This is a genomic window from Streptomyces sp. TRM68367 (assembly GCF_014495685.1).
Taxonomy (GTDB): domain Bacteria; phylum Actinomycetota; class Actinomycetes; order Streptomycetales; family Streptomycetaceae; genus Streptomyces.
In genome coordinates this window covers 1-47200 of record NZ_JACTVI010000063.1, presented here as the reverse complement: position 1 = coordinate 47200, position 47200 = coordinate 1, and the positions used below count along the sequence as shown (strand labels likewise).

General features: G+C 67.8%; 56 protein-coding genes, 3 tRNA genes and 2 pseudogenes. 7 read left to right on the top strand and 54 right to left on the bottom strand.

Annotation, left to right across the window (positions count from 1 at the left end):
• The 45 genes and pseudogenes from H8R17_RS30770 to H8R17_RS30550 all read right to left on the bottom strand — a co-directional run.
• Nucleotides 1-113, bottom strand: a pseudogene (locus tag H8R17_RS30770) (DNA-directed RNA polymerase subunit alpha); the annotation flags it as partial.
• Between the two features lie 179 nt (nt 114-292).
• Nucleotides 293-697: a 30S ribosomal protein S11 gene (gene rpsK, locus H8R17_RS30765; protein WP_003948617.1), complete on the bottom strand. Its 405-nt coding sequence runs from the start codon at nt 695-697 to the stop codon at nt 293-295.
• 65 nt (nt 698-762) lie between these two features.
• Nucleotides 763-1143 carry a 30S ribosomal protein S13 gene (gene rpsM / locus H8R17_RS30760; RefSeq protein ID WP_187826489.1) on the bottom strand — a complete coding sequence of 127 codons (381 nt, stop codon included), beginning with the start codon at nt 1141-1143 and terminating at the stop codon, nt 763-765.
• Nucleotides 1144-1334: 191 nt separating this feature from the next.
• Nucleotides 1335-1448 (bottom strand): 50S ribosomal protein L36, encoded by a 114-nt coding sequence (gene rpmJ / locus H8R17_RS30755; protein WP_003948619.1) that lies wholly within the window; start codon nt 1446-1448, stop codon nt 1335-1337.
• Between the two features lie 61 nt (nt 1449-1509).
• Nucleotides 1510-1731 (bottom strand): translation initiation factor IF-1, encoded by a 222-nt coding sequence (gene infA / locus H8R17_RS30750; protein ID WP_003948620.1) that lies wholly within the window; start codon nt 1729-1731, stop codon nt 1510-1512.
• Nucleotides 1732-2016: 285 nt separating this feature from the next.
• Nucleotides 2017-2853 carry a type I methionyl aminopeptidase gene (map, locus tag H8R17_RS30745; protein WP_187826488.1) on the bottom strand — a complete coding sequence of 279 codons (837 nt, stop codon included), beginning with the start codon at nt 2851-2853 and terminating at the stop codon, nt 2017-2019.
• 139 nt (nt 2854-2992) lie between these two features.
• Nucleotides 2993-3655, bottom strand: coding sequence for an adenylate kinase (locus tag H8R17_RS30740; RefSeq protein ID WP_187826487.1), 663 nt, complete (start codon nt 3653-3655; stop codon nt 2993-2995).
• Nucleotides 3655-4968 carry a preprotein translocase subunit SecY gene (gene secY, locus H8R17_RS30735; RefSeq protein ID WP_187826486.1) on the bottom strand — a complete coding sequence of 438 codons (1314 nt, stop codon included), beginning with the start codon at nt 4966-4968 and terminating at the stop codon, nt 3655-3657. Before secY ends, H8R17_RS30740 begins: the two co-directional genes overlap by 1 nt.
• A 352-nt stretch (nt 4969-5320) precedes the next feature.
• Nucleotides 5321-5698, bottom strand: a complete 378-nt coding sequence (locus H8R17_RS30730) for a hypothetical protein (protein ID WP_187826485.1) — start codon at nt 5696-5698, stop codon at nt 5321-5323.
• A 308-nt stretch (nt 5699-6006) separates the two neighbouring features.
• The gene (rplO, locus tag H8R17_RS30725; RefSeq protein ID WP_187826484.1) at nt 6007-6462 is read right to left on the bottom strand and encodes a 50S ribosomal protein L15; all 456 of its coding nucleotides are present in this window, start codon (nt 6460-6462) and stop codon (nt 6007-6009) included.
• Nucleotides 6463-6464: 2 nt separating this feature from the next.
• On the bottom strand, nt 6465-6647 hold the full coding sequence (gene rpmD, locus H8R17_RS30720; RefSeq protein ID WP_187826483.1) for a 50S ribosomal protein L30: 183 nt from the start codon (nt 6645-6647) through the stop codon (nt 6465-6467).
• A 2-nt stretch (nt 6648-6649) separates the two neighbouring features.
• Nucleotides 6650-7255 carry a 30S ribosomal protein S5 gene (rpsE, locus tag H8R17_RS30715; RefSeq protein ID WP_009190144.1) on the bottom strand — a complete coding sequence of 202 codons (606 nt, stop codon included), beginning with the start codon at nt 7253-7255 and terminating at the stop codon, nt 6650-6652.
• A gap of 43 nt (nt 7256-7298) precedes the next feature.
• On the bottom strand, nt 7299-7682 hold the full coding sequence (rplR, locus tag H8R17_RS30710; RefSeq protein WP_187826482.1) for a 50S ribosomal protein L18: 384 nt from the start codon (nt 7680-7682) through the stop codon (nt 7299-7301).
• Between the two features lie 3 nt (nt 7683-7685).
• Entirely contained in the window at nt 7686-8225 is a 540-nt protein-coding gene (rplF, locus tag H8R17_RS30705) for a 50S ribosomal protein L6 (protein WP_187826481.1), read from the bottom strand.
• A 23-nt stretch (nt 8226-8248) separates the two neighbouring features.
• On the bottom strand, nt 8249-8647 hold the full coding sequence (rpsH, locus tag H8R17_RS30700; RefSeq protein ID WP_043503329.1) for a 30S ribosomal protein S8: 399 nt from the start codon (nt 8645-8647) through the stop codon (nt 8249-8251).
• A gap of 213 nt (nt 8648-8860) precedes the next feature.
• Nucleotides 8861-9046: a type Z 30S ribosomal protein S14 gene (locus tag H8R17_RS30695; RefSeq protein ID WP_003956452.1), complete on the bottom strand. Its 186-nt coding sequence runs from the start codon at nt 9044-9046 to the stop codon at nt 8861-8863.
• Nucleotides 9047-9051: 5 nt separating this feature from the next.
• Entirely contained in the window at nt 9052-9609 is a 558-nt protein-coding gene (rplE, locus tag H8R17_RS30690; protein ID WP_187826480.1) for a 50S ribosomal protein L5, read from the bottom strand.
• The gene (gene rplX / locus H8R17_RS30685; RefSeq protein ID WP_187826479.1) at nt 9609-9932 is read right to left on the bottom strand and encodes a 50S ribosomal protein L24; all 324 of its coding nucleotides are present in this window, start codon (nt 9930-9932) and stop codon (nt 9609-9611) included. Before rplX ends, rplE begins: the two co-directional genes overlap by 1 nt.
• A 2-nt stretch (nt 9933-9934) precedes the next feature.
• Nucleotides 9935-10303, bottom strand: a complete 369-nt coding sequence (gene rplN, locus H8R17_RS30680; RefSeq protein WP_003998823.1) for a 50S ribosomal protein L14 — start codon at nt 10301-10303, stop codon at nt 9935-9937.
• 96 nt (nt 10304-10399) lie between these two features.
• Nucleotides 10400-10711, bottom strand: coding sequence for a 30S ribosomal protein S17 (gene rpsQ / locus H8R17_RS30675; protein WP_187826478.1), 312 nt, complete (start codon nt 10709-10711; stop codon nt 10400-10402).
• Nucleotides 10711-10935, bottom strand: coding sequence for a 50S ribosomal protein L29 (gene rpmC / locus H8R17_RS30670; RefSeq protein ID WP_007494763.1), 225 nt, complete (start codon nt 10933-10935; stop codon nt 10711-10713). The genes rpsQ and rpmC overlap by 1 nt, the downstream gene beginning before the upstream one ends.
• Nucleotides 10935-11354 (bottom strand): 50S ribosomal protein L16, encoded by a 420-nt coding sequence (rplP, locus tag H8R17_RS30665; protein ID WP_187826477.1) that lies wholly within the window; start codon nt 11352-11354, stop codon nt 10935-10937. Before rplP ends, rpmC begins: the two co-directional genes overlap by 1 nt.
• 5 nt (nt 11355-11359) lie before the next feature.
• Nucleotides 11360-12193 (bottom strand): 30S ribosomal protein S3, encoded by an 834-nt coding sequence (gene rpsC, locus H8R17_RS30660; protein ID WP_187826476.1) that lies wholly within the window; start codon nt 12191-12193, stop codon nt 11360-11362.
• Entirely contained in the window at nt 12193-12540 is a 348-nt protein-coding gene (rplV, locus tag H8R17_RS30655) for a 50S ribosomal protein L22 (RefSeq protein WP_003974262.1), read from the bottom strand. The genes rpsC and rplV overlap by 1 nt, the downstream gene beginning before the upstream one ends.
• Before the next feature lie 40 nt (nt 12541-12580).
• Complete coding sequence (gene rpsS / locus H8R17_RS30650; RefSeq protein WP_007384069.1) at nt 12581-12862, bottom strand: 30S ribosomal protein S19; 282 nt, start codon at nt 12860-12862, stop codon at nt 12581-12583.
• A gap of 12 nt (nt 12863-12874) precedes the next feature.
• Nucleotides 12875-13711: a 50S ribosomal protein L2 gene (gene rplB, locus H8R17_RS30645; RefSeq protein ID WP_187826475.1), complete on the bottom strand. Its 837-nt coding sequence runs from the start codon at nt 13709-13711 to the stop codon at nt 12875-12877.
• 53 nt (nt 13712-13764) lie between these two features.
• Complete coding sequence (gene rplW, locus H8R17_RS30640) at nt 13765-14184, bottom strand: 50S ribosomal protein L23 (RefSeq protein ID WP_187826474.1); 420 nt, start codon at nt 14182-14184, stop codon at nt 13765-13767.
• The gene (gene rplD / locus H8R17_RS30635) at nt 14184-14843 is read right to left on the bottom strand and encodes a 50S ribosomal protein L4 (protein ID WP_187826473.1); all 660 of its coding nucleotides are present in this window, start codon (nt 14841-14843) and stop codon (nt 14184-14186) included. Before rplD ends, rplW begins: the two co-directional genes overlap by 1 nt.
• 4 nt (nt 14844-14847) lie before the next feature.
• The gene (gene rplC / locus H8R17_RS30630; protein WP_187826472.1) at nt 14848-15492 is read right to left on the bottom strand and encodes a 50S ribosomal protein L3; all 645 of its coding nucleotides are present in this window, start codon (nt 15490-15492) and stop codon (nt 14848-14850) included.
• Nucleotides 15493-15510: 18 nt separating this feature from the next.
• A complete protein-coding gene (gene rpsJ / locus H8R17_RS30625) occupies nt 15511-15819 on the bottom strand; it encodes a 30S ribosomal protein S10 (protein WP_003948644.1) in 309 nt (102 codons plus the stop codon).
• Nucleotides 15820-16514: 695 nt separating this feature from the next.
• Nucleotides 16515-17708, bottom strand: coding sequence for an elongation factor Tu (gene tuf, locus H8R17_RS30620; protein ID WP_187826471.1), 1194 nt, complete (start codon nt 17706-17708; stop codon nt 16515-16517).
• A 153-nt stretch (nt 17709-17861) separates the two neighbouring features.
• Nucleotides 17862-19988 (bottom strand): elongation factor G, encoded by a 2127-nt coding sequence (fusA, locus tag H8R17_RS30615; RefSeq protein ID WP_187826470.1) that lies wholly within the window; start codon nt 19986-19988, stop codon nt 17862-17864.
• A gap of 39 nt (nt 19989-20027) precedes the next feature.
• Nucleotides 20028-20498 (bottom strand): 30S ribosomal protein S7, encoded by a 471-nt coding sequence (gene rpsG / locus H8R17_RS30610; RefSeq protein ID WP_003998848.1) that lies wholly within the window; start codon nt 20496-20498, stop codon nt 20028-20030.
• A 2-nt stretch (nt 20499-20500) separates the two neighbouring features.
• Nucleotides 20501-20872, bottom strand: a complete 372-nt coding sequence (gene rpsL / locus H8R17_RS30605) for a 30S ribosomal protein S12 (protein WP_003948652.1) — start codon at nt 20870-20872, stop codon at nt 20501-20503.
• Between the two features lie 361 nt (nt 20873-21233).
• On the bottom strand, nt 21234-21692 hold the full coding sequence (locus tag H8R17_RS30600; RefSeq protein WP_187826490.1) for a DUF1707 and DUF4190 domain-containing protein: 459 nt from the start codon (nt 21690-21692) through the stop codon (nt 21234-21236).
• 405 nt (nt 21693-22097) lie between these two features.
• Entirely contained in the window at nt 22098-25997 is a 3900-nt protein-coding gene (locus tag H8R17_RS30595; RefSeq protein WP_187826469.1) for a DNA-directed RNA polymerase subunit beta', read from the bottom strand.
• Nucleotides 25998-26091: 94 nt separating this feature from the next.
• Entirely contained in the window at nt 26092-29577 is a 3486-nt protein-coding gene (rpoB, locus tag H8R17_RS30590; RefSeq protein WP_187826468.1) for a DNA-directed RNA polymerase subunit beta, read from the bottom strand.
• Between the two features lie 609 nt (nt 29578-30186).
• Entirely contained in the window at nt 30187-30576 is a 390-nt protein-coding gene (rplL, locus tag H8R17_RS30585) for a 50S ribosomal protein L7/L12 (protein ID WP_187826467.1), read from the bottom strand.
• A 117-nt stretch (nt 30577-30693) separates the two neighbouring features.
• Nucleotides 30694-31221 (bottom strand): 50S ribosomal protein L10, encoded by a 528-nt coding sequence (gene rplJ / locus H8R17_RS30580; protein ID WP_187826466.1) that lies wholly within the window; start codon nt 31219-31221, stop codon nt 30694-30696.
• A gap of 374 nt (nt 31222-31595) precedes the next feature.
• Entirely contained in the window at nt 31596-32492 is an 897-nt protein-coding gene (locus H8R17_RS30575) for a hypothetical protein (RefSeq protein ID WP_187826465.1), read from the bottom strand.
• Between the two features lie 191 nt (nt 32493-32683).
• Nucleotides 32684-33409, bottom strand: a complete 726-nt coding sequence (gene rplA, locus H8R17_RS30570; RefSeq protein ID WP_187826464.1) for a 50S ribosomal protein L1 — start codon at nt 33407-33409, stop codon at nt 32684-32686.
• A gap of 78 nt (nt 33410-33487) precedes the next feature.
• On the bottom strand, nt 33488-33922 hold the full coding sequence (gene rplK, locus H8R17_RS30565; RefSeq protein ID WP_019525223.1) for a 50S ribosomal protein L11: 435 nt from the start codon (nt 33920-33922) through the stop codon (nt 33488-33490).
• A 167-nt stretch (nt 33923-34089) separates the two neighbouring features.
• Entirely contained in the window at nt 34090-34950 is an 861-nt protein-coding gene (nusG, locus tag H8R17_RS30560; RefSeq protein ID WP_187826463.1) for a transcription termination/antitermination protein NusG, read from the bottom strand.
• Between the two features lie 77 nt (nt 34951-35027).
• On the bottom strand, nt 35028-35315 hold the full coding sequence (gene secE, locus H8R17_RS30555) for a preprotein translocase subunit SecE (RefSeq protein ID WP_187826462.1): 288 nt from the start codon (nt 35313-35315) through the stop codon (nt 35028-35030).
• Between the two features lie 108 nt (nt 35316-35423).
• Nucleotides 35424-35496, bottom strand: a tRNA-Trp gene (locus H8R17_RS30550).
• Between the two features lie 272 nt (nt 35497-35768).
• Between H8R17_RS30550 and H8R17_RS30545 the strand changes: the two genes are divergently transcribed.
• Together H8R17_RS30545 and H8R17_RS30540 are read left to right on the top strand one after the other, a co-directional pair.
• On the top strand, nt 35769-36995 hold the full coding sequence (locus tag H8R17_RS30545; RefSeq protein WP_187826461.1) for a pyridoxal phosphate-dependent aminotransferase: 1227 nt from the start codon (nt 35769-35771) through the stop codon (nt 36993-36995).
• 123 nt (nt 36996-37118) lie between these two features.
• Complete coding sequence (locus H8R17_RS30540) at nt 37119-38159, top strand: adenosine deaminase (protein ID WP_187826460.1); 1041 nt, start codon at nt 37119-37121, stop codon at nt 38157-38159.
• A 129-nt stretch (nt 38160-38288) separates the two neighbouring features.
• Here H8R17_RS30540 and H8R17_RS30535 read toward each other — a convergent pair whose 3' ends face one another.
• The gene (locus H8R17_RS30535; protein WP_187826459.1) at nt 38289-38903 is read right to left on the bottom strand and encodes a TetR/AcrR family transcriptional regulator; all 615 of its coding nucleotides are present in this window, start codon (nt 38901-38903) and stop codon (nt 38289-38291) included.
• Nucleotides 38904-38996: 93 nt separating this feature from the next.
• Between H8R17_RS30535 and H8R17_RS30530 the strand changes: the two genes are divergently transcribed.
• Nucleotides 38997-39629: an NAD(P)-dependent oxidoreductase gene (locus tag H8R17_RS30530; protein WP_187826458.1), complete on the top strand. Its 633-nt coding sequence runs from the start codon at nt 38997-38999 to the stop codon at nt 39627-39629.
• On the opposite strand, the gene H8R17_RS30525 is transcribed toward H8R17_RS30530, so the two are convergent.
• The 3 genes and pseudogenes from H8R17_RS30525 to H8R17_RS30515 all read right to left on the bottom strand — a co-directional run bounded on the left by H8R17_RS30525 (nt 39623) and on the right by H8R17_RS30515 (nt 41616).
• Nucleotides 39623-40702, bottom strand: a complete 1080-nt coding sequence (locus H8R17_RS30525) for a UDP-N-acetylmuramate dehydrogenase (RefSeq protein ID WP_187826457.1) — start codon at nt 40700-40702, stop codon at nt 39623-39625. The genes H8R17_RS30530 and H8R17_RS30525 overlap by 7 nt on opposite strands.
• A 125-nt stretch (nt 40703-40827) precedes the next feature.
• Nucleotides 40828-41013 (bottom strand): annotated as a pseudogene (locus H8R17_RS30520) (DUF3291 domain-containing protein); the annotation flags it as partial.
• 6 nt (nt 41014-41019) lie between these two features.
• Complete coding sequence (locus tag H8R17_RS30515; RefSeq protein WP_187826456.1) at nt 41020-41616, bottom strand: CGNR zinc finger domain-containing protein; 597 nt, start codon at nt 41614-41616, stop codon at nt 41020-41022.
• A 38-nt stretch (nt 41617-41654) separates the two neighbouring features.
• Between H8R17_RS30515 and H8R17_RS30510 the strand changes: the two genes are divergently transcribed.
• Nucleotides 41655-42872, top strand: a complete 1218-nt coding sequence (locus tag H8R17_RS30510; RefSeq protein ID WP_187826455.1) for an MFS transporter — start codon at nt 41655-41657, stop codon at nt 42870-42872.
• A gap of 84 nt (nt 42873-42956) precedes the next feature.
• On the opposite strand, the gene H8R17_RS30505 is transcribed toward H8R17_RS30510, so the two are convergent.
• The 5 genes from H8R17_RS30505 to H8R17_RS30485 all read right to left on the bottom strand — a co-directional run bounded on the left by H8R17_RS30505 (nt 42957) and on the right by H8R17_RS30485 (nt 44430).
• Nucleotides 42957-43385, bottom strand: a complete 429-nt coding sequence (locus H8R17_RS30505; RefSeq protein ID WP_187826454.1) for a MaoC family dehydratase — start codon at nt 43383-43385, stop codon at nt 42957-42959.
• Nucleotides 43386-43387: 2 nt separating this feature from the next.
• Nucleotides 43388-43840, bottom strand: a complete 453-nt coding sequence (locus tag H8R17_RS30500; protein ID WP_187826453.1) for a MaoC family dehydratase N-terminal domain-containing protein — start codon at nt 43838-43840, stop codon at nt 43388-43390.
• A 147-nt stretch (nt 43841-43987) separates the two neighbouring features.
• Nucleotides 43988-44152, bottom strand: a complete 165-nt coding sequence (gene rpmG / locus H8R17_RS30495; protein ID WP_003948671.1) for a 50S ribosomal protein L33 — start codon at nt 44150-44152, stop codon at nt 43988-43990.
• Nucleotides 44153-44240: 88 nt separating this feature from the next.
• A tRNA-Met gene (locus tag H8R17_RS30490) sits at nt 44241-44313 on the bottom strand.
• Between the two features lie 44 nt (nt 44314-44357).
• Nucleotides 44358-44430: transfer RNA gene (locus tag H8R17_RS30485), tRNA-Thr, on the bottom strand.
• Between the two features lie 245 nt (nt 44431-44675).
• Here H8R17_RS30485 and H8R17_RS30480 point away from each other — a divergent pair.
• The 3 genes from H8R17_RS30480 (at nt 44676) to H8R17_RS30470 (ending at nt 47105) form a co-directional block, all read left to right on the top strand.
• On the top strand, nt 44676-45932 hold the full coding sequence (locus H8R17_RS30480; protein WP_187826452.1) for an amidohydrolase family protein: 1257 nt from the start codon (nt 44676-44678) through the stop codon (nt 45930-45932).
• A gap of 130 nt (nt 45933-46062) precedes the next feature.
• On the top strand, nt 46063-46719 hold the full coding sequence (locus H8R17_RS30475; RefSeq protein WP_187826451.1) for an SDR family oxidoreductase: 657 nt from the start codon (nt 46063-46065) through the stop codon (nt 46717-46719).
• A 2-nt stretch (nt 46720-46721) separates the two neighbouring features.
• Nucleotides 46722-47105 carry a nuclear transport factor 2 family protein gene (locus H8R17_RS30470; RefSeq protein ID WP_187826450.1) on the top strand — a complete coding sequence of 128 codons (384 nt, stop codon included), beginning with the start codon at nt 46722-46724 and terminating at the stop codon, nt 47103-47105.
• Nucleotides 47106-47200 lie beyond the last annotated feature (95 nt).

Here is a 47200-nt window from a genome sequence, read left to right as displayed (position 1 = left end):
AGGGAGTTGCCGAGGGTGTAGCCGAAGCCCGGCTCCAGCGGCTCGATCACGAACCGGGAGCGGAACTCGTCGACGACCTCTTCGGTCAACGAGGGACGCTGAGCGATCAGCATGTGTGGATCAGATCCTTCAGTCGGGGGCGCCCGCTATTTGACGCCCGACTCAAGCCGCCCCCCGAACAGAAGGGACGGGTACTGCAAGGGTACGGGCGATACGACCTCTTACGAGAGCCGTATCGCCCGACTGTGCCATGTGGGGGATACCCCCACACCCCCATCCTGTGAGGCGAACGTCAGACGCGACGGCGCTTCGGCGGACGGCAGCCGTTGTGCGGGGTCGGCGTCACGTCCTGGATGGAGCCGACCTCCAGACCGGTGGCCTGCAGGGAACGGATCGCGGTCTCACGACCGGAGCCCGGGCCCTTGACGAACACGTCGACCTTGCGCATGCCGTGCTCCTGGGCGCGGCGGGCGGCCGACTCGGCGGCCATCTGCGCGGCGAACGGCGTGGACTTCCGGGAGCCCTTGAAGCCGACGTGGCCGGCGGAGGCCCAGGAGATCACGTTGCCGGTCGGGTCGGTGATCGAAACGATGGTGTTGTTGAACGTGCTCTTGATGTGCGCGTGGCCGTGAGCGACGTTCTTCTTTTCCTTGCGGCGCACCTTCTTGGCAGCGCCCTGACGTCCCTTGGGGGGCATGTATCAAGCTCCTGTGGAGGTGGTCGGTCCTACAGCGAAGACCGTGGACAGGTGTCCGCTGCGGACTACTTCTTGCCCGGCTTCTTCTTGCCGGCGATGGCGCGACGCGGGCCCTTGCGGGTGCGAGCGTTGGTGCTGGTGCGCTGACCGCGGACGGGCAGACCGCGGCGGTGCCGCAGACCCTGGTAGCAGCCGATCTCGACCTTGCGGCGGATGTCGGCCTGGATCTCGCGACGGAGGTCACCCTCGGTCCGGAAGTTGTTGTCCACATACTCGCGGATCTTGACGAGCTCTTCCTCGGTCAGATCGCGGACGCGGGTGTTCGGGTTGACACCGGTCTCGGCCAGCGTCTGCTGGGACAGGGTCCGGCCGATCCCGAACACGTAGGTGAGGGCGACCTCCACGCGCTTGTCGCGCGGGATGTCGACACCGGAAACGCGTGCCATTCAATGGCTCCTGGTGATCTTCGGAGGTCTTCCGCAGAACCGGCTCCCGGCCGCCGTATCAGGTACGAACCGGGTCCCCAGCCTCCGAACCGGGGGTATCGAGCCGTACGAACGGCTCGGGCCCTGCGTATGAACAAACTCAGCTCGCGTCGCGCGAAGTTCTGCGAATCGCAGAGGGTGTGATCGTGCGGTCAGCCCTGGCGCTGCTTGTGGCGCGGGTTGTCGCAGATGATCATGACCCGGCCGTGACGGCGGATCACCCTGCACTTGTCGCAGATCTTCTTGACGCTCGGCTTGACCTTCATGGGATGTGAGGTTCTCCGGGTCAGTGCCACCACCCCGGGAGGCCCGGGGCACCGGCAAGATCTACTTGTAGCGGTAGACGATCCGGCCACGCGTCAGGTCGTACGGAGACAGCTCCACCACGACCCGGTCGTCAGGGAGGATGCGGATGTAGTGCATGCGCATCTTGCCGCTGATGTGTGCCAGGACCTGGTGGCCGTTCTGGAGCTCGACCTTGAACATGGCGTTCGGCAGAGACTCGACGACAGTGCCCTCGATCTCGATGGCACCTTGCTTCTTGGCCACGCTTCGCCCTTCGAATCGACTACCTTGATCGACTCCAACTCACCCGCTGTGCGAGCACACGCAGGCATGCGGATGCACAAGAGCCGACGAGTCAGTCTACGTCAGCGCACCCGGAAAGACGAATCGAGGGAGTCTGCCCCAACAGGCAGATCATTAAGCACCGGAAGGGTCGCGCCCCGAAAGTGCGCGGGGCCGTGTGGGATATGCGGCTCCGCCGCGTTGGCGCGACCAACCACGACGAACCCGCAGCCGCCGACGAACAGAACCACCCTCCCCAGCAGGCGCTCACGCCAACGGATCCGGAGCAGCGACGACCCCGTACTCCGCCAGCTTCGCCTTACCCCCGTCGGGAGACGTAAGCACCAGCGGCCCGGCCTCGGTCAACGCCACCGAATGCTCCCAGTGGGACGACCACGTGCCGTCGGTCGTGACGACCGTCCAGTCGTCCTCCAGGACGACCGTCTTCGGCGTGCCCAGGGACACCATGGGCTCGATCGCGAGGCAGAAGCCCGGGACCAGCTTCGGTCCCTTGCCGCGCCGGCGGTCGACGTAGTTCAGCAGGTGCGGGTCCATGTGCATCTCGGAGCCGATGCCGTGGCCGCCGTAGTCCTCGATGATCCCGTACCGGCCGCCGCCGGCCTTGGGCTGACGGCGGATGTACGTCTCGACGGCCCGGGAGATGTCGACCAGCCGGTTGCCCTGCTTCATGGCCGCGATACCGGCCCACATCGACTCCTCGGTCACCTGGGAGAGCTCGACCAGCTCCGGATCGTGACCGGAGCCGACGAAGGCGGTGTAGGCCGCGTCGCCGTGCCAGCCGTCGATGATCGCGCCGGCGTCGATGGAGATGATGTCCCCGTCCTTGAGCACGACGTCGTCGGACGGGATGCCGTGCACGACGACCTCGTTCACGGAGGTGCAGATCGTCGCGGGGAAGCCGCCGTACCCCAGGAAGTTCGGCTTGGCGTTGTGCTCGGCGAGCACCTTGCGGGCCACGCGGTCCAGATCCCTGGTCGTGGCCCCGGGCACCGCGGCCTCCCGCGTGGCCGCGTGAATGGCGGCGACGACCAGCCCCGCCTCACGCATCCTGGCGATCTGCTCGGGGGTCTTGATCTGCACCATGGGGGCTACGGCCTTTCTCGGACCAGGAGGCGGCGGACTGCTCTCAACGATACGTGGGACCGGCGTGGCTTCGGGCGCCCCCACAGCACAGCCGCGGCCCCTGCTCAGGGAACCGCGGCTGCAACCGGCGTACGAACGACTACTTGCCGTCTTCCTCGCGCTGGAGGGCCTCCATGGCCCGCTTGGTCACTTCCTCCACCTTGCCGAGCGCCGAGATCGTGACCACCAGGCCCTGGGCCTTGTAGTAGTCGATGATCGGCTCGGTCTGCGTGTGGTAGACCTCCAGCCGCTTGCGGACCGTCTCCTCTGAGTCGTCGTCCCGCTGGTACAGCTGGCCGCCGCAGACGTCGCAGACGCCCTCCTTCGCGGCCGGCTTGTACGACACGTGGAACACGTGCGAGGAGTCCTTGCGGCAGATGCGGCGGCCAGCGATCCGCTTGACCACCTCTTCCTCGGGGACCTCCAGGTCCAGCACCGCGTCCAGCTTCATGGCCTCGTTCTGCAGCATCTCGTCCAGCGCCTCGGCCTGCGACACATTGCGCGGGAACCCGTCCAGCAGGAAGCCGCCCTCGGCGTCGGGCTGCTCCATGCGGTCCCTGGCCATGCCGATCGTGACCTCGTCCGGCACCAGATTGCCCGCGTCGATGTAGGACTTCGCGAGTTTGCCGAGTTCCGTCTGCCGGCTGATGTTGGCTCGGAACAGGTCGCCCGTGGAGATGTGCGGGATGGACAGGTTCTCGGCGAGGAACGCCGCCTGCGTTCCCTTGCCCGCACCCGGCGGCCCGACGAGGACGATTCGCATCAGCGGAGGAACCCTTCGTAATTGCGCTGCTGGAGCTGGCTCTCGATCTGCTTCACCGTTTCGAGGCCGACACCCACGATGATCAGGATGCTGGTCCCGCCGAACGGGAAGTTCTGGTTTGCCCCGAAACCAGCCAACGCCATTGTCGGCACGAGAGCGATCAGGCCCAGGTACAGCGAACCCGGCCAGGTGATCCGGTTGAGTACGTAGCTGAGGTACTCAGCGGTCGGTCGGCCAGCCCGGATGCCCGGGATGAAGCCACCATACTTCTTCATGTTGTCGGCGACTTCCTCGGGGTTGAAGGAGATCGCCACGTAGAAGAACGCGAAGAAAATGATCAGGAAGAAGTACACGGTGATGTGCGCGGGCGCCCCCGTGTCGGCCAGGTTCTGAGTGATCCAGGTCGCCCATCCCGCCTGAGAGTTGGCGAACTGGACGATCAGCGCCGGAATGTAGAGCAGCGACGAGGCGAAGATGACGGGGATCACACCCGCCTGGTTCACCTTGAGCGGGATGTAGGTGGACGTGCCACCGTAGGAACGGCGGCCGATCATGCGCTTCGCGTACTGCACCGGAATGCGGCGCTGGGCCTGCTCGACGAAGACCACCAGGCCGACCATGACCAGGCCGACGGCGATCACGGTGCCGAACTCGATCCAGCCGTCCGCGAGCTTGCCCTGCTGCTTGATGGCCCACAGCGCGGACGGGAAGGTCGCGGCGATCGAGATGAACATCAGGATCGACATGCCGTTGCCGATGCCGCGGTCGGTGATCAGCTCACCGAGCCACATGACCAGGGCCGTACCGGCGGTCATGCAGATCACCATGACGATGGTGGGAAAGATCGCGGTGTCCGGGACGACCTGCTGGGCGACCGTGCAGCCCTGGAACAGGGAGCCGCTGCGGGCGGTGGCCACCAGGCCGGTGCCCTGCAGGATGGCGAGGGCCACCGTCAGGTAACGGGTGTACTGCGTGATCTTCGCCGTGCCGGACTGGCCCTCCTTCTTCAGGGCCTCCAGGCGCGGGATGACCACGGTCAGCAGCTGCAGAATGATGCTCGCCGTGATGTACGGCATGATGCCGAGCGCGAAGATCGTGATCTGCAGCAGAGCGCCACCGCTGAACATGTTGACCAAGCCGAAGAGGCCCTGGTTGCCGGACGCCTGGTCGACGCACTCCTGCACGCTTCGATAGTCGACACCCGGGATCGGGATGTGCGTACCGACCCGGTAGAGCACGATGATGCCAAGCGTGAAGAGCAGCTTCTTGCGCAGGTCGGGCGTCTTGAACGCCCGGGCGAACGCGGTGAGCACGGTGCCTCCTGCGACCCCCGCGTGTGCGCGCGTGAGGTGGATGGGTAACGAGGTTGATGACCTGGACAACGAGATTACGGCATGACAAGACGGCGCTGGGCGCCGACAGCACAGCCTACCCATATCGAGGACCGAGCGGGATGCCGACCTGCTCCTTCACGCCCCTGGCCTGGCGATCGGCAGTGTATGCCACGACAACAGGGCCCCCGGTACGCCGGCCGGCCAGGTGCCCTCCGACCCACCGCAGGGCCCTGTCATCATGTGCCGCCCCTACTGCCACAGGTCATCAACAGTCGTGAACTGTCACGATATGGGGCCTGACTTGTGAGGTGAGCGTGCGTGGACCGTCGGTCTACTCGTTGAACCACGCGGAGAACTTGCTGCCCCCGCCGCCGTTCCAGGTGACCTGCATTCTGTAGCTGGCCAGTTGGCCGACGTTGTACCCCTTCTTGTTGCAGCCGGCATCGCCGCCGTCGCCCAGGTCGAACACCTTGGACACCACTCCACCGGCGTTCCTGACCCACAACGTGCCGGTGACGCCGTGGCCGTCCGCCCTGGTGTCACAGACCTGGAAGACGTCCCCGTCGTCGATGAACTTCATGTACCCCCGGCTACCGTCGAGATAGATGGTCTTGTTGCTGACGGCCATGGCGGGAGCCGTCGACGCCACGACCATGGTTGCGGCAGCCGCCCCAACCATGGCCATACGAGTGAGCTTGGACTTGGTCATCGGTTCCTCTTTCACTCTGCTGGGGCGTGAAACGCCCCCCCGTAAGCAGCGAAACGCCCGCCGTTACTGCAGGTACTCAAGGTGCAACGGCGAGCAATGGAACACTAGTTCACTTCTGATGTCATGTCCAAGACTTTGCGGAGCCGACCCGGACGTGACGCGGTGGTCGCTCTCCCGAACCCTCCTGGGACTGACCTGAGTTGTGGCCGCGGGGATCTGCAAACAGCGCCAGCCCCGCTCCGGCAGTCGCGGAGCGGGGCTGGATGCAGCTAACTGCGCATCACCGCCGGTGATGAGCGCCGAGCGATTCAGACGAGCTCGGTGACGGTACCGCCGGCGGCGGTGATCTTCTCCTTGGCGGAGCCGGAGACGGCGTCGACCGTCACCTGCAGCGCCACGGAGATCTCGCCCTGGCCGAGCACCTTGACGAGGCTGTTCTTGCGAACGGCACCCTTGGCGACCAGGTCGGCTACCGTGACCTCCCCGCCCTCGGGGTAGAGGGCGGCGAGCTTGTCCAGGTTCACGACCTGGTACTCGGTCTTGAACGGGTTCTTGAAGCCCTTCAGCTTCGGGAGGCGCATGTGCAGCGGCATCTGGCCGCCCTCGAAGCGCTCCGGAACCTGGTAACGGGCCTTGGTGCCCTTCGTACCACGACCGGCCGTCTTACCCTTCGACGCCTCACCACGACCGACGCGGGTCTTGGCGGTCTTGGCGCCCGGGGCGGGACGGAGGTTGTGGATCTTGAGCGGGTTGTTCTCCGCCATGATCAGTCGACCTCCTCAACCGTCACGAGGTGGCGGACATGGCGAACCATGCCGCGGAACTCGGGGCGGTCCTCCTTGACGACCACGTCGCCGAGCTTCTTGAGCCCGAGCGTCCGCAGGGTGTCACGGTGGTTCTGCTTGCTGCCGATGTAGGACTTGACCTGCGTGATCTTGAGCTGCGCCATGATTACGCACCTGCCCCGGCACGCGCACGCAGCAGGGCCGCAGGGGCGACGTCCTCGAGCGGCAGACCGCGGCGGGCCGCGATCTCCTCGGGACGCTGCAGGCCCTTCAGGGCCTCCACGGTCGCGTGCACGATGTTGATCGCGTTGTCGGAGCCGAGCGACTTCGACAGCACGTCGTGGATACCGGCGCACTCGAGCACGGCACGCACGGGACCACCGGCGATAACACCGGTACCCGGCGAGGCCGGCTTGAGGAGAACGACGCCGGCAGCCTTCTCACCCTGGATGGGGTGCGGGATGGTGCCCTGGATCCGGGGGACCTTGAAGAAGTGCTTCTTGGCCTCCTCAACGCCCTTGGCGATGGCGGCCGGCACCTCCTTGGCCTTGCCGTATCCGACACCCACGGTGCCGTCGCCGTCGCCCACCACGACCAGCGCGGTGAAGCTGAAGCGACGACCACCCTTCACAACCTTGGCGACGCGGTTGATCGCGACAACGCGCTCAACGTACGCGGTCTTCTCGGCGGCAGCTGCGCCGCCGTCACGGCCCTTCCGGTCCCGCCGCTCGCCGCCACCGGCACCGCCACCGCGGCGCTGGGGTCCAGCCATTGGAATTACCTCTCTCTGTCTCCGCTAGCTACGGAACCAGGACTCAGAACTTGAGTCCGGCCTCGCGGGCGGCGTCCGCCAGGGCGGCGATGCGCCCCGCGTACTGGTTACCACCACGGTCGAACACGACGGCCTCGACACCGGCGGCCTTGGCACGCTCGGCGACCAGGGCGCCGACCTTCTTGGCCTGCGTGGACTTGTCGTCCTCGCCACCGCGGATCGAGCTGTCCAGGGTGGACGCCGACGCCACGGTGTGGCCCTTCAGGTCGTCGATCACCTGCGCCACGATGTGGCGGTTGGAGCGGGTCACGACCAGACGGGGACGCTCCGCCGTACCGTTGATCCGCTTGCGGATCCGGATGTGACGGCGCTTGATCGCGGCGCGCTTGTAGGCGTCGCCCTTCAGGATCTTCTGCCCGTATGCCATGGCTTACTTACCCGCCTTTCCGACCTTGCGGCGGATGACTTCGCCCTCGTACTTGACGCCCTTGGCCTTGTACGGGTCGGGCTTGCGCAGCTTGCGGATGTTGGCCGCAACCTCGCCGACCTTCTGCTTGTCGATGCCCTCGACCGAGAAACGGGTCGGGGTCTCCACCTTGAAGGTGATGCCCTCGGGGGCCTCGACCAGGATCGGGTGGCTGTAGCCCAGGGAGAACTCCAGGTTGGAGCCCTTGGCCTGGACGCGGTAACCGACACCGCTGATTTCGAGCTTCCTGACGTATCCCTGGGTCACACCGGTGATCATGTTCGCCACCAGCGTGCGGGACAGGCCGTGCAGGGCCTTGCTCTGCCGCTCGTCGTTCGGGCGCAGCACCTGGAGGGTGCCGTCCTCGCCCTTAGCGATCTCGATCGGCGCGACAACGGTGTGGGTCAGTTCGCCCTTGGGGCCCTTGACCGCGACCGTACGGCCGTCGATGGTGACGTCCACGCCGGCGGGAACCGGGATGGGGAGCTTGCCGATACGCGACATTGTGTCTCTCCTCCGTTCCCGAATTACCAGACGTAGGCGAGGACTTCCCCACCCACGCCCTTCTTCTGCGCCTGCTTGTCGGTGAGCAGACCGTGGGACGTGGAGATGATCGCCACGCCGAGGCCGCCGAGCACCTTCGGCAGGTTGGTGGACTTCGCGTAGACCCGGAGACCGGGCTTGGAGATCCGCTTGATACCCGCGATGGAGCGCTCACGGTTGGGGCCGAACTTCAGCTCCAGGACGAGGTTCTTGCCGACCTCGGCGTCCTCGACCTTCCAGCCCGTGATGAAGCCCTCCTGCTGGAGGATCTCCGCGATGTGCGACTTGATCTTCGAGTGCGGCATCGACACAGAGTCGTGGTATGCCGAGTTCGCGTTCCGCAGACGCGTGAGCATGTCTGCGATCGGATCAGTCATGGTCATGAATTGGCCTTCGGCCTCTCTCGCCGGGGTTTCCTGGTGCGCCATCCCTCTCCCCGATCCGAGACGGGACGGGTGCGGCGCGGTGGACCTACGGCGTAGTAAGTCGTACGGGCGGCAGTCAGGCGCCCAACCCTCCTAGCCTATGCCATGGAGGGGAGGGCGCCTGACACGCCCATTGCTTACCGAGAGCCTCTGGAATGCCCTGTTACGGGATTACCAGGAGCTCTTGGTCACGCCCGGCAGCTCGCCACGGTGAGCCATCTCACGAAGGCACACGCGGCAGAGGCCGAACTTGCGGTACACGGAGTGCGGACGACCGCAGCGCTGGCAGCGGGTGTACGCACGCACGCCGAACTTGGGCTTGCGAGCAGCCTTCGCGATCAGAGCCTTCTTCGCCATCTCGCTCACGCCTCCTTGAAGGGGAAGCCGAGGTGACGGAGGAGCGCGCGGCCCTCAGCGTCGTTGGTCGCCGTGGTGACCACGGTGATGTCCATACCCCGGACGCGGTCGATCTTGTCCTGGTCGATCTCGTGGAACATGACCTGCTCCGTGAGACCGAAGGTGTAGTTGCCACGGCCGTCGAACTGCTTGGGGGACAGGCCGCGGAAGTCGCGGATGCGCGGCAGCGCGAGCGACAGGGTGCGGTCCAGGAACTCCCACATGCGGTCGCCACGGAGCGTGACGTGGGCACCGATCGGCTGTCCCTCGCGCAGCTTGAACTGCGCGATGGACTTGCGGGCCTTGGTGACGGCCGGCTTCTGACCGGTGATCGTGGTGAGGTCGCGGATGGCGCCCTCGATCAGCTTGGAGTCGCGGGCGGCGTCGCCCACACCCATGTTGACCACGATCTTGACGAGGCCCGGAACCTGCATGACGTTCTCGTACTTGAACTCGTCACGCAGCTTGCCGGCGATCTCCTCGCGGTACTTCTGCTTCAGACGCGGAGTCACGGTGGTCGTCATCAGATGTCCTCACCCGTCCGCTTGGCAACGCGGATCTTGTTGCCTTCGTCGTCGAAGCGGTAGCCGACGCGGGTCGGGACCTTGTTGCCGTCCTTCTCCACGACCAGCATCACGTTGCTGACGTGAATCGGGGCCTCGGTGGTCACGATCCCGCCGGCCTGCGAGCCGCGAGCCGTCGGACCGGCCTTGGTGTGCTTCTTGACCCGGTTGACACCCTCGACCAGGACACGCTCCTCGCGCGGGTAAGCGGCGATGACCTTGCCCTGCTTGCCCTTGTCCTTGCCGGTGATGACCTGGACCAGGTCACCCTTCTTGATCTTCATGCTCACAGCACCTCCGGCGCGAGGGAGATGATCTTCATGAACTTCTTCTCGCGCAGCTCACGGCCCACCGGGCCGAAGATACGGGTGCCGCGAGGGTCGCCGTCGTTCTTCAGAATGACGGCGGCGTTCTCGTCGAAGCGGATGTACGAGCCGTCCGGACGACGGCGCTCCTTAACGGTGCGAACGATGACCGCCTTGACGACGTCACCCTTCTTCACGTTGCCACCGGGGATCGCGTCCTTGACGGTGGCGACGATGACGTCACCGATACCCGCGTAGCGGCGACCGGAGCCGCCGAGCACACGGATGCAAAGGATCTCCTTCGCACCAGTGTTGTCGGCGACACGCAGTCGCGACTCCTGCTGGATCACGTCTATCTCCTGATCGTCTGCCGGTTCCCCGGGGGCCGCTCATCGCGGTCCCCCGGAGCCTGGCGGAACTGACCTGCGGGGTTTGCCCCGCAGTAATTACTTGGCCTTCTCGAGGATCTCGACGACGCGCCAGCGCTTGGTCGCGGACAGCGGCCGGGTCTCCATGAGGAGGACGCGGTCGCCGACACCCGCGGCGTTCTGCTCGTCGTGCGCCTTGAGCTTGTTCGTACGGCGGATGACCTTGCCGTACAGCGCGTGCTTGACGTGGTCCTCGACGGCGACGACGACGGTCTTGTCCATCTTGTCGCTGACGACGTAACCCTCGCGGGTCTTGCGGAAGCCGCGCTGCTCCGTCCCCGCGGCGGAGCCGCTCTGGTTTGCAGTCTCTGTCACGTTGCTCTCGCTCATCAGGCGTTCTCCACCGTCTCGATGCCCAGCTCGCGCTCACGCATCAGGGTGTAGATCCGCGCGATGTCCTTACGAACGGCCTTCAGCCGACCGTGATTCTCGAGCTGGCCCGTCGCCGCCTGGAAGCGGAGGTTGAACAGCTCTTCCTTGGCCTCGCGGAGCTTCGCCAGAAGCTCCTCGTTGCCCAGCTCGCGCAGCTCGGACGCCTTGGTACCGGCCGACATCACGCTTCACCTGCCTCGCGCTTGACGATCCGGCACTTCATCGGCAGCTTGTGGGCCGCACGCGTCAGCGCCTCACGGGCGATCTTCTCGTTGGGGTACGACAGCTCGAACATCACGCGTCCGGGCTTGACGTTGGCGATCCACCACTCCGGAGAACCCTTACCGGAACCCATGCGGGTCTCGGCGGGCTTCTTGGTGAGCGGACGGTCCGGGTAGATGTTGATCCAGACCTTGCCACCACGCTTGATGTGACGCGTCATGGCGATACGAGCGGCCTCGATCTGACGGTTCGTCACGTATGCCGGGGTCATCGCCTGGATGCCGTACTCGCCGAACGCAACCTGCGTGCCACCCTTGGACATGCCGTTGCGCTTCGGGTGGTGCTGCTTGCGGTGCTTGACCCTACGGGGGATCAGCATGTCGGTCAGGCCTCCGTTCCGGTGCTCTCAGCCGGAGCAGCTGCGGGGGCCGCCGAGGACTCAGCCTTGGGGGCCTCGGCGGCGGGAGCCTGCTGCTGCGGCTTGCGACCGCGCCGCTCGCCACCGCGGCCACCACGGGCCGGGCGGTCGGCGCCACCGCGGGCCGGGCGGTTACCCGCACGGGCGGCAGCGTTCTCGGCACGGACCTCGGCGATGTTCTTGACGTCGCCCTTGTAGATCCAGACCTTCACACCGATGCGGCCGAAGGTCGTCTTGGCCTCGAAGAAGCCGTAGTCGACGTTCGCGCGGAGCGTGTGCAGGGGCACGCGGCCCTCGCGGTAGAACTCCGAGCGGGACATCTCGGCGCCGCCGAGGCGGCCACCGCACTGGATCTTGATGCCCTTGGCGCCCGCCTTCATCGCCGACTGCATGCTCTTGCGCATGGCGCGGCGGAACGAGACGCGGGAGGACAGCTGCTCGGCGACGGCCTGGGCGACCAGCTGAGCGTCGGTCTCGGGGTTCTTGACCTCGAGGATGTTCAGCTGGACCTGCTTGCCCGTGAGCTTCTCGAGGTCGCCGCGGATGCGGTCGGCCTCGGCGCCACGGCGGCCGATGACGATGCCCGGACGCGCGGTGTGGATGTCGACGCGGACGCGGTCACGGGTGCGCTCGATCTCCACCTTGGAGATGCCGGCGCGCTCCATGCCGGACGTCATCATCCGGCGGATGGCGACGTCTTCCTTGACGTAGTCCTTGTACAGCTTGTCGGCGTACCAGCGCGACTTGAAGTCGGTGGTGACACCGAGCCGGAACCCATGCGGGTTTACCTTCTGGCCCATTACCGGGTTCCTTCCTTGCTGCTGACGACCACGGTGATGTGGCTGGTCCGCTTGCGGATCCGGTAGGCACGGCCCTGGGCGCGCGGCCGGAACCGCTTCAGGGTCGGGCCCTCGTCGACGTACGCCTCGGAGATGAAGAGGCTGTCGGCGTCGGTGTGGTCGTAGTTGTGCGCGGCGTTGGCAATGGCGCTGTCGAGCACCTTGCCGACCGGCACGGAGGCGGCCTGCGGAGCGAATCGCAGGACCGCCTGGGCCTCCGTGGCGTCCATGCCACGGATGAGGTCCACCACGCGGCGGGCCTTCATGGGCGTGACGCGGATGTACCGCGCCTGGGCCCTGGCTTCCATGGTTGTCCCTTCAGGTTTTCTCTGTCTGAATGCGATCCGCTTAGCGGCGCTTCGACTTCCGGTCGTCCTTGACGTGGCCCCGGAAGGTGCGGGTCGGCGAGAACTCGCCGAGCTTGTGGCCGACCATCGACTCGGTGACGAACACCGGGATGTGGGTCTTGCCGTTGTGCACCGCGATCGTGTGGCCGAGCATGGCCGGGACGATCATCGAGCGACGGGACCAGGTCTTGATGACGTTCTTGGAACCGGCTTCGTTCTGGGCGTCCACCTTCTTGATCAGGTGGTCGTCGACGAAGGGTCCCTTCTTCAGGCTACGAGGCATCTCAACCCGTCCTTAGCGCTTCTTGTTCGTCTTGCGGCGGCGGACGATGTACTTGTTCGACGCCTTCTTGGGCGAACGAGTACGGCCTTCCTTCTGGCCCCACGGGGACACGGGGTGGCGACCACCGGAGGTCCGGCCCTCACCACCACCGTGCGGGTGGTCAACCGGGTTCATGACCACACCACGGACGGTCGGGCGAACGCCCAGCCACCGCTTGCGGCCCGCCTTGCCCCAGTTGATGTTGCTCTGCTCGGCGTTGCCGACCTCGCCGACGGTGGCGCGGCAGCGCACGTCGACCAGGCGGATCTCACCGGACGGCATGCGCAGGTGGGCCATCTGGCCCTCCTTCGCGAGCAGCTGCACCGAGGCGCCGGCGGAGCGGGCGAACTTCGCGCCGCCGCCGGGACGCAGCTCGATGGCGTGCAGCGTCGTACCGACCGGGATGTTGCGCAGGGCGAGGTTGTTGCCCGGCTTGATGTCGGCCCCGGGGCCGTTCTCGACGCGGTCGCCCTGGCTGAGGCCACGCGGCGCGAGGATGTAACGCTTCTCGCCGTCCGCGTAGTGCAGCAGCGCGATGCGCGCGGTGCGGTTGGGGTCGTACTCGATGTGCGCGACCTTCGCCGGCACGCCGTCCTTGTCGTGCCGACGGAAGTCGATCACGCGGTAGGCGCGCTTGTGGCCACCACCCTGGTGGCGCACGGTCACACGACCGGAATTGTTACGGCCGCCCTTGCTGTGCAGGGGACGGACCAGCGACTTCTCCGGCGTGGACCGCGTGACCTCGACGAAGTCGGCGACGCTGGCGCCACGACGGCCAGGAGTCGTCGGCTTGTACTTGCGGATACCCATTGTCTCTCAGTCCTCGGAAGTTCTTCCGAAATCTGGACGCTCCAGACCTCCGGTCAGGAGGTCGGACCGCCGAAGATGTCGATACGGTCGCCCTCGGCGAGGGTCACGATCGCGCGCTTGGTGGACGCACGCTGGCCGAAGCCGGTGCGGGTCCGCTTGCGCTTGCCCTGGCGGTTGATCGTGTTGACCCCGGTGACCTTGACCTCGAAGACCGTCTCGACGGCCTGCTTGATCTGGGTCTTGTTGGCACGCGGGTCGACGACGAACGTGTACTTGTTCTCGTCGAGGAGCGCGTAGCTCTTCTCGGACACGACCGGCTTGACCAGGACGTCACGGGGGTCCGTGTACGCCTTGCTCGCCGGGGTGACGACGGTGTTCTTGCCCTCGGTGGCGTGGCGGCGCGCCTTCTTCAGCCGCGCCTCCTTGGCCTTCTTGGCGGCCTTCGAGGCGATGGAGGGGTGACGTGCAGCCATCAGGCCTCGCTCCCTTCGGTGTCGTTGGCCTTGTTCGGGCCGGCGACGAAGGACTCGAAAGCGGCCTTGGTGAAGACCACGTCGTCCGAGACGAGAACGTCGTACGTGTTCAGCTGGCCCGGCTCCAGGATGTGGACCTGGGGCAGGTTGCGGGCGGACAGCCACGCGGCCTCGTCGGCGCGGTCGACGACCAGGAGCAGGTTCTTGCGCTCCGAGATCTTGCCGAACAGCGACTTGGCGGCCTTCGTGGAGGGGGTCTCGCCCTCGACCACGCCGGAGACGACGTGGATGCGGTTGTGGCGGGCCCGGTCGGTGAGGGCGTGGCGCAGGGCCGCGGCCTTCATCTTCTTCGGGGTCCGCTGCGAGTAGTCACGCGGCTGCGGGCCGTGGACGACGCCACCACCGGCGAACTGCGGGGCGCGGGTCGAACCCTGACGGGCGCGGCCGGTGCCCTTCTGGCGGTACGGCTTCTTGCCGCCACCGCGGACTTCACCGCGGGTCTTGGTCTTGTGCGTGCCCTGGCGGGCAGCGGCGTTCTGCGCGACGACGACCTGGTGGATCAGCGGGATGCTGACCTTCTCCACACCGAAGATCTCCGCGGGGAGCTCGACGGTACCGGCCTTCTCGCCGGCAGGCGAAAGGATGTCAACAGTGCTCATTACCTCAGGCCCCCTTGGCCGCGGTGCGGACCAGGACGAGGCCGCCGTTCGGACCGGGAACCGCGCCCTTGATGAGCAGCAGACCCTTCTCCGCGTCAACGGCGTGGACGGTCAGGTTCTGGGTGGTGACCCGCTCGTTGCCCATACGACCCGCCATGCGGAGGCCCTTGAACACACGGCCCGGGGTGGCGCAGCCACCGATGGAACCGGGAGAGCGGTGCTTGCGCTGGGTACCGTGCCCGGCGCCGAGGCCACCGAAGTTGTGGCGCTTCATGACACCGGCGAAGCCCTTGCCCTTGCTCTTGCCGGTCACGTCGACCTTCACGCCGGCCTCGAACACCTGAGCGGTGATCTCCTGGCCCAGCGTGTACTCGGAGGCGTCCGCGGTGCGGATCTCGACGAGGTGACGACGGGGGGTGACGTCGGCCTTGGCGAAGTGGCCCTTGAGGGGCTTGTTCACCTTGCGCGGGTCGATCTCGCCGAAGGCGATCTGGACGGACTCGTAGCCGTCGACGTCGTTCTTACGCACCTGGGTGACGACGTTGGGTCCGGCCTTGACGACGGTCACCGGGACGACACGGTTGTTCTCGTCCCAGACCTGCGTCATGCCGAGCTTCTCGCCCAGGATGCCCTTGATCTGCCTGGTCATTACTCAGATCACCGCGCCTCAGAGCTTGATCTCGATGTCGACACCGGCCGGGAGGTCGAGTCGCATCAGAGAGTCAACGGTCTTGGGGGTCGGGTCGAGGATGTCGATCAGGCGCTTGTGCGTGCGCATCTCGAAGTGCTCGCGCGAGTCCTTGTACTTGTGCGGCGACTTGATGACGCAGTACACGTTCTTCTCAGTGGGCAGCGGCACCGGGCCCGCGACCGACGCACCAGTGCGGGTCACCGTCTCGACGATCTTCTTCGCCGAGCTGTCGATGACCTCGTGGTCGTAGGCCTTGAGCCGGATGCGGATCTTCTGTCCCGCCATGGCTACTTCGTAGTCCTGTCTCTCTTTACGCTCTGGAACCCGATGTTCCTGTCTGCCTTCTCCTCCGACCCACGCGGTCGGGCGTGTCGCACTCCCGCTGACACAGATGCCCCTTGTACGAACATCCCTGCTGGGGGACACGGCCCTGCCGGAACCGTTGGCCGGGGACGAGAAGCCCACCGGGCGCCTGGCCGGTGCCGCACCAACGCTTCCCGAAAGATTCCCGTACGTCCGTCTCACATGGAGACGACGAGTACTGTGGGACTCGCTTCCGGTCCTCCCGGCGGGAGGCGCGCAGCATCAACACTCGACCGAGCAACTCGGACAGTCTGCCATATGGGGCGGTGCCGACGCCAATCGAGCCGGAGAGGATACCCCCGAGGTGACCTGGGTCAAACCAGGGGCGGCTCGCGCGGCTGACCACGTTACTCCTCCCAGCGATTCGACCCCGGGCGTCGTGCTCGTACCGGGGGCTGTCTCCCCCGCGCGTGACGGGGCGCAGTTGGTCGGTTTCGGCCTCGCTCGCTCGCCCTGGTCCGGGTGAAACCTGGGCCTTTCTCCGGTCCCGTGTCCGAAAGCGGCCAACTGCATCCGCATCCCGCGGGCGGGTACGGCAAAGGGGCCCGGACGACCGAAGTCGTACGAGCCCCTTCAGGCCTTGTCAGGTCGGACGACCCTCGAGCAAGTCCGGGGACTTACTTGACGATCTTGGTGACCTGGCCGGCGCCCACGGTCCGGCCACCCTCGCGGATGGCGAACTTCAGCCCCTCCTCCATGGCGACGGGCTGGATGAGCTCCACCTTCATCTCGGTGTTGTCACCCGGCATGACCATCTCGGTGCCCTCGGGGAGGGTCACGACGCCGGTCACGTCCGTCGTACGGAAGTAGAACTGCGGGCGGTAGTTGTTGAAGAACGGCGTGTGGCGGCCACCCTCGTCCTTGGACAGGATGTAGGCCTGGGCCTCGAACTCGGTGTGCGGGGTCACCGTGTTCGGCTTGATGATGACCTGGCCGCGCTCGACGTCCTCGCGCTTGATACCGCGGAGGAGGAGACCGACGTTCTCACCGGCCTGGCCCTCGTCCAGCAGCTTGCGGAACATCTCGATGCCGGTGACCGTGGTGGTCGTCTTCTCCTGCTTGATGCCGATGATGTCGACCGACTCGTTCACCTTGAGCACACCGCGCTCGATACGGCCGGTGACGACCGTACCGCGACCGGTGATGGTGAAGACGTCCTCGATCGGCATCAGGAACGGCTTGTCGACGTCGCGCTCCGGCTCCGGGATCGCGGTGTCGACGGCGTTCATGAGCTCCAGGACGGACTGCGACCATTCCTTGTCGCCCTCCAGCGCCTTCAGCGCGGAGACCTTGACGACCGGAACGTCGTCGCCCGGGAACTCGTACTCGGTGAGGAGTTCACGGACCTCGAGCTCGACGAGCTCCAGGATCTCCTCGTCGTCCACCATGTCGGCCTTGTTCAGGGCGACCACGATGTAGGGAACGCCGACCTGGCGGGCCAGGAGGACGTGCTCCTTGGTCTGCGGCATCGGGCCGTCGGTCGCGGCGACCACCAGGATCGCGCCGTCCATCTGGGCGGCACCGGTGATCATGTTCTTGATGTAGTCCGCGTGACCCGGGCAGTCGACGTGGGCGTAGTGACGCGCCTCGGTCTGGTACTCGACGTGCGCGATGGAGATGGTGATACCGCGCTGACGCTCCTCGGGCGCCTTGTCGATGTTGTCGAACGGGGTGGACTCGTTCAGGTCCGGGTACGCGTCGTGCAGCACCTTGGTAATAGCCGCCGTGAGGGTGGTCTTACCGTGGTCGATGTGACCGATGGTGCCGATGTTGACGTGCGGCTTAGTCCGCTCGAACTTCGCCTTCGCCACTGGGGTCCTCCTGTGGAGTGGTTCTGTACGCCTTACTTCATCGGCGCCAGGTGATCTTTGCTGATAAAGCCCGGGCCCGGGGCATTCACCCGGAATGCGGCGAATGCCCCTCAAGGCTCCGGAGTCAAGCCTACGGCGTGGAGACGGGCTCCGTTACTCGCCCTTGGCCTTCGCGATGATCTCCTCGGCGACGTTCCGCGGAACCTCGGCGTAGGAGTCGAACTGCATCGAGTAACTTGCGCGACCCGACGTCTTGCTGCGGAGGTCTCCGACGTAGCCGAACATCTCCGACAGGGGCACGAGACCCTTCACGAGGCGGGCACCGGCCCGCTCCTCCATGGCCTGGATCTGGCCACGGCGGGAGTTGATGTCGCCGATGACGTCACCCATGTAGTCCTCGGGCGTGGTGACCTCGACGGCCATCATCGGCTCGAGCAGTACGGGGCTGGCCTTGCGCGCGGCCTCCTTGAAGGCCTGCGACCCGGCGATCTTGAACGCGAGCTCGGAGGAGTCGACCTCGTGGTAGGCACCGTCGAGCAGCGTCACGCGCACACCGGTCATCTCGTAACCGGCGAGGATGCCGAACTGCATGGCCTCCTGGCAGCCGGCGTCGACCGAAGGGATGTACTCCTTCGGGATGCGACCACCGGTCACCTTGTTCACGAACTCGTAGGAGGCGTCGCCGCCCTCGATCGGCTCGACCGCGATGATGACCCTACCGAACTGGCCGGTACCACCCGTCTGCTTCTTGTGGGTGTACTCGACCTTCTCGACGGCCTTGCGGATCGTCTCGCGGTACGCGACCTGCGGCTTGCCGACGTTGGCCTCGACCTTGAACTCGCGCTTCATACGGTCGACCAGCACCTCGAGGTGCAGCTCGCCCATACCGCCGATGATGGTCTGGCCGGTCTCCTCGTCCGAGTGGACCTGGAAGGACGGGTCCTCCTCGGCCAGGCGCTGGATCGCAACGCCCAGCTTCTCCTGGTCGCCCTTCGACTTGGGCTCGATGGCGACCTGGATGACCGGCGCCGGGAAGTCCATGGACTCCAGGATCACCGGCTGCTTGTCGTCGCACAGCGTCTCACCGGTCGTGGTCTGCTTCAGACCCATGACGGCGATGATGTCGCCGGCGCCCACCGACTCGATCTCCTCACGCTTGTTCGCGTGCATGCGGTAGATCTTGCCGATGCGCTCCTTCTTGCCCTTGACGGAGTTCAGCACGGCGGTGCCGGACACCAGGCGGCCGGAGTACACGCGGACGAAGGTGAGCTTGCCGAGGTGCGGGTCGCTCATGATCTTGAACGCCAGCGCCGAAAGCGGCTCCTCGTCGGACGGCTTGCGCGCGACGACCTTCTCCGGGTCCTTGACGTCGTGGCCCTCGATGGCCTCGATGTCGACCGGGGACGGCAGGTAGCGCACGACCGCGTCGAGCAGCGGCTGAACGCCCTTGTTCTTGAAGGCGGTGCCGCAGAAGACCGGGGTCACCGTGGTGCCGGAGCCCTTGCCGGAGGCGATGGTGATACGGCGGATCGCCGCGTACAGCTGCTCCTCGGTGGGCTCCTCGCCCTCCAGGTACAGCTCCATCAGCTCTTCGTCGTTCTCGGCGACGGCCTCCAGCAGCTTGCCGCGCCACTCCTCGGCGGCCTCGGCGTGCGTGGCCGGGATGTCGACGGTGTCGTACATCTCGCCCTTGGTCGCCTCGGCGGACCAGACCAGGGCCTTCATGCGGACCAGGTCCACAACGCCCTTGAAGTCGGCCTCGGCACCGATCGGGATCTGCATGACCAGCGGCTGCGCGCCCAGGCGGTCGGTGATCATGTCGACGCAGCGGTGGAACTCGGCACCGGTGCGGTCGAGCTTGTTGACGAAGCAGATACGCGGGACGCCGTAGCGGTCCGCCTGACGCCACACGGTCTCGGACTGGGGCTCGACGCCGGCGACGCCGTCGAACACCGTCACGGCACCGTCGAGCACACGCAGGGAACGCTCCACCTCGACGGTGAAGTCGACGTGACCCGGCGTGTCGATGATGTTGATGGTGTGGTCGACGTTCTCCAGCGGCCAGTGGCAGGTGGTGGCAGCAGAGGTGATCGTGATGCCACGCTCCTGCTCCTGCTCCATCCAGTCCATGGTGGCAGCGCCGTCGTGGACCTCACCGATCTTGTACGAAACGCCGGTGTAGAACAGGATCCGCTCGGTGGTGGTCGTCTTGCCCGCGTCGATGTGGGCCATGATCCCGATGTTGCGGACCCTGGCCAGGTCAAGCGAAGTGGTAGCCATAAGGCTTTCGTCTTCTCTCGGTCTCGATGGGGTCTGCGACTACCAGCGGTAGTGCGCGAAGGCCTTGTTGGACTCGGCCATCTTGTGCGTGTCCTCGCGCTTCTTCACAGCGGCACCGAGGCCGTTGCTGGCGTCGAGGAGCTCGTTGAGCAGACGCTCGGTCATGGTCTTCTCGCGACGGGCGCGGGAGTAACCGACCAGCCAGCGCAGCGCCAGGGTGTTGGCACGGCCGGGCTTGACCTCGACCGGCACCTGGTAGGTGGCACCACCGACACGGCGGGACTTGACCTCGAGGGTCGGCTTGATGTTCTCGAGAGCGCGCTTCAGCGTGATGACCGGGTCGTTGCCGGTCTTCTCGCGCAGGCCCTCCATGGCGCCGTAGACGATGCGCTCGGCGGTGGAGCGCTTGCCGTTCAGCAGCACCTTGTTGATCAGGGAGGTCACCAGAGGAGAGCCGTAGACCGGGTCGATGATGACCGGGCGCTTCGGGGCGGGGCCCTTACGAGGCATTCTTACTTCTCCTTCTTGGCGCCGTAGCGGCTGCGGGCCTGCTTGCGGTTCTTGACACCCTGAGTGTCGAGGGAACCGCGGATGATCTTGTAGCGAACACCCGGCAGGTCCTTCACACGGCCGCCGCGCACGAGCACGATCGAGTGCTCCTGCAGGTTGTGCCCCTCACCCGGAATGTAGGCCGTGACCTCGATCCCGCTGGTCAGACGCACACGCGCGACCTTGCGGAGGGCCGAGTTCGGCTTCTTCGGGGTGGTCGTGAACACACGCGTGCAGACGCCACGACGCTGAGGGGACCCCTCGAGTGCGGGCGTCTTGTTCTTCTCGACCTTGTCCTGCCGGCCCTTGCGGACCAGCTGCTGGATCGTAGGCACTACTTCTCCGGTTTCTGTGTGCCGATGGGTACAGCTAACCTGGAACGTCGCCGACCCACGCGGTCGGGTGTGTCGAATCCCGCAGATTCCTGCCGAGCGGCAGAAAGAGGCGCAGATTACGGTGGCCGGTTTCGGCTCTCTAAGCGGTTGAAGGCACGCAGGAGAGCCAAGGCACACCCCAGGCACAAGGTCTGAGCGTACCTATCGCATTCGCTGCGGTCAAAACAAATGGGTGCCGCCCACATTGTCCAGCGGCTCGTGTCAAGACCACGCGCCACATTCGATCTTCATCCGAGCGATCCTCGCACGTCAGTCCGCGCCCCCGGCGATCTTCGCCCAGCCCTCCGCACGGCCGTCACGATCACCCCCCCGACGCGACGGCGACCGCGAACATCAGCGTCATGACGATCGCCCAGCCGGCGGTCGACATCCAGCCGAGGACGAGCCCGGTGAGCGCCAGCCCGTCGCCGGTCTCCCCGGTACGGCGCATCTCGGAGCGTGCCGAGTGCCCCAGCACGATCGCCGGTATCCCGGTGAGCCCGAAGGTCGGCACGCACAGCAGCCCGCACACCGCGGCTCCGACCGCCTTCCCGTTCGTCTGCGGCCGCGGCGCCGGCAGGAACGTCCGCGGTACGGCGCTGGGCTGCGGTACGGGCCCCTGCGGCAGGTCGGCGACGATGTGCGCCAACTCCCCCACCGTACGGGCGGCATACGCCCGCGCCACCCGTTTCTCGAACTCGTCCTGCTCCAGCCGCCCCTCGCCGAACCCGGCCCGCAACACGTCCACGGCCCGTTCCCGGTCGGCGTGCGAGGCCAGCATCGAGGACCCACTGGCCTCCGCCCAGGGCCGCGGCACCGGCACATGCCCCGCCCCGTACGCCGGCACGAACCGATCCCGCTCCGGGCCGTACGCATACCCCGGCCCGGGCACCGGGCCATACCCCTGCTCGTCCCCCGGACGATGCCCTTGCTCATGGCCCTGACCCTGGCCCCGGCCTTGGCCCTGGCTCTGCCCTTGGCCCTGCCCCGGACCCCAGGGCTGCCACGGCTGAAACGACGACTGCGACACGGAGCACCTCCCGGAGCGCCGGAGTCCCTCCATCATGCGCCGAAGTCCCTCCATGATGCGCCGAACCGACGAGACCGGCACAGAACCGGCAGAGATCCGGGCACGCCGAAGGGCGGCCACCCCACAGGATGACCGCCCTTCGGTCAGGCGACTCGCTTACTGGTTGTACGGACCGTAGTCGTAGTCCTCCAGCGGCACGGCCTGGCCGGAGCCCGTGCCGAACGGCGAGTAGTCGATGTCGTCGTAGCCGACGGCCGAGTACATCGCGGCCTTGGCTTCCTCGGTCGGCTCGACCCGGATGTTGCGGTAGCGGGACAGGCCCGTACCGGCCGGGATGAGCTTTCCGATGATGACGTTCTCCTTGAGGCCGATCAGGGAGTCGGACTTGGCGTTGATCGCCGCGTCCGTGAGGACCCTGGTCGTCTCCTGGAAGGACGCCGCCGACAGCCAGGACTCCGTGGCCAGCGAGGCCTTGGTGATACCCATGAGCTGCGGACGGCCGGAGGCCGGGTGACCGCCCTCCTGGACCACACGACGGTTCTCGTGTTCGAACTTCGAGCGCTCGACCAGCTCGCCGGGCAGCAGCTCGGCGTCGCCGGACTCGATGATCGTCACGCGGCGCAGCATCTGCCGGATGATGATCTCGATGTGCTTGTCGTGGATCGACACACCCTGCGAGTTGTACACCTTCTGGACCTCGCCGACCAGGTGGACCTGGACGGCGCGCTGGCCCAGGATGCGCAGCACGTCGTGCGGGTTGGTGGCACCCACGGTGAGCTTCTGGCCCACCTCGACGTGCTCGCCCTCGCTGACCAGGAGACGGGCGCGCTTCGAGATCGGGTAAGCCGTCTCGTCACTGCCGTCGTCCGGGGTGATGACGATCTTCTTGGTCTTCTCGGTCTCCTCGATCCGGGCGCGGCCGGAGGCCTCGGAGATCGGGGCGACACCCTTCGGGGTACGGGCCTCGAAGAGCTCGACGACACGCGGCAGACCCTGGGTGATGTCGTCACCGGCCACACCACCGGTGTGGAAGGTACGCATCGTCAGCTGGGTGCCGGGCTCACCGATGGACTGGGCGGCGATGATGCCGACCGCCTCACCGATGTCGACCAGCTTGCCGGTGGCGAGCGAACGGCCGTAGCACATGGCGCACGTGCCGACCGCGGACTCGCAGGTCAGGACCGAGCGGGTCTTGACCTCCTCGATGCCGTGCTTCACCAGCTCGTCGATGAGGACGTCGCCCAGGTCGGTGTTGGCCGGGGCCAGCACCTTGCCGTCGGCGACGATGTCCTCGGCCAGCGCACGTGCGTACACGCTGGTCTCGACGTTGTCCGCCTTGATCAGGTTGCCCGCCGCGTCCCGCTCCGCGATCCGCAGGCGCAGGCCGCGGTCGGTGCCGCAGTCCTCCTCACGGATGATGACGTCCTGCGAGACGTCGACCAGACGACGGGTGAGGTAACCCGAGTCGGCGGTACGCAGGGCGGTGTCCGCCAGACCCTTACGGGCGCCGTGCGTGGAGATGAAGTACTCCAGCACGGAGAGGCCCTCACGGAACGACGCCTTGATAGGCCGCGGGATGGTCTCGTTCTTGGCGTTGGACACCAGACCGCGCATACCGGCGATCTGACGCATCTGCATCATGTTCCCTCGGGCGCCCGAGTTCACCATCATGAAGATCGGGTTGGTCTTCGGGAAGTTGTCGTTCATCGCCTCGGCGACCTCGTTGGTCGCCTTCGTCCAGATCGCGATGAGCTCCTGCGTGCGCTCGTCCTTGGTGATCAGACCGCGCTCGTACTGCTTCTGGACCTTCTCGTCCTGCGCCTCGTAACCGGCGACGATCGCCTTCTTCGCGTCGGGAACGACGACGTCGGAGATGGCGACGGTGACGCCGGAACGGGTGGCCCAGTAGAAGCCGGCCGCCTTCAGGTTGTCGAGCGTCGCCGCCACGATGACCTTCGGGTAGCGCTCGGCGAGGTCGTTGACGATCTCGGAGAGCTGCTTCTTGCCGACCTCGTAGTCGACGAACGGGTAGTCCTCGGGCAGCAGCTCGTTGAAGAGCGCACGGCCAAGGGTGGTGTTCAGCCGGAAGCTGTCACCCTGCTGCCACTCGGGCTCGCCCTCCTCGCGCGCCGGCGGGGTCCAGCCACGCGGAGGGATGGTGCCGACCGGGAAGCGGACGTCGATCTTCGACTGGAGCGACAGCTCCCCCGCGTCGAAGGCCATGATCGCCTCGGCGACGGAGGCGAAGGAACGGCCCTCGCCCTTGAGGTCGCGCATCTCGCCGTCGGTGGTGAGGAAGAACAGACCGAGGACCATGTCCTGGGTCGGCATCGTCACCGGACGGCCGTCGGCCGGCTTGAGGATGTTGTTCGAGGACAGCATCAGGATGCGGGCCTCGGCCTGCGCCTCCGCGGACAGCGGCAGGTGCACGGCCATCTGGTCACCGTCGAAGTCCGCGTTGAACGCGGTGCAGACGAGCGGGTGGATCTGGATGGCCTTGCCCTCGACCAGCTGCGGCTCGAAGGCCTGGATGCCGAGGCGGTGCAGCGTGGGCGCACGGTTCAGCAGAACCGGGTGCTCCGCGATGACCTCTTCCAGCACGTCGTACACGACCGTACGGCCGCGCTCGACCATGCGCTTGGCGCTCTTGATGTTCTGCGCGTGGTTCAGGTCGACCAGGCGCTTCATCACGAACGGCTTGAAGAGCTCCAGCGCCATCGCCTTCGGCAGACCGCACTGGTGCAGCTTCAGCTGCGGACCGACGACGATCACGGAACGCGCCGAGTAGTCGACACGCTTTCCGAGCAGGTTCTGACGGAAGCGGCCCTGCTTACCCTTCAGCATGTCGCTGAGGGACTTCAGCGGGCGGTTACCGGGACCGGTCACCGGGCGGCCGCGACGACCGTTGTCGAAGAGGGCGTCAACGGCCTCCTGAAGCATGCGCTTCTCGTTGTTGACGATGATCTCGGGCGCGCCGAGGTCGAGCAGCCTCTTCAGACGGTTGTTGCGGTTGATCACACGGCGGTACAGGTCGTTCAGGTCGGAGGTCGCGAAGCGGCCACCGTCCAGCTGCACCATCGGACGCAGGTCCGGCGGGATGACCGGTACGCAGTCGAGGACCATGCCCTTGGGGCTGTTGGAGGTCTGCAGGAAGGCAGACACGACCTTCAGCCGCTTCAGGGCGCGGGTCTTCTTCTGGCCCTTGCCGGTGCGGATGATCTCGCGGAGCTTCTCGGCCTCCTCGTCGAGGTCGAAGGACTCCAGGCGCTTCTGCAGCGCCGCGGCACCCATCGAACCGTCGAAGTACGTGCCGAAGCGGTCCCGCAGCTCGCGGTAGAGCAGCTCGTCGCCCTCGAGGTCCTGGACCTTGAGGTTCTTGAACCGGGTCCACACCTCGTCGAGCCGGTCGATCTCGCGCTGCGCACGGTCGCGCAGCTGCTTCATCTCACGCTCGGCACCCTCGCGCACCTTGCGGCGCACGTCGGCCTTGGCGCCCTCGGCCTCCAGCTCGGCCAGGTCGGACTCGAGCTTCTTGGCGCGGGCCTCCAGGTCGGCGTCGCGGCGCTGCTCGATCTGCTGGCGCTCGACGGAGACGTGGGCCTCCAGCGAGGGCAGGTCGCGCGTACGGCGCTCCTCGTCGACGTACGTGATCATGTACGCGGCGAAGTAGATGACCTTCTCGAGGTCCTTGGGAGCCAGGTCGAGCAGGTAGCCCAGGCGGCTCGGGACACCCTTGAAGTACCAGATGTGCGTGACGGGAGCGGCCAGCTCGATGTGGCCCATCCGCTCACGGCGCACCTTGGCGCGAGTCACCTCGACGCCGCAGCGCTCACAGATGATGCCCTTGAACCGGACGCGCTTGTACTTGCCGCAGTAGCACTCCCAGTCCCGGGTCGGACCGAAGATCTTCTCGCAGAAGAGTCCGTCCTTTTCGGGCTTGAGCGTGCGGTAGTTGATCGTCTCGGGCTTCTTGACCTCGCCGTGGCTCCACTGACGGATGTCGTCAGCGGTGGCCAGACCGATCCGGAGCTCGTCGAAGAAGTTGACGTCGAGCACTATGCGTCAATCCCTCTCAGGGTTGTAAGTCATGGGGTCTGATACGGGGGTCCTGGGGCCGGCGGCCTTCATGGCGAAGGCCGCCGGACTCCCGTCAGACCTCTTCGACGCTGCTCGGCTCACGCCGGGACAGGTCGATGCCAAGCTCCTCCGCAGCGCGGAAGACATCCTCGTCGGTGTCGCGCATCTCGATGGACATGCCGTCCGAGGACAGCACCTCCACGTTGAGGCACAGGGACTGCATCTCCTTGATGAGCACCTTGAAGGACTCGGGGATGCCGGGCTCGGGGATGTTCTCGCCCTTGACGATGGCCTCGTAGACCTTCACGCGGCCGGTGACGTCGTCGGACTTGATGGTCAGCAGCTCCTGGAGGGCGTAGGCGGCGCCGTAGGCCTCGAGGGCCCACACCTCCATCTCGCCGAAGCGCTGGCCACCGAACTGGGCCTTACCACCCAGCGGCTGCTGGGTGATCATCGAGTACGGACCGGTCGAGCGGGCGTGCAGCTTGTCGTCGACCAGGTGGTGCAGCTTCAGGATGTACATGTAGCCGACCGAGATCGGGTCCGGGAACGGCTCACCGGATCGGCCGTCGAACAGCCGCGCCTTGCCGGACGGGAGGACCAGGCGGTCGCCGTCGCGGTTCGGCAGGGTGTGCTCGAGCAGACCGGCCAGCTCGTCCTCGCGGGCACCGTCGAAGACCGGGGTCGCGACGTTGGTCCGCGCCGGAACCGAGTCGGCGCCGATGCCCTGCAGGCGCTGCGCCCACTCGTCCGCCAGGCCGGAGACGTCCCAGCCCTGGCTAGCGAGCCAGCCGAGGTGGATCTCCAAGACCTGTCCCGGGTTCATTCGGGACGGCACACCCAGCGGGTTGAGGATGATGTCGACCGGGGTGCCGTCCTCCAGGAACGGCATGTCCTCGATCGGCAGGATCTTCGAGATGACGCCCTTGTTGCCGTGGCGGCCGGCGAGCTTGTCACCGTCGGTGATCTTGCGCTTCTGCGCGACGTACACGCGCACCAGCTGGTTCACACCGGGGGGAAGCTCGTCGCCCTCCTCGCGGTCGAAGACGCGCACACCGATGACCTTGCCGGTCTCGCCGTGCGGCACCTTCAGCGAGGTGTCACGGACCTCACGGGCCTTCTCACCGAAGATCGCGCGCAGCAGACGCTCCTCGGGCGTCAGCTCGGTCTCACCCTTGGGCGTGACCTTGCCGACGAGGATGTCACCGGCGATGACCTCGGCACCGATACGGATGATGCCGCGCTCGTCGAGGTCGGCGAGGACCTCCTCGGAGACGTTCGGGATGTCCCGGGTGATCTCCTCGGGGCCGAGCTTGGTGTCACGGGCGTCGACCTCGTGCTCCTCGATGTGGATCGAGGAGAGGACGTCGTCCTGCACGAGGCGCTGCGACAGGATGATCGCGTCCTCGTAGTTGTGACCCTCCCACGGCATGAAGGCGACCAGCAGGTTCTTGCCCAGCGCCATCTCGCCGTTCTGGGTGGCCGGACCGTCGGCCAGGACCTGGCCCTCGATGATCCGGTCGCCCTCCTGGACGATGACCTTCTGGTTGACCGAGGTGCCCTGGTTGGACCGGGAGAACTTGGCCAGGCGGTACGTGATGTACGTGCCGTCGTCGTTGGCGGTGGTGATGTAGTCCGCGGAGACCTCCTGGACCACACCCGCCTTCTCCGCCTTGACCACGTCGCCGGCGTCGACCGCGGAGCGGTACTCCATGCCGGTGCCGACGAGCGGGGACTCGGACTTGATCAGCGGCACGGCCTGACGCATCATGTTCGCGCCCATGAGGGCACGGTTGGCGTCGTCGTGCTCCAGGAAGGGGATCATGGCGGTCGCGACCGACACCATCTGGCGCGGCGAGACGTCCATGTAGTCCACGTCGGAGCCGCCGACGTAGTCGACCTCGCCGCCCTTGCGGCGGACCAGCACGCGGGCCTCGGCGAAGCGGAGGTCGTCCGTCAGCGGCGCGTTGGCCTGCGCGATGACGAAGCGGTCCTCCTCGTCGGCGGTGAGGTAGTCGACCTCGTCGGTGACCTGGCCCTCGACGACCTTGCGGTACGGCGTCTCGATGAAGCCGAACGCGTTGACCCGGCCGTAGGAGGCCAGCGAGCCGATCAGACCGATGTTCGGGCCTTCCGGCGTCTCGATCGGGCACATCCGGCCGTAGTGCGAGGGGTGCACGTCACGGACCTCGAAGCCGGCCCGCTCACGGGAGAGACCACCCGGGCCGAGGGCGTTGAGACGACGCTTGTGCGTCAGCCCCGACAGCGGGTTGTTCTGGTCCATGAACTGGGACAGCTGGCTGGTGCCGAAGAACTCCTTGATGGAGGCGACGACCGGCCGGATGTTGATCAGGGTCTGCGGCGTGATCGCCTCGACGTCCTGGGTGGTCATGCGCTCGCGCACGACGCGCTCCATACGGGCGAGACCCGTACGGACCTGGTTCTGGATCAGCTCGCCGACACTGCGGATACGACGGTTGCCGAAGTGGTCGATGTCGTCGGTCTCGACCGGGATCGTGCGACCGGAGTCGCCGACGGTCTCGACCTCGCCGGCGTGCAGCTTCACCAGGTACTTGATCGAAGCGATGATGTCCTCGACGGTCAGGATGCCCGCGTCCAGCGGGGTGTCCGTACCCAGCTTCTTGTTGACCTTGTAGCGGCCGACCTTGGCGAGGTCGTAGCGCTTGGGGTTGAAGTACAGGTTCTCGAGGAGCGTCTGCGCGGCCTCACGCGTGGGGGGCTCGCCCGGGCGCAGCTTGCGGTAGATGTCGAGCAGCGCGTCGTCCTGGCCCTGGGTGTGGTCCTTCTCCAGGGTGGCGCGCATGGACTCGTACTCGCCGAACTCCTCCAGGATCTGCTCGGTGGTCCAGCCGAGCGCCTTGAGGAGGACGGTCACGGACTGCTTGCGCTTACGGTCGATGCGGACGCCGACCATGTCGCGCTTGTCGATCTCCATCTCCAGCCAGGCACCACGGGACGGGATGACCTTGGCGGAGAAGATGTCCTTGTCGGACGTCTTGTCGATGGTGGAGTCGAAGTAGACACCGGGGGAACGGACCAGCTGCGACACCACGACACGCTCGGTGCCGTTGATGACGAAGGTGCCCTTGTTCGTCATGAGCGGGAAGTCGCCCATGAAGACGGTCTGGGACTTGATCTCGCCGGTCTCGTTGTTGGTGAACTCGGCCGTGACGAAGAGCGGGGCGGCGTACGTGAAGTCGCGCTCCTTGCACTCGTCGATCGAGTTCTTCGGCGGCTCGAAGCGGTGGTCGCGGAAGGTCAGCGACATCGACCCGCTGAAGTCCTCGATCGGGGAGATCTCCTCGAAGATCTCCTCCAGACCGGACTTGGTGGGGACGTCCTGACCGGACTCCAGAGCCTCCTCGACACGAGCCTTCCACACGTCGTTGCCGAGCAGCCAGTCGAAGCTCTCGGTTTGCAACGCGAGAAGGTTCGGAACCTCAAGGGGCTCCTTGATCTTTGCAAAGGAGATGCGCAGCGGGGCGGTGCTGGCGCCGTTGTTCGTATTCGCGGTCGAGGCAGTGCGCGAGGCGGCCAAGAGGGGGTCCTTCCGAGGGCTCGGACTCACTACGCGCGTACCGGCCCCTCCCCCGCGCACAGAGACAGATGATGTCTGATCTGGCCAAAGGACCAAGTCAGAGATGATCTGTTTCTCGATGCTCGGGTGAGGGCAGACCCCTGGTGACGGGCAGGGGACAGCTAACAGGCAGCGCAAAGGGTCAGTGTAGCCACTTGGCACACTGATGTCCAGTGCGGGTTGTCGAGACCCTCATTGGCCCTCGTTGTTCTCAACACCTGCGACAAGGCCCTGCCCTCAACGCACGTTGATACTGCCCTCTTCGTCGCCGATCCATGCCTCGGATTCGGATCCTTGTTGTGACGACGCGTCCTGAGAATTGCGCGCTGCGTGCGGTTCGTCAAGGCCCCCCATGCCCAAAACCGGTTGCCACCAGGGGGACCCGGATGCCTGCGGCGACACGACGAAGATCACCCTACTCTCCGGTGCCTCACACGCAAGGCAGCCGCGACCGCAGGCCCGAAGACGCTGAAGAGCGACCACCCGATTGGATGATCGCTCTTCAGTGCTTGGGCGTTACAGGGCCCCTGGGGACCCCGTCACAAGGCCCCGCGGGACCCTGCGGAGGTGTTACTTGACCTCGACTGAGGCGCCGGCGCCCTCGAGGGCCTCCTTGGCCTTGTCAGCGGCGTCCTTGGCGACCTTCTCGAGCACCGGCTTCGGCGCGGCGTCGACCAGGTCCTTGGCCTCCTTCAGGCCCAGGGAGGTCAGCTCGCGCACGACCTTGATGACCTGGATCTTCTTGTCACCGGCACCGGTGAGGACGACGTCGAACTCGTCCTTCTCCGGCTCAGCCTCGGCGGCAGCGCCACCGGCGGCACCACCGGCGACGACGACCGGGGCAGCGGCGGCGGCCTCGACGTCGAACTTCGCCTCGAACGCCTTCACGAACTCGGAGAGCTCGATGAGGGTCATCTCCTCAAACTGCGCGAGCAGGTCTTCCTGGCTGAGCTTCGCCATGATGGCGGTCCTTCCACTAAATCGGCAGGTGCCGGGTGTACTGATGCGGCGGGCGTACGTCTGGCCCGCTCGATCGGCCTCCGCGTTCAGGCAGCGGCGGCCGGTGTGCGAGCCGAGTTACTCGGCACCGCCCTCTTCCTGCTTGGCGCGCAGCGCGTCCACGGTGCGGACGAGCTTCGTCGGCAGCGCCTGGAAGACGGAGGCAGCCTGGGACTGCTTCGCCTTGAAGGCACCGGCCAGCTTGGAAAGCAGGACCTCGCGGGACTCGAGGTCCGCAAGCTTCTTGATCTCGTCGGCGGTCATCGCCTTGCCGTCAAGGACACCGCCCTTGATGACGAGACTCGGGTTGTCCTTGGCGAAGTCACGCAGACCCTTCGCCGCCTCGACCGGGTCACCGGTCACGAAAGCGACCGCCGACGAACCCGCGAAGAGGTCGTCGAGCGCGGTGATCCCGGCCTCGCGGGCCGCAATCTTGGTCAGCGTGTTCTTCGCCACACGGTACTGAGCGTTCTCACCGAGTGAACGACGCAGCTGCTGGAGCTGCGCGACGGTGAGACCGGTGTACGCGGTAACGACGGCCGCGTTGGCGTTGCGGAACTTGTCCCGCATCTCCACGACGGCATCGACCTTGTCAGGCCTCGCCATGAGCCTCGGCCTCCTTCCGGGTGATTCGGACCGCGCGGACCCGAAGGAGGACTGGGGAAAACGAAACGCCCCGGGCGCAGGCGCACGGGGCGAAGCTCGACCGGCTGCACACACGTCCCGACGGACGCACATGCTCCAGGAGCTCTTCCACTGTCACCTGCGCGGGTCGTCCGCAGTTCAGCGGATCCTTCGGCCACCGCACCCTCATTCGAGCGTGCGGCAACGACCAGCGGTCTTTGGCTTCCGTCAGAGAGTACGTGCTTGACACGTAAGGCGTCAAAACGGGGTGGTTGTGTCAGCCCTCGGCGCTCCCCATGATCTCGGCCCACGTGAAGGACGTGATGCCGTCCGCGTGCGGGCGGAGCCGGTGCCGCTCAGGAGGCGTGCGGCAGGGGGGTACCGCCGGCCTGCTTTCTCACCAGGTCCTCGAAGTCCTCGGTATCGGCCGCCGGGGGTCTCTTCGCCGCGACCTGGACGCCGTAGTCGCCGTAGTGCGCGGTCTGGGTCAGCAGGCCCGTCGCCGTCCGCACCTTCTCCACCTTCTTGACCAGCAGGTCCTGGCCGTCGACCCACACGTCGACGGTCTCCGTGCTGACGCCGGCCTCGGTGAGCTGCTTCCGCAGTCCCGCGTCGGTGACGTCCGCCGCGTCGACCGTGCCCGAGTAGTGCGTCGTACGGCGGCCGCGGACCGTCTCCTCGCCGACCCTGCGGACGTCCCCGGAAGCCAGCAGGAGCTTCACGGACTGCTGGGGCGTGGTTCCCCGCATGTGCTCGGTGAGGAGGGCGCCGGAGGTGCCGGCGAGGTGCTCCAGATCGTCGTACGCGTACCGGATCCAGTGCCTTCCGCCGGAGTTCGCGGCGAACTTCTCGCCCATCCGCGCGTAGTAGGCGTCGGGGAGATAGCGGGCTTCCATCGAGGTGGTGCCGAGGCGGCGCATCGTGTCCGCCATCGTGCCGCCCGTGTACGTGATGGTGAGGGTGCCGGTGATGCCGTCGCCCCAGGAGAGTGTGCCGTCGGCCGTCATGGACATCAGGGAGCCCATGGTGGTCGTGGACTCCACCCGCGCGGAGTCGGCCCGGCCGGTGGAGCGCTCGGCGGTGCGCAGGGCGGCCAGGGAGGCGGGCCGCGGAGTGCTGCGGTGGGCGGCGTGGCCGTCCTTCCCGGGGCCGTCCTTTCCAGGACCGTCGGAGGAGGCGCAGGCCGCCGTGGCCGCCAGCGCGGCCGCCAGCGCGAGCGAGAGACTCACGCGGCGCACGGTCGTCCTCGTCATTGCTCCCACCCCTGCGTCCCCCTGTACGGATCCGGTGACCGTCCCGTGCTCTGCACGCTAGCGCAGGCCACTGACACTCGTTCCCCGAACGCCACAGCGGGCACACCTGGCGGCCACGGCCCCGGAAAAGGGGACGGGCCCCGCACCCTTGCAGGTGTGGGGCCCGTCGTCGAACCGGGTGAGCCGTCGGCTCAGACCGCGGCCGGGTCCTCCTCGACGAGGAGGTTGCGGGTGCGGTTCGGGTCGACCGGGATGCCGGGGCCCATCGTGGTGGTGATGGCGGCCTTCTTGATGTAACGGCCCTTGGCGGCGGAGGGCTTCAGACGCAGGATCTCGTCGATCGCGGCGCCGTAGTTCTCCACCAGCTTGGAGTCGTCGAAGGACGTCTTGCCGATGATGAAGTGCAGGTTCGCGTGCTTGTCGACACGGAACTCGATCTTGCCGCCCTTGATCTCGGTGACGGCCTTGGCGACGTCCGGGGTCACGGTGCCGGTCTTCGGGTTCGGCATCAGACCACGGGGACCGAGCACGCGGCCGAGGCGGCCGACCTTGCCCATGAGGTCCGGGGTGGCGACGACGGCGTCGAAGTCCAGGCGGCCCTTCGACACCTCGTCGATCAGCTCGTCGGAGCCGACGATGTCGGCGCCCGCGGCAGTCGCGGCCTCGGCACGGTCACCGGTCGCGAAGACCAGGACCCGGGCGGTCTTACCGGTGCCGTGCGGGAGGTTCACGGTGCCACGGACCATCTGGTCGGCCTTGCGCGGGTCGACACCCAGACGCAGGGCGACCTCGACGGTGCCGTCGAACTTGGTCGTGGAGGTGTCCTTGGCGAGACGGACGGCCTCGAGCGGGGCGTAGAGCTTCTCCCGGTCGACCTTGGCGTCCGCAGCGCGGAGAGACTTGCTGCGCTTGCTCACTGAAAGCTCCTGTGTGTTCTAGGAGTCGTGGTCCGGGCCGAGCAGGCCCTGCCACGGGTTGGCTTACGAGGTTGAGGGTCAGCCCTCGACCGTGACGCCCATGGAACGGGCGGTGCCGGCGATGATCTTCTCGGCGGCGTCCAGGTCGTTGGCGTTGAGGTCGGGCATCTTGGTGGTGGCGATCTCGCGGACCTGCTCGCGGGTGATCTTCGCGACCTTGGTCTTGTGCGGCTCGCCGGAGCCCTTCTCCACGCCCGCGGCCTTGAGGATCATCTTCGCGGCCGGCGGCGTCTTGGTGATGAAGGTGAAGGAACGGTCCTCGTAGACCGTGATCTCCACCGGGATGACCCAACCGCGCTGCGACTCGGTCGCGGCGTTGTAGGCCTTGCAGAACTCCATGATGTTCACGCCGTGCTGGCCCAGCGCGGGGCCGACCGGCGGGGCCGGGTTGGCGGCGCCGGCCTGGATCTGGAGCTTGATGAGCCCCGTGACCTTCTTCTTCTTGGGAGGCATTCCGGGTCCTCTCCCGTTTCGTTTGGTTTGCTTCACTACCCGAAGGCAACTGCCCACAGGCAACCGCACAACCTTAACGGGTAGGGTTGCGCAGCTTAAAACCGAGCAGGTCAGACAGGCTTCAGCAGCCTGTCTGACCTGGCCGGTGGCTCTCGTTCCAGAAGGTGCTAGTTCTTCTGGATCTGGTCGAAGCTCAGCTCGACCGGCGTCTCGCGGCCGAAGATCTCCACCAGGCCCTTGACCTTCTTCGAGTCGGGGTTGATCTCGTTGATGGTCGCCTGGAGGGTGGCGAACGGGCCGTCGGTGACGGTGACCGAGTCGCCCACCTCGAAGTCCAGCACCTGGACCTCGACCTTGCGCTGCGGCGCCGGCTTGCCCTCGGCCTCGGCGGCCTCGCGGGCGGCCTTCTCCTCGGCCTCGGGGGCGAGCATCTTGACGATCTCGTCCAGGGTCAGCGGGTACGGGTCGTAGGCGTTGCCCACGAAGCCGGTGACGCCGGGCGTGTTGCGGACGACGCCCCAGGACTCGTTGGTCAGGTCCATGCGGACCAGGACGTAACCCGGCAGCTTGTTCTGCTTGATCGTCTTGCGGTCGCCGTTCTTGATCTGGACGACCTCCTCCTGCGGCACCTCGGCCTGGAAGATGTAGTCCTCGACGTTCAGCGAGACGGCGCGCTGCTCCAGGTTGGTCTTCACGCGGTTCTCGTAACCGGCGTACGTGTGGATGACGTACCACTCGCCGGGCAGGGACTTCAGTTCCGCGCGGAGGGTCTCGACCGGGTCCTGCTCGGGCTCTTCCGCGGCCTCCGCCTCGTCCGCGGACACGGCGGATTCGTGGTCGGACTCCTCGGACCCCTCGGATTCCGCGGGCTCCTCGGCGGAGACGGCGGCCTCCTCGGCCGGCTCGTCCGTGGCGGCGTCGGCAGCCTCGACCTCGTCCAGGTCCTCGTCCGCGCCCTCAACGATGTCGAGCTCGTCTTCCACGGACGCATCCGGCTCGATTGCGTCGTTCACGTTCGGGTCAGACACGGTGGCTGCTTCTTCCTGGATACATAGGGGTGGAACACGCGAAAGGGGCGCCGGTGACGGCGCCCTTCGCTCTCGGCTCAGCCGAAGACGTACTTGGCGGCGTGGCTGAGCCCATAGTCAATCACGGTCACCAGGCCGATCATGATGGCCACGAAGATGATCACCACGGTCGTGTACGACGTCAGCTGGTTGCGCGTCGGCCAGACGACCTTGCGGAGCTCCGCGACGATCTGGCGGTAGAAGAGGGCAAGGCGCTTCAGCGGGCCCTTCTTGGCCCGCTTTCCGCCCTTGCGGTTCTTCTTCTTGGACTCCGGCGCCTCATCCTGGGCATCAGGCATGTCGATGGAGCCCACGGCGTCCGTCACTCGTCCTCACCTGATTCCGGGTCGTGGCCGTGCCGCGCCCGGTCTGAGCCGCACGGCGGTGCATTGCTGTACGTACATGCGCACACATCCTGGCGAAGGTGTGTGTAGCAGGGCCGGAGGGACTTGAACCCCCAACCGCTGGTTTTGGAGACCAGTGCTCTACCAATTGAGCTACGACCCTTTGCGTGCCCCCCAACGTACCGCATCCGTCCGAGTGCCGGTGTGCACCGGATGAGCGCGGGCCGCTGATGGCCAACGAGGTGAAAGTGTACGTGGTCCTGGGCCGGTCGTCGAACAGAAAAGGCCCGTGAGGGCCCCGGTCGGCCACTCGTTGGCCGAAGATCGCCCTGGCCGTGCCGTCGATACGGACTGTTGTTCCGGGGGTTGCCTGGCGTTGTTCAGTCTGTGAAACCCACGTGCCGCGCGCGTTTCCGGTCTGAAACGATGGGCCCCATGAGCGCTGCAAACCCTCCCACCGAGCGCCGGGTCTCCGCCCGAGTCGGCGCGATCTCCGAGTCCGCCACCCTCGCCGTGGACGCCAAGGCCAAGGCCCTGAAGGCCGCCGGACGTCCGGTGATCGGCTTCGGCGCCGGTGAGCCCGACTTCCCGACCCCCGACTACATCGTCGAGGCCGCGATCGAGGCCTGCAAGAACCCGAAGTACCACCGCTACACGCCGGCCGGCGGCCTGCCCGAGCTGAAGGCCGCGCTCGCCGCGAAGACGCTGCGCGACTCCGGCTACGAGCCGGACGTGTCGCAGATCCTGGTCACCAACGGCGGCAAGCAGGCCATCTACGAGGCCTTCGCCGCGATTCTCGACCCGGGCGACGAGGTGATCGTCCCGGCGCCGTACTGGACGACGTACCCCGAGTCGATCCGGCTCGCGGGCGGTGTCCCGGTCGAGGTGGTCGCCGACGAGACGACGGGCTACCGGGTGTCGGTGGAGCAGCTGGAGGCGGCCCGCACGGAGAAGACGAAGGTCGTCCTCTTCGTGTCGCCGTCCAACCCGACCGGTGCTGTGTACAGCGAGGCCGAGACCGACGCTATCGGCCGCTGGGCCCTGGAGCACGGGCTGTGGGTGCTGACCGACGAGATCTACGAGCACCTGGTGTACGGCGACGCCGCGTCCGTGTCGCTGCCCGCGCTGCTGCCGGAGCTGCGCGACAAGTGCGTCGTCGTCAACGGTGTCGCCAAGACGTACGCCATGACCGGCTGGCGGGTCGGGTGGATCATCGGTCCGAAGGACGTGGTGAAGGCCGCGACGAACCTGCAGTCGCACGCGACGTCGAACGTGTCGAACGTCGCGCAGGTGGCGGCGCTGGCCGCGGTTTCGGGTGACCTGGACGCGGTGGCGAAGATGCGGGAGGCGTTCGACCGGCGTCGCCGGACCATCGTGCGGATGCTGAACGAGATCGACGGTGTGGTGTGCCCGGAGCCGGAGGGTGCGTTCTATGCCTACCCGTCGGTGAAGGCGCTGATCGGCAAGGAGATCCGGGGCAAGCGGCCGCAGAACACGGTCGAGCTGGCCGCGATCGTCCTGGAGGAGGCCGAGGTGGCGGTGGTTCCGGGTGAGGCGTTCGGTACGCCGGGGTATCTGCGGCTGTCGTACGCGCTCGGGGACGAGGATCTCGTCGAGGGTGTGAGCCGGATGCAGAAGCTGCTGGCGGAGGCCAGGGACTGACGGTTCCCCTTGTTTCTGGGGGCACATACCAGTTTGGTATGTGCCCCCATTCACTTGTGCGAGCAAGACCACGTTCGGGGATTCCGCTACCGAGGTCGGCGGGGCGTGCGGCAGGATCCTGGGATGGAGCGTGTACGTGATGTCTCTGAGCTGCCGAAAGCGCATCTGCATCTGCACTTCACCGGGTCGATGCGGCCCGGCACCCTGCTGGAGCTTGCCGACAAGTACGGCGTGCGTCTGCCCGAAGCGCTGACCGAGGCGCTGACGAGCGGGGAACCGCCGAGACTGCGGGCGACGGACGAGCGGGGTTGGTTCCGCTTTCAGCGGCTGTACGACGCGGCGCGCTCGTGTCTGCGGGAGCCGGAGGACATCCAGCGGCTGGTGCGGGAGGCGGCTGAGGAGGATCTGCGGGACGGCTCCGGCTGGCTGGAGATCCAGGTGGATCCGACGTCGTACGCGCCTCGGCTGGGTGGGCTGATTCCGGCGCTGGAGGTCATCCTGGACGCGGTGGATTCGGCGGTGCGGGAGACCGGGCTGGGGATGCGGGTGCTGGTGGCCGCGAACCGGATGAAGCATCCGCTGGACGCGCGCACGCTGGCCCGGCTGGCGGTGCGGTACGCCGACCGGGGTGTGGTCGGCTTCGGCCTGTCGAACGACGAGCGTCGGGGTATGGCGCGGGACTTCGACCGGGCGTTCGCGATCGCGCGGGACGGGGGGCTGCTGTCGGCGCCGCACGGGGGCGAGCTGACCGGGCCGGCGTCGGTGCGGGACTGTCTGGACGACCTGGAGGCGGACCGGATCGGTCACGGGGTGCGGGCGGCGGAGAATCCGCGGCTGTTGAAGCGGCTGGCCGACAGGGGGGTGACGTGCGAGGTGTGTCCGGCGTCGAATGTCGCGCTGGGCGTGTACGAGAAGCCGGAGGACGTCCCCCTGCGCGGGCTCTACGATGCCGGTGTCCCCCTGGCCCTGGGCGCGGACGACCCCTTGCTGTTCGGCTCCCGCCTGGCGGCCCAGTACGAGATCGCCCGCCACCATCACGCCTTCACGGACGCGGAGCTTGCGGAACTGGCCCGGCAGTCGGTACGGGCATCGGCAGCGCCGGACGATGTGAAGACGAAGCTGCTGGCCGGGGTGGACGACTGGTTGTCGGCTGGGGTGGCGTAGCCGGTGCGGTGAGTGGTCGGGTGCGGGTTGTGTTGTATGCCTGCGGCGGCGTGCGCGGGTGGGGTGGGGGTGCGCGTAGCACCTGCCCGGCCCACCCCAACGCCGGGCGCCGGTGTCGGCACGGTGCGGCTACGGCTGGGTTATTCCGGTCAGCAGTGTGTGGGTGAGGCGTTGGGCGAAGTCGTCCAGTGGGGGGCGGCCATCGGCGCTGGCCTCGTACACGAAGGCTCGCTGGGCGCACGCACCGAGGAGGAGTGAGGCCGCCGCGACGGTGTCCGCTTCGGCGCTGACCCGCCCTGCGGCCTGTTCGGCGCGGAGATACGCGTCGAGGCCCTCGATCGGTATGTGCGGGCCCATACCCATCTCCCGCATCGCGGCGTCGTGCCGCCGCTTGAGCTGGGTCTCGGCGTACAGGGAGGCGGCGATCGGGAAGCTCTGCTCGTAGAAGAGGGCCGCCTGGCGGGCGATTTCGGTGAGGTTCTCCGCCAGCGTGCCCTGTCCCGGCTCGGCGGCCAGGCTGCGCAGGAGTGGGGTGAGTTGCGGCAGCCGCTCCGACAGGACGCGGATGAACAGTTCCTCCTTGCTCTCGAAGTACTTGTACAGCGCGGCCTCGGAACAGTCGGCGGCCCGGGCGATCTCCTTGGTCGTGGCGCGCGCCAGCCCCACGCTGAGCATCAGCTCGTGGGCGGCGTCCAGGATGCGGACGCGAGCCGGCCGCCGCCCCGGGGACTCGGTGGATGCCATGGGGGTCCCTTGCGCTTGACAGGTGAGTGAGTACTTACCCACCCTACAGGGAGAGGGTGAGTGAATACTCACCCACCAAGATGGGGGTACGTCATGAGGCTCACGATCTTCGGCGCCACCGGAGGTGTCGGCGGGGAGGTGGTCCGGCAGGCACTGAACGCCGGTCACCAGGTCACCGCGGTCGTACGGGATCCCGCGCGCCTGTCCGTGACCGGGGAGGGCCTGGAGGTGTTTCGGTCCGACCTGACCGACCCGGCGGCCGTACGCCCGGCGGTCGCGGGGCGGGATGCGGTGCTGTCCGGGCTGGGGGCCCGCAGCCGCAGGGGCGCAGGCGTGGCGACCCGGCTGACCCGCACGGTTCTGGACGCCATGGAGGCGGAGGGGACGCGACGGCTGCTGGTGGTGAGCGCGGCGCCGGTCGGGCCCGAGCCGGAGGGCGACGGCCTCCTGGCCCGGGCCGTGCGCGGCGTCGTCTCCGCCGTCCTCAAGGACGTCTACGTCGACCTGCGGGCGATGGAGGACGCGATGGCCCGCAGCTCCACGGACTGGACGGCCGTACGGCCGCCGCGGCTGCTGGACAAGCCGGTCGGCGGGGTGTACCGGTCGGTCGTCGGGGGGTTTCCGGTGAAGGGGCGGTTCATCGGGCGCGCCGACGTGGCCCACGCGATGCTGGCGATGGTGGACGACGCGGCCACCGTGAAGCAGGGCGTGGGCGTGGCCTACTGAGGGGGTTCGGGACCTTCAGAGAGACTGACTCCGACTGTCACCGGCTCATTGACCAGCGTGATGCCGAAGGCGTCGCGGACGCCGGCGACGACCTCGCGGGCCAGGGCCAGGAGGTCCTCCGTGGTCGCCCCGCCCCGGTTGGTGAGCGCGAGCGTGTGCTTGGTGGAGATGCGGGCGGGGCCGGTGCCGTAGCCCTTGGTGAAGCCCGCCTTGTCGATGAGCCAGGCCGCGGAGGTCTTGGTGCGGCCCTCCCCCGCCGGGTACGCGGGCGGCTCGGCGTCGGGGCCCAGGCGCTCACTCACGCGCGCGCGGAACGCGGCGAACTCGGCTTCGGTGAGGATCGGGTTGGTGAAGAACGAACCGGCGGACCAGGTGTCGTGGTCCTCGGGGTCCAGGACCATGCCCTTCCCGGCGCGCAGCTTGAGCACCGTGTCGCGGGCCGCGTCGAGCGCTACGCGCTCGCCTGGGTCGACGCCGAGGGTCCGGGCCGTCTCGGCGTACTTGAGGGGGCCCGACAGCCCGTCGGCGTCCTCCAGCTCGAAGCGGACGCGCAGGACGACGAACCGCTCGGGGTCGGCCTTGAAGCGGCTGTGGCGGTAGGAGAAGGCACAGTCCGCGTTCGGGATGGTGACCGTCATGCGGGTCCTCCGGTCGTACGCGATCACCTCGGTGATCGTCGAGGAGACCTCCTGGCCGTACGCGCCGACGTTCTGGATCGGGGTCGCGCCCGCCGAGCCGGGGATGCCGGCCAGGCACTCGACGCCGGCGAGCCCGGCCTCGACCGTGCGGGCGACGGCGTCGGTCCACACCTCGCCGGCGGCCAGCTCCAGCCGCGTGCCGTCGAGGGCGAAGCCCTTGGTGGCGATGACGAGTGCGGTGCCCTCGAAGCCCTTGTCGCCGATGACCAGGTTCGAGCCGCCGCCGATGAGCAGCAGGGGCGTGCCGGTGTCATCGGCCTCCCGGAGGGCGGCGACCACCTCGGCGTCGGTCGTCGCGGTGACCAGCCGGGTGGCGGGGCCGCCCAGCCGGAAGGTGGTCAGCGGGGCGAGGGGGGCGTCGTGGAGTTCCTGCACGCCGATAAGAGTACGAGACGGTACTGACAGGGGCTGCCACACGGAGCAGGTACGACAGTTCGTAGGTGCCCACGCGCGCGTACGGCCCCGCTCGTGAGAAACAGGGCCGCACGCGCGCGTGCCGCTCATGTCAGGTGCCGGAAGGCCTCCGCCCAGCCGAGCGGGAGGTCGTCGCTCTTCGCCGTCCAGGTGACGAACTTCGCGTCCTGCATCTGCGGGACCAGGCCCCGGGACGTGGGTGCGTGGGCGCCGGAGCGGGCGAACCCCCTGAGCGCCTCCGGCGACTCCCAGGCGGACAGCGTCCAGAAGGTCACTAACTAAGTCAAGGGATCCCGGTTGGCGGTCCGGCCCCGCCGGTGTGCCGCGACGCGCTCCCGGGTGGCACAGCGGCGCGAGCAGTAATGGCGCTCCGGGCCGCGCCCCTGGGTCAGGAAGACGTTCCCACAGCTCGGCGAGGCGCAGATCCGGCCGGGTGGGCGCTGGCGGTCCCAGACCAGTACGGTCAGCGCCAGGCACGAGGAGGCGAGGAACCACTCCCCCCAGGGGGCGTCGTCGTCGCGGTCGAGATGCGGATGCCAGGGCGCGCGGCCGCCGTGCGAGGTCAGGCGGAGCGGACCGGTGCGGTCCGGCAGGAGCCGGTTGAGGGTGGTGGCCGCTTGGTCCACGTGCTCGGCGGCGAAGACCTCCCGGAGCAGGACGGCGGCCTCGCGCATCGCGGTGACGTCCCGCGTGGTGAGGCCGAGGGAGTCGGTCTCGCCGTAGGCGCGCAGCACCTCCGCGACAGCCTCGGCAGTCGGGGTGTCGCCTCCGGTCAGGACGTTGACCAGGGCGGCGGCGCGCTGGGCGACAGCCGAGACGGAGTGGCGGGTGGACCAGTCGCGCGGGGTGGACGACACGGATCGATTGTAACGCATATTGCTCACCTTTGAGTTACCTCCGTAACGTCCATCCGATGGAGAGACGTTACGGACTACGGGTCCATCTCGCCGGTGCGACCGTGGCACGGATCGGGGACGACATGTCCGGTCCCGCGCTGCTGCTGGCCGGTTTCGCGGTCGCGGGGTCGGCGGCGGAGGCGTCCTCGCTGCTCGCGGGGCTCACGGTCGCCGCCGCGGTGGGCGGGCCGGTGCTCGGGGTGCTCCTCGACCGGGCGGTACGGCCGGGCCGCGTGCTGGCCGTCGCGCTCGCCCTGTACGGGGCGGGACTGGCCGTGGTTCTCACGGGGCTGGGCCGCTGGCCGGTCGCCGTCACTCTCCTGATCGCCGTGGTCACGGGCCTGTTCGGGCCTGCCCTGGCGGGCGGCTGGACGGCCCAGTTGCCCAGGGTGGCGCCGTCGCAGCGCCTGCCGCGCGCGACCGCGCTCGACGCGATGACGTTCAGTGCCGCCGGTCTGGCCGGGCCCGCCCTCGCAGGCGGCGCGGCGGAACTGCTCGGGGCGCCGGCCGCGGTGGTGGTGTCCGTCGTACTCATCGGGCTGGCCCTGCCCGCCGCTTGGCGGTTACCCACGCGGGCGGGGACTCCCCCGCAGGCCGCTCCGGTGGCCGGTGCCGTCGTCGCCGGGCTGCGCTGCATCGTGCGCCACCGGCCTCTGGCCGCGGCCACCCTCGTCTCGGTGGTGTCCTGCACGGCCGAGGGCATGCTGGTCGCCTGCGCTCCCGTGCTGGGCGAGCGGGTCCTCGGCGCGGCGGGTCACGGCACGATGCTGCTGTCGTGCGTCGCCGTCTCGGCGCTGGCGGCCAACGCCGCCCTGGCACGGTTTCCGGCCGTACTCGCGCCCGACACGATCGTGTGGGCCGGTGCCCTGGTCCAGGCCACCGCGCTCGCCCTGGCCGCGACCGGTCACCCGGCGCTCGTCATCGCCGCCGCCCTGGTCGCCGGCGCCGGTGAAGGCCCGCAGCTCACCGCCCTGTTCGCGGTACGGCACCGGGAGGCGCCGGACCATCTGCGCGGCCAGATCTTCACCACGGGCGCCAGCCTGAAGATCACGGGGTTCGCCGTGGGCGCGGCAGTCGCCGGGCCGCTCGCCTCCCGGTCGCTGTCCGGCGCGCTGGTGACGGCGGCGGGCGTGTCGGCCCTGGCGGCGCTGGCCCACTTCGCGGTCGCCCCCTGTCGCAGGGGGCGCTCGGAGGCTGACCTCAAGGAACAGGGGTACATAGGGAGGCACGAGTAAGGGGCGCCCTCCTTGACGAGGCGCCCCTTACACAGTCGTACGACACACAGGTCGCGACGCAGTCGTACGGCAAAACTGTCCCCGTCAGACCAGCCGTACGACCGCCCGTGACATGCCCAGCACCTTCTGCCCGGCGCTGGTCGCCGTCAGGTCCACGCGGACCGTGTTGTCGTCGAGCTTGGCCGCGACCTTGCCGCTGACCTCGATCACGGCGCCCGCGTCGTCGTTGGGGACGACGACGGGCTTGGTGAAGCGGACGCCGTACTCCACGACCGCGCCCGGGTCGGCGACCCAGTCGGTGACCACCCTGATCGCCTCGGCCATGGTGAACATGCCGTGCGCGATGACGTCAGGCAGGCCGACCTCCTTGGCGAACTTCTCGTTCCAGTGGATCGGGTTGAAGTCGCCGGAGGCGCCCGCGTACTGCACGAGGGTGGCGCGGGTCACGGGGAAGCTCTGTGCGGGCAGTTCGGTGCCGACCTCGACGTCGGCGTACGCGATCTTCGCCGTCATGGTCACGCCTCCTCGGCCGCGCGGGCCACGAGCTTGGTCCAGGCGGTGACGACGTGCTCGCCGGCCTCGTCGTGCACCTCGCCGCGGACGTCCAGGATGTCGTTGCCTGCCAGGGACTTGATCGCCTCGATCGTCGAGGTGATCGTCAGCCGGTCGCCGGCGCGCACGGGGCGGGCGTAGGCGAACTTCTGGTCGCCGTGCACCACCCGGCTGTAGTCCAGGCCCAGCTGGGGATCGGCGACGACCTGCCGCGCGGCCTTGAAGGTGATCGCGAACACGAACGTCGGCGGCGCGATCACGTCGGGATGGCCGAGCGCCTTGGCGGCCTCCGCGTCCGTGTACGCCGGGTTGGCGTCCCCGATCGCGTCGGCGAACTCACGGATCTTCTCCCGGCCCACCTCGTAGGGCGCGGTGGGCGGATAGGTCCGCCCCACGAAGGACTGGTCGAGCGCCATGGCTCGGCACCTCCTGCTGATGTCTGCTGGGTTGGCCTGCGGTCGGCTCACCTGCGATCGACCTGCGAACCGACCGGTGACCGGCCGGACGAAACGACGCGAGGCCGCCCCCGATTGCGCGGGGACGGCCTCGTGTACGAGCCTGTTTTATCGCGTTTCGCGGTGCGCGGTGTGCGCGTTGCAACGCGGGCAGTGCTTCTTCATCTCAAGACGGTCCGGGTTGTTACGCCGGTTCTTCTTGGTGATGTAGTTCCGCTCCTTGCACTCCACGCAGGCCAGCGTGATCTTCGGGCGGACGTCGGTGGCAGCCACGTGAGTGCTCCTTGACGAACGGATGGACTGATATAACGCAAGAAGAGTAGCCGATCGAAGGACCGACCCCGCAATCGGCTACTGTCAGTAGCGGTGACCGGACTTGAACCGGTGACACAGCGATTATGAGCCGCTTGCTCTACCGACTGAGCTACACCGCTTTGATGCGATCTGGCCCGCCTCACGGCGGAAACCTTCACACCAGAGCCCCAAAACGGAATCGAACCGTTGACCTTCTCCTTACCATGGAGACGCTCTGCCGACTGAGCTATTGGGGCGAGCGATGAAGACATTACACGCTCCGCCGCCGTTCGCCCAAATCCGTTTGGGCGGGCCCACCGGGCCCGGATCACCCACCGGTTCCACGCACGTTTTCCCAGGCCTCGCCCGCCTCTCCGCTACGGGGACCACACCGGTACGACTATTGCGCTCCTCCCCGCCACAGGCAGGCCGCCAGCCTAGGCTCGACTCACTCTGCGTGATCTTGCGTCCCCCACTGCGCAGCCCCGAGCCGAGGAACGCGATGCCCGACAGCCGACCGCAGCCACCGCCCCGCCCGCCGTCGTCATCCACCTCGGGTCCTGCCGAGTCCGGCTCCCTGCTGCTGTGCGGAGCGCGGCTGACCGACGGCCGGACCGTGGACGTACGGCTGAGCGGCGGGCGCATCGAGGCGGTGGGCACGGCCGGCAGCCTGACGGCCGGTGACCCACACGCGCGCGTGGACCTGAACGGCTACCTCCTCCTCCCGGCCCCGGCCGAGCCGCACGCCCACGCCGACACGGCCCTGTCGGCCGACGACGGCGGACCGGTCTCGTACGAATCCCGGGACATCCAGCGCCGGGCGACGGAAGCCGCGCTGCTGCAACTCGGGCACGGCGCGACCTTTGTGCGGGCACATGTGCGCGTGGGGGACGTCCAGGGGCTGGACGCGCTGGGCGCGGTCTTGCAGGCCCGGCGGGCGCTGCGCGGGCTGGCGGAGCTGACGACGGTGGCGGTGCCGCGCGTACTGACCGGGGCGGCCGGGGCCGACGGGCTGGCGATGCTGCGGGACGCGGTGAAGATGGGCGCCTCCGTAGTGGGCGGCTGTCCGGACCTGGACCCCGATCCGACCGGTTATGCGGAGGCGGTCCTGGAGGTCGCCGCCGAGCACGGCTGCCCCGTCGACCTGCACACCGACGCCGCCGACCCGGCGCGCCTGGCCCGGTTCGCGGCGATGGCGGGCGGGCTGCGCCCCGGGGTGACGCTCAGTCCGTGCGGCGGTCTCGGCCGGCTGCCCGCCGAGGTGGCCTCCCGGACCGCGGACCAGCTCGCCGCGGCCGGGGTGAGGGTCGTGTGCCTGCCGCAGGGCGGCTGCGGGAGCGCGGAGCGCCGCAGCACGGCTCCGGTACGGCTGCTGCGTGCGGCCGGGGTGCGGCTCGCCGCCGGGAGCGGCGCGCTGCGGGACGTGTCCAACCCCGTGGGGCGCGGCGACCCCCTGGAGGCGGCGTATCTGCTGGCCTCCCGGCACGGGCTGCGCCCCGAGGACGCGTACGACGCCGTGAGCGCGTCCGCGCGCGCGGTGCTGGGCCTGCCCGAGGTGCGCGTGGAGGCCGGCTTCCCGGCCGAGCTCCTGGCAGTGCGCGGCGACCGGCTCGCGGGGGCGCTGGCGCCGGCGTACAGCCGGATCGTGGTGCACCGGGGGCGCGTGGTGGCGCGGACCAGCGCGGTGCGGGAGTACTGCGGTTCGGTGGCGTCGGCGGAGCTGGGGCTGCCGCGGCAGGGGCGCGGGGTATTGCCGTAGGTCGGGGAGCTGCCCTGGGGCAGGGATGGCGTTGTAGGTCGGGGAGCTGTCGTAGGGCTCCGTCACGCGTGGTCGGCGCGTGGCCGAACTCGTGCGGCGGATGCGGCCGTCCGGGCGTACGGTCGAAGACATGCGCATTGTCATCGCTGGTGGTCATGGTCAGATCGCGTTGCGGCTGGAACGGCTGCTCGCCGCGCGCGGGGACGAGGTCGCGGGGATCGTCCGCAAGGCCGAACAGGCCGACGATCTGCGGCAGGCCGGCGCCGAACCCCTGGTCCTCGACCTGGAGTCGGCCTCGGTCGACGAGGTCGCCGAGCGGCTGCGGGGCGCGGACGCGGCGGTCTTCGCGGCGGGCGCGGGCCCGGGCAGCGGAACGGCCCGCAAGGACACGGTCGACAAGAACGCGGCCGTCCTCTTCGCGGACGCTGCGGTCCGGGCGGGCGTACGGCGCTTCGTGGTCGTGTCGTCCATGGGCGCCAACCCGAAGCACGAGGGCAGCGAGGTCTTCGACGTGTACCTGCGCGCCAAAGGCGAGGCGGACGCGTACGTGCGCGGCCTCGACGCCCTGGACTGGACGATCCTGCGCCCCGGTCAGCTGACGAACGACGCCGGCACCGGCTTGGTCCGCCTGGAGGCGCACACCGGCCGCGGCCCGGTCCCGCGCGACGACGTGGCCGCCGTACTGGCGGAGTTGGTGGACACCCCGGCGACGGCCGGACTGACCCTGGAGCTGATCAGCGGGTCGGCGCCGGTGTCGGTTGCTGTCAAGTCGGTGGCGGGGAACTGACCATGGCGGAAACGGGGGTTCCGGCCGTACGGGAAGCGCTGCTGCGGCGGATGTACGAGGTGTTCTCGACCGAGGGGCGGGACGCGTTCATCCCCGAGTGCCTGGCGGCCGACGTAAACTGGCCCGACGTCCTGCACGGCACACGCCTGCGCGGCCGGGATGCGGTACGCGCCTACTGGGCACGGCAGTTCGCGGCCGGGCATCCGCTCGTACGGCTGGAGGGGCTGCGGCTCGACGCGGACGGCGAGGCGGTGGTGGCGACTGTACGGCCCAGGATGCGCGACGCGTCGGGCGACCAGTGGGCGCCGGAGACGGTCGAGCATGTGTACCGGTTCGGCGGGGACGGGCTGGTGACGCGGATGGATGTGCGGGCGACGGTGCCCTAGGCCAGCCCTAGGCCCAATGCCGTGTAGTTAGGGCTTGCCGGGAAACAAGCCGTGGCTTCGGGCCTTGGTCCTCGTTGTTGTGGTATGGGGAGACC

Excerpts from the sequence above, each read along its gene's own strand:
- rplV (WP_003974262.1), bottom strand. The coding sequence starts at position 12,540 with ATGGAAGCCAGGGCCCAGGCGCGGTACATCCGCGTCACGCCCATGAAG.
- H8R17_RS30480 (WP_187826452.1), top strand. The coding sequence starts at position 44,676 with ATGCCCGACAGCCGACCGCAGCCACCGCCCCGCCCGCCGTCGTCATCC.
- rpmJ (WP_003948619.1), bottom strand. The coding sequence starts at position 1,448 with ATGAAGGTCAAGCCGAGCGTCAAGAAGATCTGCGACAAGTGCAGGGTG.
- map (WP_187826488.1), bottom strand. The coding sequence starts at position 2,853 with ATGGTGCAGATCAAGACCCCCGAGCAGATCGCCAGGATGCGTGAGGCG.
- rplJ (WP_187826466.1), bottom strand. The coding sequence starts at position 31,221 with ATGGCGAGGCCTGACAAGGTCGATGCCGTCGTGGAGATGCGGGACAAG.
- fusA (WP_187826470.1), bottom strand. The coding sequence starts at position 19,988 with ATGGCTACCACTTCGCTTGACCTGGCCAGGGTCCGCAACATCGGGATC.
- H8R17_RS30600 (WP_187826490.1), bottom strand. The coding sequence starts at position 21,692 with ATGCTGGCCTCGCACGCCGACCGGGAACGGGCCGTGGACGTGTTGCGG.
- H8R17_RS30545 (WP_187826461.1), top strand. The coding sequence starts at position 35,769 with ATGAGCGCTGCAAACCCTCCCACCGAGCGCCGGGTCTCCGCCCGAGTC.
- H8R17_RS30515 (WP_187826456.1), bottom strand. The coding sequence starts at position 41,616 with ATGCGTTACAATCGATCCGTGTCGTCCACCCCGCGCGACTGGTCCACC.
- H8R17_RS30540 (WP_187826460.1), top strand. The coding sequence starts at position 37,119 with ATGGAGCGTGTACGTGATGTCTCTGAGCTGCCGAAAGCGCATCTGCAT.
- rplW (WP_187826474.1), bottom strand. The coding sequence starts at position 14,184 with ATGGCTGCACGTCACCCCTCCATCGCCTCGAAGGCCGCCAAGAAGGCC.
- H8R17_RS30470 (WP_187826450.1), top strand. The coding sequence starts at position 46,722 with ATGGCGGAAACGGGGGTTCCGGCCGTACGGGAAGCGCTGCTGCGGCGG.
- rplE (WP_187826480.1), bottom strand. The coding sequence starts at position 9,609 with ATGACGACCACCGTGACTCCGCGTCTGAAGCAGAAGTACCGCGAGGAG.
- rplL (WP_187826467.1), bottom strand. The coding sequence starts at position 30,576 with ATGGCGAAGCTCAGCCAGGAAGACCTGCTCGCGCAGTTTGAGGAGATG.
- rplC (WP_187826472.1), bottom strand. The coding sequence starts at position 15,492 with ATGACCAGGCAGATCAAGGGCATCCTGGGCGAGAAGCTCGGCATGACG.
- rpsJ (WP_003948644.1), bottom strand. The coding sequence starts at position 15,819 with ATGGCGGGACAGAAGATCCGCATCCGGCTCAAGGCCTACGACCACGAG.
- rpsH (WP_043503329.1), bottom strand. The coding sequence starts at position 8,647 with ATGACCATGACTGATCCGATCGCAGACATGCTCACGCGTCTGCGGAAC.
- H8R17_RS30535 (WP_187826459.1), bottom strand. The coding sequence starts at position 38,903 with ATGGCATCCACCGAGTCCCCGGGGCGGCGGCCGGCTCGCGTCCGCATC.
- H8R17_RS30575 (WP_187826465.1), bottom strand. The coding sequence starts at position 32,492 with ATGACGAGGACGACCGTGCGCCGCGTGAGTCTCTCGCTCGCGCTGGCG.
- rpsM (WP_187826489.1), bottom strand. The coding sequence starts at position 1,143 with ATGGCACGCGTTTCCGGTGTCGACATCCCGCGCGACAAGCGCGTGGAG.
- H8R17_RS30510 (WP_187826455.1), top strand. The coding sequence starts at position 41,655 with ATGGAGAGACGTTACGGACTACGGGTCCATCTCGCCGGTGCGACCGTG.
- rpsQ (WP_187826478.1), bottom strand. The coding sequence starts at position 10,711 with ATGAGCGAGAGCAACGTGACAGAGACTGCAAACCAGAGCGGCTCCGCC.
- H8R17_RS30740 (WP_187826487.1), bottom strand. The coding sequence starts at position 3,655 with ATGCGAATCGTCCTCGTCGGGCCGCCGGGTGCGGGCAAGGGAACGCAG.
- rplO (WP_187826484.1), bottom strand. The coding sequence starts at position 6,462 with ATGGCGGAGAACAACCCGCTCAAGATCCACAACCTCCGTCCCGCCCCG.
- rplF (WP_187826481.1), bottom strand. The coding sequence starts at position 8,225 with ATGTCGCGTATCGGCAAGCTCCCCATCCCGGTTCCCGCCGGCGTGGAC.
- rpsS (WP_007384069.1), bottom strand. The coding sequence starts at position 12,862 with ATGCCTCGTAGCCTGAAGAAGGGACCCTTCGTCGACGACCACCTGATC.
- rpsC (WP_187826476.1), bottom strand. The coding sequence starts at position 12,193 with ATGGGCCAGAAGGTAAACCCGCATGGGTTCCGGCTCGGTGTCACCACC.
- rplP (WP_187826477.1), bottom strand. The coding sequence starts at position 11,354 with ATGCTGATCCCCCGTAGGGTCAAGCACCGCAAGCAGCACCACCCGAAG.
- rpmC (WP_007494763.1), bottom strand. The coding sequence starts at position 10,935 with ATGTCGGCCGGTACCAAGGCGTCCGAGCTGCGCGAGCTGGGCAACGAG.
- rplX (WP_187826479.1), bottom strand. The coding sequence starts at position 9,932 with ATGAAGATCAAGAAGGGTGACCTGGTCCAGGTCATCACCGGCAAGGAC.
- rplD (WP_187826473.1), bottom strand. The coding sequence starts at position 14,843 with ATGAGCACTGTTGACATCCTTTCGCCTGCCGGCGAGAAGGCCGGTACC.
- H8R17_RS30500 (WP_187826453.1), bottom strand. The coding sequence starts at position 43,840 with ATGGCGCTCGACCAGTCCTTCGTGGGGCGGACCTATCCGCCCACCGCG.
- H8R17_RS30730 (WP_187826485.1), bottom strand. The coding sequence starts at position 5,698 with ATGACCAAGTCCAAGCTCACTCGTATGGCCATGGTTGGGGCGGCTGCC.
- rplB (WP_187826475.1), bottom strand. The coding sequence starts at position 13,711 with ATGGGTATCCGCAAGTACAAGCCGACGACTCCTGGCCGTCGTGGCGCC.
- H8R17_RS30505 (WP_187826454.1), bottom strand. The coding sequence starts at position 43,385 with ATGACGGCGAAGATCGCGTACGCCGACGTCGAGGTCGGCACCGAACTG.
- rpmD (WP_187826483.1), bottom strand. The coding sequence starts at position 6,647 with ATGGCGCAGCTCAAGATCACGCAGGTCAAGTCCTACATCGGCAGCAAG.
- rpsK (WP_003948617.1), bottom strand. The coding sequence starts at position 697 with ATGCCCCCCAAGGGACGTCAGGGCGCTGCCAAGAAGGTGCGCCGCAAG.
- H8R17_RS30530 (WP_187826458.1), top strand. The coding sequence starts at position 38,997 with ATGAGGCTCACGATCTTCGGCGCCACCGGAGGTGTCGGCGGGGAGGTG.
- H8R17_RS30695 (WP_003956452.1), bottom strand. The coding sequence starts at position 9,046 with ATGGCGAAGAAGGCTCTGATCGCGAAGGCTGCTCGCAAGCCCAAGTTC.
- rplK (WP_019525223.1), bottom strand. The coding sequence starts at position 33,922 with ATGCCTCCCAAGAAGAAGAAGGTCACGGGGCTCATCAAGCTCCAGATC.
- H8R17_RS30475 (WP_187826451.1), top strand. The coding sequence starts at position 46,063 with ATGCGCATTGTCATCGCTGGTGGTCATGGTCAGATCGCGTTGCGGCTG.
- rpsG (WP_003998848.1), bottom strand. The coding sequence starts at position 20,498 with ATGCCTCGTAAGGGCCCCGCCCCGAAGCGCCCGGTCATCATCGACCCG.
- rplR (WP_187826482.1), bottom strand. The coding sequence starts at position 7,682 with ATGGCATACGGGCAGAAGATCCTGAAGGGCGACGCCTACAAGCGCGCC.
- rpsE (WP_009190144.1), bottom strand. The coding sequence starts at position 7,255 with ATGGCTGGACCCCAGCGCCGCGGTGGCGGTGCCGGTGGCGGCGAGCGG.